General features: G+C 66.5%; 47 protein-coding genes (1 of these 47 running past the window's edge). 28 read left to right on the top strand and 19 right to left on the bottom strand.

Annotation, left to right across the window (positions count from 1 at the left end; genetic code table 11):
• Positions 1-691 carry the 5' portion of a response regulator transcription factor gene (locus tag AC1HIY_RS00755; protein ID WP_479574792.1) on the bottom strand. 359 nt of this gene lie to the left of the window's left edge, so the window shows 691 of its 1,050 coding nt (coding positions 1-691); the start codon lies at positions 689-691; its stop codon lies beyond the left edge, outside the window.
• Positions 692-989: 298 nt separating this feature from the next.
• Between AC1HIY_RS00755 and AC1HIY_RS00750 the strand changes: the two genes are divergently transcribed.
• The 5 genes from AC1HIY_RS00750 to AC1HIY_RS00730 all read left to right on the top strand — a co-directional run bounded on the left by AC1HIY_RS00750 (position 990) and on the right by AC1HIY_RS00730 (position 5,595).
• Positions 990-1,505, top strand: coding sequence for a hypothetical protein (locus AC1HIY_RS00750; protein WP_479574791.1), 516 nt, complete (start codon positions 990-992; stop codon positions 1,503-1,505).
• A gap of 54 nt (positions 1,506-1,559) precedes the next feature.
• Positions 1,560-3,905 carry an outer membrane beta-barrel protein gene (locus AC1HIY_RS00745; RefSeq protein WP_479574790.1) on the top strand — a complete coding sequence of 782 codons (2,346 nt, stop codon included), beginning with the start codon at positions 1,560-1,562 and terminating at the stop codon, positions 3,903-3,905.
• Between the two features lie 48 nt (positions 3,906-3,953).
• Positions 3,954-4,820: an OmpA family protein gene (locus AC1HIY_RS00740; RefSeq protein ID WP_479574789.1), complete on the top strand. Its 867-nt coding sequence runs from the start codon at positions 3,954-3,956 to the stop codon at positions 4,818-4,820.
• A 153-nt stretch (positions 4,821-4,973) separates the two neighbouring features.
• The gene (locus tag AC1HIY_RS00735) at positions 4,974-5,177 is read left to right on the top strand and encodes a hypothetical protein (RefSeq protein ID WP_479574788.1); all 204 of its coding nucleotides are present in this window, start codon (positions 4,974-4,976) and stop codon (positions 5,175-5,177) included.
• Between the two features lie 124 nt (positions 5,178-5,301).
• Positions 5,302-5,595: a DciA family protein gene (locus AC1HIY_RS00730; RefSeq protein ID WP_479574787.1), complete on the top strand. Its 294-nt coding sequence runs from the start codon at positions 5,302-5,304 to the stop codon at positions 5,593-5,595.
• Positions 5,596-5,664: 69 nt separating this feature from the next.
• Here AC1HIY_RS00730 and fabF read toward each other — a convergent pair whose 3' ends face one another.
• Together fabF and AC1HIY_RS00720 are read right to left on the bottom strand one after the other, a co-directional pair.
• Entirely contained in the window at positions 5,665-6,924 is a 1,260-nt protein-coding gene (gene fabF / locus AC1HIY_RS00725) for a beta-ketoacyl-ACP synthase II (protein WP_479574786.1), read from the bottom strand.
• Between the two features lie 95 nt (positions 6,925-7,019).
• Positions 7,020-7,259 (bottom strand): acyl carrier protein, encoded by a 240-nt coding sequence (locus AC1HIY_RS00720; RefSeq protein ID WP_456424851.1) that lies wholly within the window; start codon positions 7,257-7,259, stop codon positions 7,020-7,022.
• A gap of 358 nt (positions 7,260-7,617) precedes the next feature.
• Between AC1HIY_RS00720 and metK the strand changes: the two genes are divergently transcribed.
• From metK to AC1HIY_RS00705, 3 genes are all read left to right on the top strand, one after another.
• The gene (gene metK / locus AC1HIY_RS00715) at positions 7,618-8,781 is read left to right on the top strand and encodes a methionine adenosyltransferase (RefSeq protein WP_479574785.1); all 1,164 of its coding nucleotides are present in this window, start codon (positions 7,618-7,620) and stop codon (positions 8,779-8,781) included.
• 211 nt (positions 8,782-8,992) lie between these two features.
• Positions 8,993-13,144: a T9SS type A sorting domain-containing protein gene (locus AC1HIY_RS00710; protein WP_479574784.1), complete on the top strand. Its 4,152-nt coding sequence runs from the start codon at positions 8,993-8,995 to the stop codon at positions 13,142-13,144.
• A 126-nt stretch (positions 13,145-13,270) separates the two neighbouring features.
• Positions 13,271-14,548, top strand: coding sequence for an adenosylhomocysteinase (locus tag AC1HIY_RS00705; RefSeq protein ID WP_479574783.1), 1,278 nt, complete (start codon positions 13,271-13,273; stop codon positions 14,546-14,548).
• Between the two features lie 84 nt (positions 14,549-14,632).
• Here AC1HIY_RS00705 and AC1HIY_RS00700 read toward each other — a convergent pair whose 3' ends face one another.
• On the bottom strand, positions 14,633-15,799 hold the full coding sequence (locus AC1HIY_RS00700; protein WP_479574782.1) for a dipeptidase: 1,167 nt from the start codon (positions 15,797-15,799) through the stop codon (positions 14,633-14,635).
• A gap of 95 nt (positions 15,800-15,894) precedes the next feature.
• Positions 15,895-16,245, bottom strand: coding sequence for a ferredoxin FdxA (gene fdxA, locus AC1HIY_RS00695; protein WP_456424856.1), 351 nt, complete (start codon positions 16,243-16,245; stop codon positions 15,895-15,897).
• A gap of 318 nt (positions 16,246-16,563) precedes the next feature.
• Between fdxA and AC1HIY_RS00690 the strand changes: the two genes are divergently transcribed.
• Entirely contained in the window at positions 16,564-17,265 is a 702-nt protein-coding gene (locus AC1HIY_RS00690; RefSeq protein WP_479574781.1) for a hypothetical protein, read from the top strand.
• A gap of 103 nt (positions 17,266-17,368) precedes the next feature.
• A complete protein-coding gene (locus tag AC1HIY_RS00685; protein ID WP_479574780.1) occupies positions 17,369-17,773 on the top strand; it encodes a methylglyoxal synthase in 405 nt (134 codons plus the stop codon).
• A gap of 17 nt (positions 17,774-17,790) precedes the next feature.
• Here AC1HIY_RS00685 and ruvB read toward each other — a convergent pair whose 3' ends face one another.
• Entirely contained in the window at positions 17,791-18,825 is a 1,035-nt protein-coding gene (gene ruvB / locus AC1HIY_RS00680) for a Holliday junction branch migration DNA helicase RuvB (RefSeq protein ID WP_479574779.1), read from the bottom strand.
• A 251-nt stretch (positions 18,826-19,076) separates the two neighbouring features.
• Between ruvB and AC1HIY_RS00675 the strand changes: the two genes are divergently transcribed.
• The 4 genes from AC1HIY_RS00675 to AC1HIY_RS00660 all read left to right on the top strand — a co-directional run bounded on the left by AC1HIY_RS00675 (position 19,077) and on the right by AC1HIY_RS00660 (position 23,564).
• Complete coding sequence (locus AC1HIY_RS00675; RefSeq protein WP_479574778.1) at positions 19,077-19,667, top strand: DUF3109 family protein; 591 nt, start codon at positions 19,077-19,079, stop codon at positions 19,665-19,667.
• 22 nt (positions 19,668-19,689) lie between these two features.
• Positions 19,690-21,198, top strand: coding sequence for an RNA polymerase factor sigma-54 (gene rpoN / locus AC1HIY_RS00670; RefSeq protein ID WP_479574777.1), 1,509 nt, complete (start codon positions 19,690-19,692; stop codon positions 21,196-21,198).
• A 142-nt stretch (positions 21,199-21,340) separates the two neighbouring features.
• Positions 21,341-22,864: an aminotransferase class V-fold PLP-dependent enzyme gene (locus AC1HIY_RS00665; protein WP_479574776.1), complete on the top strand. Its 1,524-nt coding sequence runs from the start codon at positions 21,341-21,343 to the stop codon at positions 22,862-22,864.
• 439 nt (positions 22,865-23,303) lie between these two features.
• Complete coding sequence (locus tag AC1HIY_RS00660; RefSeq protein WP_479574775.1) at positions 23,304-23,564, top strand: hypothetical protein; 261 nt, start codon at positions 23,304-23,306, stop codon at positions 23,562-23,564.
• A 237-nt stretch (positions 23,565-23,801) separates the two neighbouring features.
• Here the strand turns inward: AC1HIY_RS00660 and AC1HIY_RS00655 are convergent, their stop codons facing one another.
• The gene (locus AC1HIY_RS00655) at positions 23,802-24,104 is read right to left on the bottom strand and encodes a DNA-directed RNA polymerase subunit omega (protein ID WP_479574774.1); all 303 of its coding nucleotides are present in this window, start codon (positions 24,102-24,104) and stop codon (positions 23,802-23,804) included.
• A gap of 195 nt (positions 24,105-24,299) precedes the next feature.
• Between AC1HIY_RS00655 and AC1HIY_RS00650 the strand changes: the two genes are divergently transcribed.
• Positions 24,300-25,487: an Nramp family divalent metal transporter gene (locus tag AC1HIY_RS00650; RefSeq protein WP_479574773.1), complete on the top strand. Its 1,188-nt coding sequence runs from the start codon at positions 24,300-24,302 to the stop codon at positions 25,485-25,487.
• A gap of 27 nt (positions 25,488-25,514) precedes the next feature.
• Here AC1HIY_RS00650 and AC1HIY_RS00645 read toward each other — a convergent pair whose 3' ends face one another.
• Positions 25,515-26,837, bottom strand: a complete 1,323-nt coding sequence (locus AC1HIY_RS00645; RefSeq protein ID WP_479574772.1) for an NAD(P)/FAD-dependent oxidoreductase — start codon at positions 26,835-26,837, stop codon at positions 25,515-25,517.
• A gap of 24 nt (positions 26,838-26,861) precedes the next feature.
• Positions 26,862-27,206: a hypothetical protein gene (locus AC1HIY_RS00640; protein ID WP_479574771.1), complete on the bottom strand. Its 345-nt coding sequence runs from the start codon at positions 27,204-27,206 to the stop codon at positions 26,862-26,864.
• Positions 27,207-27,389: 183 nt separating this feature from the next.
• Here AC1HIY_RS00640 and AC1HIY_RS00635 point away from each other — a divergent pair, with 183 nt between their 5' ends.
• The 3 genes from AC1HIY_RS00635 (at position 27,390) to gcvP (ending at position 33,383) form a co-directional block, all read left to right on the top strand.
• On the top strand, positions 27,390-29,351 hold the full coding sequence (locus AC1HIY_RS00635; RefSeq protein WP_479574770.1) for a tetratricopeptide repeat protein: 1,962 nt from the start codon (positions 27,390-27,392) through the stop codon (positions 29,349-29,351).
• Between the two features lie 161 nt (positions 29,352-29,512).
• On the top strand, positions 29,513-30,286 hold the full coding sequence (gene rnc, locus AC1HIY_RS00630) for a ribonuclease III (protein ID WP_479574769.1): 774 nt from the start codon (positions 29,513-29,515) through the stop codon (positions 30,284-30,286).
• A gap of 220 nt (positions 30,287-30,506) precedes the next feature.
• Positions 30,507-33,383 carry an aminomethyl-transferring glycine dehydrogenase gene (gcvP, locus tag AC1HIY_RS00625; protein ID WP_479574768.1) on the top strand — a complete coding sequence of 959 codons (2,877 nt, stop codon included), beginning with the start codon at positions 30,507-30,509 and terminating at the stop codon, positions 33,381-33,383.
• A 6-nt stretch (positions 33,384-33,389) separates the two neighbouring features.
• Here gcvP and AC1HIY_RS00620 read toward each other — a convergent pair whose 3' ends face one another.
• Positions 33,390-34,322 (bottom strand): hydroxymethylglutaryl-CoA lyase, encoded by a 933-nt coding sequence (locus AC1HIY_RS00620; protein ID WP_479574767.1) that lies wholly within the window; start codon positions 34,320-34,322, stop codon positions 33,390-33,392.
• A gap of 223 nt (positions 34,323-34,545) precedes the next feature.
• On the opposite strand from AC1HIY_RS00620, the gene AC1HIY_RS00615 reads away from it, so the two are divergent.
• The 3 genes from AC1HIY_RS00615 to AC1HIY_RS00605 all read left to right on the top strand — a co-directional run bounded on the left by AC1HIY_RS00615 (position 34,546) and on the right by AC1HIY_RS00605 (position 40,159).
• Entirely contained in the window at positions 34,546-36,564 is a 2,019-nt protein-coding gene (locus tag AC1HIY_RS00615; protein ID WP_479574766.1) for a M1 family metallopeptidase, read from the top strand.
• Positions 36,565-36,597: 33 nt separating this feature from the next.
• The gene (locus AC1HIY_RS00610) at positions 36,598-37,512 is read left to right on the top strand and encodes a hypothetical protein (protein WP_479574765.1); all 915 of its coding nucleotides are present in this window, start codon (positions 36,598-36,600) and stop codon (positions 37,510-37,512) included.
• Positions 37,513-37,627: 115 nt separating this feature from the next.
• Positions 37,628-40,159: a M14 family metallopeptidase gene (locus AC1HIY_RS00605; protein ID WP_479574764.1), complete on the top strand. Its 2,532-nt coding sequence runs from the start codon at positions 37,628-37,630 to the stop codon at positions 40,157-40,159.
• Between the two features lie 12 nt (positions 40,160-40,171).
• Here the strand turns inward: AC1HIY_RS00605 and AC1HIY_RS00600 are convergent, their stop codons facing one another.
• Positions 40,172-40,525, bottom strand: coding sequence for a hypothetical protein (locus AC1HIY_RS00600; RefSeq protein ID WP_479574763.1), 354 nt, complete (start codon positions 40,523-40,525; stop codon positions 40,172-40,174).
• Between the two features lie 155 nt (positions 40,526-40,680).
• Positions 40,681-42,480: an ABC transporter ATP-binding protein gene (locus AC1HIY_RS00595; RefSeq protein WP_479574762.1), complete on the bottom strand. Its 1,800-nt coding sequence runs from the start codon at positions 42,478-42,480 to the stop codon at positions 40,681-40,683.
• Positions 42,481-42,674: 194 nt separating this feature from the next.
• Between AC1HIY_RS00595 and AC1HIY_RS00590 the strand changes: the two genes are divergently transcribed.
• Positions 42,675-44,777: a TonB-dependent receptor gene (locus AC1HIY_RS00590; protein WP_479574761.1), complete on the top strand. Its 2,103-nt coding sequence runs from the start codon at positions 42,675-42,677 to the stop codon at positions 44,775-44,777.
• 449 nt (positions 44,778-45,226) lie between these two features.
• Here the strand turns inward: AC1HIY_RS00590 and AC1HIY_RS00585 are convergent, their stop codons facing one another.
• Positions 45,227-45,373, bottom strand: coding sequence for a hypothetical protein (locus AC1HIY_RS00585; RefSeq protein WP_479574760.1), 147 nt, complete (start codon positions 45,371-45,373; stop codon positions 45,227-45,229).
• Between the two features lie 34 nt (positions 45,374-45,407).
• Between AC1HIY_RS00585 and AC1HIY_RS00580 the strand changes: the two genes are divergently transcribed.
• The 4 genes from AC1HIY_RS00580 (at position 45,408) to AC1HIY_RS00565 (ending at position 46,789) form a co-directional block, all read left to right on the top strand.
• Positions 45,408-45,605 (top strand): ribbon-helix-helix protein, CopG family, encoded by a 198-nt coding sequence (locus AC1HIY_RS00580; RefSeq protein ID WP_479574759.1) that lies wholly within the window; start codon positions 45,408-45,410, stop codon positions 45,603-45,605.
• Positions 45,602-45,994, top strand: coding sequence for a type II toxin-antitoxin system death-on-curing family toxin (locus tag AC1HIY_RS00575; RefSeq protein WP_479574758.1), 393 nt, complete (start codon positions 45,602-45,604; stop codon positions 45,992-45,994). The genes AC1HIY_RS00580 and AC1HIY_RS00575 overlap by 4 nt, the downstream gene beginning before the upstream one ends.
• 232 nt (positions 45,995-46,226) lie before the next feature.
• Complete coding sequence (locus AC1HIY_RS00570; RefSeq protein WP_456424922.1) at positions 46,227-46,451, top strand: DUF433 domain-containing protein; 225 nt, start codon at positions 46,227-46,229, stop codon at positions 46,449-46,451.
• Positions 46,448-46,789, top strand: coding sequence for a DUF5615 family PIN-like protein (locus AC1HIY_RS00565; protein ID WP_479574757.1), 342 nt, complete (start codon positions 46,448-46,450; stop codon positions 46,787-46,789). The genes AC1HIY_RS00570 and AC1HIY_RS00565 overlap by 4 nt, the downstream gene beginning before the upstream one ends.
• Here AC1HIY_RS00565 and AC1HIY_RS00560 read toward each other — a convergent pair.
• The 5 genes from AC1HIY_RS00560 to AC1HIY_RS00540 all read right to left on the bottom strand — a co-directional run bounded on the left by AC1HIY_RS00560 (position 46,776) and on the right by AC1HIY_RS00540 (position 52,554).
• Positions 46,776-47,450: an NAD(P)H-binding protein gene (locus tag AC1HIY_RS00560; protein ID WP_479574756.1), complete on the bottom strand. Its 675-nt coding sequence runs from the start codon at positions 47,448-47,450 to the stop codon at positions 46,776-46,778. The genes AC1HIY_RS00565 and AC1HIY_RS00560 overlap by 14 nt on opposite strands.
• Before the next feature lie 59 nt (positions 47,451-47,509).
• A complete protein-coding gene (locus AC1HIY_RS00555) occupies positions 47,510-48,181 on the bottom strand; it encodes an NUDIX hydrolase (protein ID WP_479574755.1) in 672 nt (223 codons plus the stop codon).
• A gap of 66 nt (positions 48,182-48,247) precedes the next feature.
• Positions 48,248-50,524: a GWxTD domain-containing protein gene (locus tag AC1HIY_RS00550; RefSeq protein ID WP_479574754.1), complete on the bottom strand. Its 2,277-nt coding sequence runs from the start codon at positions 50,522-50,524 to the stop codon at positions 48,248-48,250.
• Between the two features lie 59 nt (positions 50,525-50,583).
• Positions 50,584-51,198: a redoxin domain-containing protein gene (locus tag AC1HIY_RS00545; protein ID WP_479574753.1), complete on the bottom strand. Its 615-nt coding sequence runs from the start codon at positions 51,196-51,198 to the stop codon at positions 50,584-50,586.
• 144 nt (positions 51,199-51,342) lie between these two features.
• Positions 51,343-52,554, bottom strand: coding sequence for a molybdopterin molybdotransferase MoeA (locus tag AC1HIY_RS00540; RefSeq protein WP_479574752.1), 1,212 nt, complete (start codon positions 52,552-52,554; stop codon positions 51,343-51,345).
• 134 nt (positions 52,555-52,688) lie between these two features.
• Here AC1HIY_RS00540 and AC1HIY_RS00535 point away from each other — a divergent pair, with 134 nt between their 5' ends.
• Both AC1HIY_RS00535 and AC1HIY_RS00530 read left to right on the top strand, forming a co-directional pair.
• The gene (locus tag AC1HIY_RS00535; protein WP_479574751.1) at positions 52,689-53,972 is read left to right on the top strand and encodes a glucose-6-phosphate isomerase; all 1,284 of its coding nucleotides are present in this window, start codon (positions 52,689-52,691) and stop codon (positions 53,970-53,972) included.
• Positions 53,973-54,598: 626 nt separating this feature from the next.
• Positions 54,599-55,438, top strand: coding sequence for a universal stress protein (locus tag AC1HIY_RS00530; protein ID WP_479574750.1), 840 nt, complete (start codon positions 54,599-54,601; stop codon positions 55,436-55,438).
• Here AC1HIY_RS00530 and AC1HIY_RS00525 read toward each other — a convergent pair.
• Positions 55,435-57,671, bottom strand: a 2,237-nt coding sequence (locus AC1HIY_RS00525; RefSeq protein WP_479574749.1) for a DNA internalization-related competence protein ComEC/Rec2, incomplete at its 5' end; no start/stop codon positions are given. The genes AC1HIY_RS00530 and AC1HIY_RS00525 overlap by 4 nt on opposite strands.

The raw sequence follows: 57,671 nt of genomic DNA, 5'->3' as shown, positions 1-57,671 counted from the left end.
AAGCGTCGGGCGACGGAGAGGGTTCCTCATCCAGGCCTGCCACAGGCTCCCGTGCCGCCTCCTTCGCCCTATGGGCGGCCGCCGGTTTGATGCTCTCGTCGGCCGTCTCGTGCGCATCGTCGGCCGTCTCGTGCGCATCGTCGGCACAGACCGCATCAAACCGGCGGCTCAGGCCCTGTTGCGCTTCCGGCTGCGCGCCCTGGTCTGTCGCCCGAGTTTCCACCTCCGCTTCCACCTCCGCTTCCACCTGCCTGCGCGGCTTCTTTGAAGCCGCACGCTGCACCCCGTCGACCAGCCGATGGTAGGCTGCCACCTTGGCCTGCAACAGCGGGAGGTAGATCGGGAAAGTGATGACGTCGTCGAGGCCGACGGCCAGCGCCGCAATCATCTCTTCCTGCCCGCCGCCGGCGCATAGAGCAATCAGTGGGACCCGGGCGCGCTCGCGGAGATGATGACACAGAGCGTTTAACAGAGATGTCCGCGCCGGCGCCCAGTTGATCAGCACCAGGTCTGCCTCTGCAGCGGCGGCCGCCACCTCTACGCCCTGCGCCGATAAACCCTGCCGGTCATCCAGCACACCCGTCAAGGCACGTTCCACCACCTCATTCGGCGGCGGACATGCCAGCCGAACGGCCGCCCGCACCAGAGCGACATCACTGACCAGACAGATACGCAGGGGCTTATAAGTCATGACTTAAAACGGGTATTGAGGCATCCTCACAAGAGCCGACGCTCAAGCCACAGCTATGCCCGGCCGAGCTTCTCCTGCCCGAATCCCGGCGTGCCGACTTTAACCACAGTTTAATGCCGTTTTAAGGTTCGGCGTGGGCCGGTGGGGGAATTTAGAACATGTATTCCCGACATCCAGGGTCTCCCTTCGCCGGCGTCGCCGGTTCCGGGTGACCCACCGTTCTTCCCGGGCCGTGCGGAATCGCCCCTTGGATCGATCACCGCGGGCACGGTTCCCCCCAACCCTGTCAGGACCATCCATGATGAAGACTCTCATCTTTTCTTTCACCCGTCTCTTTTTGCCGGTGATTGTTTTGTTCGGCCTTCTTACCGGCTGCGACAGCAGCGAAGACACCGGCGATTTCAGCGCCGTGGCGGGCGAGTACGTGTTCACGCGTTTCGAGTTCGTGCCGGCCTCGAACCTGCTGCAACCGGTGAACCTGCTCGACACCCTCGAGACGGCCAACACCCGGCTCCAGCTCTTCTCCACCGGCCGTTTCACCTTGATGTACCAGTTCAAGGGAGGCCCTCCCGAGTTCGTGGGCGGAGACTACTCCGTCACCAGCACCCGGATCCGACTTAAAGGACTCGCCGAAGAAAAGGACGTCTACGAGGCGCTTTTGCTCAGCAACGAAGTCACCCTCAACCGCGAGAGCGACACGGTATTGCAGGCCGAGATCGAGCGGGAAGTGAACCTGGAAGAATTCTCGAGCCGCTATGTGGGCCTCAAGGCCGTACTGGGCACCGTCAGCCTGCAACTGCAACGCGACCAGTAGCCGCCGCTCACACGCTCCCGTTCCAATTGAGACCGAATCCTGAGGATACTACTTATGTTGACCCGTTACTTCTCTCGTTTTTTGCCCGGGCTGGTGCTGCTCCTGCTATGGCCTGCCTGGTCGGCCCGCGCCCAGGTCTCCGGCATCAGTTACACCCTGACGCCGTCGATCGAACACCTTGCCTTCGAAGATCAGGCCGGCCTTGATGATACCCAGCTTTACGGGGGCCGTCTCGGCTTCTCCTTCGGCGAGTACGTCGAACTCAGCGGGCTCTATCTGTTCAACGATAATGCCCGGACGCGCCTGGACGGGCTGAGTGTGTTGCAAGATCTCACGACCGACCTCGACCTGTCCCTGCTGCAACGCGACGTTGCCCTGAAGCGCTACGGCGGCCAGTTGAAGTTCAATCTCGGATCCGGCCTGATCCACCCATACCTGGTAGGGGGCACCGGTATCCTTCGGCTCGAACCCGACAACCTGGAGAAGAGCGAAACCATCTACCTGAGCGGCGGGGCGGGGCTTCAGTATGGTCTCGACCGACGTTACACGTTCCTGCTACAGGTCGAGGCCCTCTCCTATCGCCACAACGTCGCCAACCTGCTCTCGGAAGCCGACCTTTCGGACCTTGGCCTGGCCCCCGGGGATCTGAACAACGACCGCAAAACCAACCTCAGCGTGCGAGCCGGCTTGCAGGTCTACCTCGGCGGTCGGCGGCCCGGCGAAATGACCGAAGTGGACCGGGCGTTCCAGCGCCAGTTCTCCGGCGGCCTGCGCAGCCTTCGCCTGCAAGTCGCTCCATTCTGGGGGCAGATCGAATTCGACGCCGACCTGGGTTTCCGCAAGAACCAGCGTATGGCCGGGGTCTTTGCCGGCCTCGACTTCGGCCCCTATGTGGGCGTGCGAGGCTTCTACTGGCGCGGCGTGCAGGATGGAGAGATCGCTCGGTTCGAGGATCTGCAAGCCTATGGCGGCGAGATGACGCTGACCTTTGCCGGCGCCGGCAACAGCCTGAGTCCCTACCTGAGCATCGGGGCGGGGATCATGGACGTCTTTGGGGACTATCACGGCAACCTCTCGGTGGTCCCCGAAGACCAGACCTTCGCCCTCCTCGGCGCCGGGGTCTCCCTTCCTCTCGGCGAAACCATCCGGTTGCACGGCAATGTCCGTTCCCTCCTGATGAGTTCCCTCGACGCCGAGGAAGTCAGCGACCCGAACCAGGTGCAGGCCAGCTTCATGTACAGCGCCGGGATCAGCTTCGGGCTGGGGCGGCGCGCTCCGACGGGAGGACGCCTCATCGAATCGGAACTGGAGCAGAACCGGCGCGAGGCCATGACGGCCCAGGAACGTATGGCCGCCGATCTGGCCGCCCGGGAGCGTGCCCTTCAGAAGACCGAGGCTCGCCTCGACTCGCTGGCCGCGTTACTGATGACGGCCCGGCAAGGCAACCCGGCGGCCATGACGCAGCTCCAGGCCGAGTTGCGCGGGGATTCACTCCAGGCATCCCCGCGCCCCGGGGGCCCACAGGACGTCGGTCCCGAGGCCACACGCCCCGTCGGTCATACGGCCGGCGACGCTGAAACCCCCTGGGTCTCCCTGCCCGTCCCCCGGGAAGGGGAGATCTACGTTCGCTACGGCCGCCCGGGCGGTGTCAGCGTGGAGTCGCTCACCGGCGACGCCGTCGTCGTCGATCCCGTCACGGGCGCCTTCATGGCCGCCCCTTCCGACGCCGACGCCTCTTCGGAGACTTTTGCCGGCCTGTCTGCCGCACAGCTTCAGGCCATCGTGCAACAGGCCGTCCGGGCCGAGATGGCGCGCGCCCTCCCCCGGCCGGACTCGGGGGCCACACCCATGATCGACGCGGCCCTGCTCGATCAGATGACCCGGCGCTTCGAGGCGCGCCTGGCCGAGATGGAGCGCAGACTGGAGAGCCGGCTGCAGGAGACGGCTCCTCTCCCCGCCCCGTCTTCGCCGCCTCCGACGGTCGTCGTCGAACAGGAGCCGTTGGCGTCCGGGAGCGGCCTTCAGGCTATCTATCCGCTGACGGGCTTCAACCTCAGCAACCCGCAGCAGGTGCTGCTGGGCCTGCGCGCCGATCTGCGCAACCCCTCTACCGGCTCGATGCGCCTGCTGCCCGAACTGGTGCTCGGCTATGGCGAAGAGAATACCCGCGCCCTCAACGTCAACGTCGCCTATCCCCTCCGCTGGAGCCTCTTCGGAGACTACGAACCCTATGCGGGCGCCGGCCTCGGCTTCCTTTCCGGCGGACGGCTGGAAGCCGTGCTGAACCTGCTGGTGGGCGTCGAGCGAACCTTCGGCGTCGGCTCGTTCTTCGGAGAACTCATGACGCTCGATTTCTTCGACCAGAACAGACTCCTCATCGGATATCGTGTGCGATTCTAACAGGCGTCCCGTGAGCGACCGTTCCCCGGCGTCCCAACCCTCCTGAAGATGCGCATATTTCTCCTTGGCCTTCTCGTGCTGGGAAGCCTCGTGGAGCCGGCGACGGGCCAGGCCCGGGCCGACTCCACCGGGGCGCCCCGGGCCGACACGACGGCACGAAGCGCCCGCCCCCTCATGCTCCGCCACCGGCCCGCCGGGGGAGGCGTACGGATACGCTCAGTCCACAACTCGCGCCCCCGCCTGATACTCATGCGCCCCGCCGGCCCGGTCCCTCCCGACACTACGGCCGGACCATCGCCGACCTGTGCCCCGTCGCCGCGCGACCTACAGGCCATCGAGACCCGTCTGGCCCGCCGACTCGACGAACGGTTCGCGCAGTGGCTGGCCCTCCAACGTCTCAACCCGCCCCCCGCTGCCGCCGGCACGACGCCGCCCCCCGGCGCCTCCGTGCCCTCAGCGGACACCCTCTCACCGACGCCGTCGGCCGACCGGCCGACCGCGCCCCTCACTGACGACGCCCTGTCCCCCGGCGCAATCACTCCGGCCGCCGTCGAGACCGCCCTGCTGGAGACCGGCCTTTTTCGTGCTCTGAACGTATACTTCGAGGTCAACCGGAGCACGTTGCTGCCGCCTTCCCGAGAAACCCTCGATGCCCTGGGCGAGGTGTTGACCCGTCACCCTGCGTTGCGGCTGGAGATTGGCGGACACACCGACAACACCGGTCCGGCAGACTATAACCTCCGCCTCTCTCAGGCGCGGGCCGAAGCCGTACGCCGGTACCTCATCGAGCGGTTCGGCATTGCGCCCGAACGCCTGGTGGCCCGCGGCTATGGAGAAACCCGACCCATCGCCGACAACGCCACCCCCACCGGACGAACGCTCAACCGCCGGGTCGAATTCCGGGTCATAGAATAGGCCTCATCCCGGCGTTCCATGTTTTTTCTCGCACGTCTTAGAATCCCCGAAAAAATATCGTTCCTCAGAGGTACCCCCAGCCCCTTGTTCCACCCATCGAATCCGGCCGGGCCACCCCCCTGTCTCACCCGGCTGTTTGATCCATCCTCCCCTATGATCGCTCCCCCCCTGCGCCTCGACAAACGCACCCTGGCAGCCTTTCTCGCGGGCACCCTCCCGGACCCGCATCGCCAGTCCGTCATCGTCCACCTGACGAAGAACACCCACGACCGCCTGCTCCTGGTGATGGCCGTGGAAGCCCTCGACGTGGCCCGCACGATGCCGCCGCCGAAAAGGTATGCCGTGCGCGCGGCCTGACCCGATTCCGCCCGGTCGTTCACACGGAATCCTCTGGAAAACACCCTTGCGGAGCGCTAGTTTGGAGAGACACTATCGGTGTGATCGCACACCGGATCGAACGTCTTCATACGCGGTCCTTTCCATGCCCTCACGTCACGATCCGCAACGGCTCGGCTCACTGCTCGATTCGCTCATCGGCGCCATGGGCATTCGGAAGCAGGTCGATGCGGCGCGCGTCATCGAAGGGTGGGCCGTCATCGCCGGGCCGCAGATCAACGGGATGACGCAAAAAGCCTGGGTTCGCGGCGATCGCCTCTATGTGAAGCTGACCTCGGCGGCATGGCGACACGAACTGCACCTCCAGCGCCGTGCCTGGCGCGATCGCCTCAACGAGCACCTCGGGGCGGACCTCGTCCGGGAAATCATCTTTCGCTGACCCGGCTTCGCTCCAACGAAGAAAGCCCGACCGACGGCCGGGCTTTTCGATGCGTTCTTTCGGGCGCGCCTACTCTGCGTACTTGCGGAAGACGATGCACGTGTTATGGCCGCCAAAGCCGAAGGCATTGCTCAAGGCCACATTCACCGTCCGATCCTGCGGCTCATTGAACGTATAGTTCAGGTCGCATTCCGGGTCCGGGTGTTCGAAGTTGATCGTCGGCGGGACCCGGTCGTGCACGGTGGCGAGGATGGCCGCGACGGCTTCGACGGCGCCCGCCGCGCCGAGCAGATGCCCCGTCATGCTTTTCGTCGAGGAGACGTTCATGCGGTAGGCATGCGCGCCGAAGACGCGCTTGACGGCGTTCGTCTCGGCCACGTCGCCGAGGGGCGTCGAGGTGCCGTGCATGTTCAGGTAGTCCACCTCCTCCGGCGCAATGTCCGCGTCGCGGAGGGCGGCTTCCATGGCCAGGCGCGCGCCGCGTCCTTCCGGGTCCGGCGCCGTGACGTGGTGCGCGTCGGCGCTCATGCCCACACCGACGACTTCGGCGTAGATCCGCGCGCCGCGCGCCTGCGCGAGATCCAGCGCTTCGAGATAGAGCGCGCCCGCGCCTTCGCCGAGCACGAATCCATCGCGCGTGGCGTCGAAGGGGCGACTGGCCCGGGCCGGATCTTCGTTGCGCGTGGAGAGGGCCTTCATGGCGTTGAACCCGCCGACGCCCAGCTCCGAGATCGCCGCCTCGGACCCGCCGCAAACCATGGCGTCGGCCAGCCCGCGTTGGATGAGCATCATCGCGTCGCCGATGTTGTTGTTGCCCGTGGCGCACGCCGAGACCACACAATAGTTCGGCCCCCGGAAGCCGTACTTGATCGAAATGTGGCCCGGGGCGATGTCCGGGATCAGCATCGGGATGAAGAACGGCGAGAGGAAGCGCGGCCCGTGCTCGATGTAGTTGGCCGTCTGCCGGTGGAAGACCTGGATGCCGCCGATGCCGCTGCCGAAGACGACCCCAATGCGGTCCTTCTCCTCCGGCGTCATCGCCGCAAGGTCGATGCCGGCGTCGGCCACGGCCTGCTGCGCCGCCACGAGCGCATACTGGCTGAAGGGATCCATCCGGCGAACCTCCTTCCGGTCGAGGTAGTGGCGCGGATCGAAGCCCTTGAGCTCGCATCCGAAACGAGTGGCGAAGGCTTCGGTGTCGAAGTACGTGATGGGGGCCGCGCCGCTCTCGCCGCGCATCATCGCCTCCCAGAAGGCCTCGACCGTCAGTCCGATGGGCGTCAGCGCGCCCATGCCCGTCACCACAACTCTGCGCGGTTCGTTTCTCATGGCTTCGTCCGAATCGTGTTTGGCCCTCCCGGACACAGAAAACCCGGCGCACGTCCTGCGAGGAAGAACGCCGGGTCCAAAACCGGAAGCGCAGCCTAGCCTACCTTCTCTTCCAGGTACTTGATCGCATCACCGACGGTCGCGATCTGCTCGGCGTCCTCATCGGGGATGGTCAGGTCAAACTCTTTCTCAAACTCCATGATCAACTCGACCGTGTCGAGCGAATCCGCACCGAGGTCGTTCGTGAACGAAGCCTCCGGCGTGATCTCCTCCTCATCGACGCCGAGTTTCTCGACGATGATCTCCTTGACTTTGGCTGCGATATCAGTCGCCATAACGATGGCCTCCATGCAAAATGAGACGTAAAGAAGCAAAGCTGCGGACTCTGAGCCGCCGCCCGTCCATACCTGCATGCCTGCGCATGCATACAAATCGTTTGAAATTACGTCAGGGGTAAGGGAGAAGCAATTTCGAACCGCGCGATTGATACAGACTTCGCAAAGTTCCGGCATCCGCTCCACAGGGCGCGCTTCTACCGCGACCCGAGGTCGGCGTTCCCGCGCTCCGACCCGCGCGCGGCCGAAGTTCATACAAAATGTGCGCAGGCGCCGCGAATCTATGTGATGGACCGCGCGTTATTTTCTATCTTTTCGAGTTTAACGCACCCTCTCACCGCCTCAACGCTCGGAGCTCATGGCTTATCTGTTCACTTCGGAATCGGTCTCGGAAGGACACCCCGACAAAATCGCCGACCAGATCTCGGACGCGATCCTCGACGCCATGATCGCCCAGGACCCGCACAGCCGCGTGGCCGTGGAGACGCTCGTGACGACGGGCCTCGTGGTGCTCTCCGGCGAAGTCACCACGAACGCCTACGTGGACGTGCAGGAGATCGCACGGCAGGTGATCCGGGACATCGGCTATACCGATCCGCTCCTCCGCTTCGATGCCGATTCGTGCGGGGTGCTCAGCAGCATCCACGACCAGAGCCCCGACATCGCCCGGGGCGTGGACGAAGACGCCCAGAAAGATCAGGGCGCGGGCGACCAGGGCCTCATGTTCGGCTATGCCTGCCGCGAGACGCCCGAGTTGATGCCCATGCCGATCAACTTCTCGCACGCGCTCGTCCGCGAACTGTCCCACCTCCGCAAGCACACCAACCTGATGCCGTACCTGCGGCCGGACTCGAAGAGCCAGGTCACGGTGGAATATGAGGACGACCGCAAAACGCCCCGCCGTGTCCACACCGTCGTCCTCTCGACGCAGCACACGGAGAACGTGACGCAGCGCAAGATCAAGGAGGACGTCCGCGAGATCCTCCTGCCCCGCGTCATCCCCGCCGACCTGATGGACGACGACCTGATCCTCCACGTCAACCCGACGGGGCGCTTCGTCATCGGCGGGCCGCACGGGGACACGGGCCTGACCGGACGCAAGATCATCGTGGACACGTACGGCGGCAAGGGGGCGCACGGCGGCGGCGCTTTCAGCGGAAAAGACCCTTCGAAGGTGGACCGGAGCGCGGCCTATGCGGCCCGGCACGTGGCGAAAAACCTCGTCGCCGCCGGCTTTGCCGACGAGGTGCTCGTGCAGATCGCCTATGCCATCGGCGTGGCCGAACCGGTCTCCATCGACGTCAACACGTACGGCGGCGGAGCGCTGCCGGACGCGCTGCTCGTACAGCTCATCCGCGAGACGTTCGACCTCCGCCCCTCCGCCATCACCCGGCGGCTGAACCTGCTGCGCCCGCAATACCGCTCCACCGCCGCCTATGGCCACTTCGGGCGGCCCGAGTTCTCGTGGGAAGCGCTCGACCACGTGGATCAGCTCAAGGAAGCCGCCCGCGCGCTCGCCTGAAGCCGTCACGTCCTCCGCCTTTTCCGGGGCCGCCTCACAGTCGAGGCGGCCTTTTTCATGACGCGCCGCGACGGGACAAAGATCGGCTCCGGCTCAAGTTTTCGAGGACCGTCCGATACCTCGAAAGGAAACCCCGACCTCCCCGGCGGCGTGCTATTGCTTTATGGAAATGGATGAAGCGCCACCTTCTCTGGATTTTTTCAACCTCTTCATGTCTCGCCTTTCTTTCGTCGTCACGCTTCTCCTCCTCTGGGCCGGGTTTGCCGGAGCGACGCAGGCCCAGGTCCGCCCCCGCCTCGACGCGGTGAACGTGCTCAGCGCCGAGGCCCGCGCCCGCCTCGCGCCCGCCGACACGTCGCTTGCCTTTCGCACGCGCCTCGTGGCCGGGGGACGCGTCGAGGAGGACACGGGCATCTTTCGCGCCGCCTATCGCCTCGATGCGCCGGCAAAACCCGGCGCCGCACCCGACGTCGCCGCCCGCGCCTACCTCCGCGAAGCCGCCCGCGCCTTCGGCCTCGACCCGGAGACGACCGACCTCGAAGTGGCGCGCGTGGAGGCCACTGCCGAGACCCGCCACGTCCTCTTCCGTCAAACTTTCCACGGCCTGCCCGTCTTTCACCGACACGTGAAGGTCAGCCTCGACCGAGACGGCGCGCCGACGATGGTGCTCAACGCGTACGCCTCCCATCTCCACGACGTCCGCGACTTCGACGCGCGCCCGGCGCTCTCGGCCTCCGACGCCGCTGCGACGGCGCTCGAGCATGTGGCGCGCGGGCGCGGGCGCACGTCCACCCCCGAACTCGTCGTCTTCCCCGCCGACCCGCCCCGCCTGGCCTGGCGCCTGCTCGCCTGGCCCGACGACGTGCCCGCCGAATGGAGCGTGCTCATCGACGCGCACACGGGCGCGCTCCTCTACCTCTTCGATCAGGCCATGCGCGAGCGGGAAAGCGACGGCGCGGAAGCCGCGACGCTCTTCGGAGCCGAAGGCGCCGGTCCCGACGCCGGGCGCGCCGCCGCGGGCGCCCTCGTCCGCCGCCGCATCGACGGGACGGGCTACGTCTTCGACCCCGACCCGCTCTCGACCTCCGGGCAGACCTATACGCCGCCGTACGTCGACAACGACGACGCCGACAACTCCGCCCTCGACGCCGAGCGCGTCCTCGTCGACCTCCGCGACCTCGCGCAGGGCACGGACGGGCTTTTCCGCCTCGATGGGCCGTTCGTGCGCATCGACGGCTCCTCGGCGACGAGCTTCACGCCGCCTGCCGAACCCGACCCGAACGGCTTTCGATACACGCGCGCGCAGCCCGGCTTCGAAGCCGTCATGGCCTATTATCACATCGACAAGAGCCAGCGTCACATCCAGGACCTCGGCATCTTCGACGTGCAAAACGGCCCGCTTCCCGTGCAACCCCGCGCCCGCACCGACGACAACTCCTTTTATTTCCCCGGCTCGAACCGGATCGAGTTCGGCACCGGCGGTGTGGATGACGCCGAAGATGCGTTCGTCATCTGGCACGAATACGGACACGCCGTGCTCGAAGCCGGCGCGCCCGGCCTGCTCGTCACCCCCGAGGGACAGGCGCTCCACGAAGGCTGGGGCGACTACTGGGCCGCCTCGTACACGCGCAGCCTCATCGAGGCGGGCGTGAGCAAACGGCAGGACTGGGAACAGCTCTTCAAATGGGACAGCGGCGACGGCGCGCCCGAACTGTGGGGCGGACGGCGGCTCGATCATTCCGGCCATTATCCCGAGGACACGCCGTGCGCGCAGGGCAATACCTCGTGCGACATCTGGACCGACGGCACCCTGTGGGCCACCACGCTCATGGAGATCTACGACGCGCTCGGACGCACCGTCCTCGACCAACTGAACCTCTTCTCGCACGCGTACCTCGCCGCTCCCGTCACCATGGCCGACGCCGCCGAAGCCATCATTCAGGCCGACCTCGACCACTTCGACGGCGCGCATGTGAGCATCCTCCTCGACCGTTTCGGCGCGCGCGGCTTCGTCAACCCCTCCGACTTCGGCCCGATCGTGGCGCACGACGCATTGCCCTCCACCGAGCAGACCGGCGGGGTGGTCCCCATCGAGGTCGAGGCCGTCGGCACGTCCGCGCCGGTGGACAGCGTCTTCGTCTTCTTCGGCGTCGATGCCGACCCGACCGAGCGCCTCGCCCTCGCCCCCGTCGGCGACGACCGTTTCCGGGGCGAGTTGCCGTTGCCGGAGGCGGCGGGCACGGTGCGCTATTACGTCGAAGCCGTCGATGCGCTCGGGCGGCGCACCCTCCTCCCGACGGCCGCGCCCGCAGAGACGTTCCGCTTCACCGCCGGCCCCGACCTCGAAGCGCCCGAGATCACGCACGACCCGATCACCACGGCCTCGCTCGCCGTGTGGCCCGTCGAGGTCACGGCCACCGTCACGGACAACCTCGGCGTCGACTCGGTGTGGGTCGCCTTTGCCATCGAGACCGCCGAAGGCGTGGTGACGGCGGAGGGCGCCTTCGGGCTGACCGGCATCCAAAACGTCTATCGAGGCGCGTTTCCCGTGCCCGTCGGGCAGATCCAACGGAACAGCGTCGTCCGCTACGAACTCCATGCCCGCGACCGGGCGCAGGCGGCCAACGAGACGGTCCTGCCCGCTTCCGACCGGTATGCGTTCCCCGTCACCGCCGAGGGTGTTCTCCGCGCATTCAACTTCGAGACACTCGGGCAAAGCGTGACGGCGACGGGGGTGTGGGCGCGCGGCACGCCGGCCTTTGGCGTGAAGGTGGCGCACTCGGGGCAGTTCGTCTGGGCCACCGCTCCGACGGCCGCATACCCGGCCGCGGCGGGCCTCTCCTCGCTCGAACTGCCGCCGCTCAACCTCGAAGGACTCGGGCAGGTGTACCTCGTCTTCTGGCACTGGTACGACCTCGAACACAACGGCCTCGCCGAGCCGGACCGGCGGCGTCAGGGACGCATCCTGTGGGACGGCGCGAACGTGAAAGTCTCCACGGACGGCGGCGCGACGTGGATCGTCCTCGAACCCGAAGGGGGCTATTCGGGCGTCGTCTTCGACACGCCGGAGAACCCGCTCCGCAACCAGCCGGCCTTCGGCGGATACAGCTTCGGCTGGCGGCAGGAGGTCGTCCCGCTCCCCGAAGCCGCCGACGTGCGCCTGCGCTTCGACTTCGGCACGGACGCCGGCAACTCCGAGATCGCCGTGGACTTCGCCGGATGGTGCCTCGACGACGTGACCGTCACCACCGAGCCGCCCCTCGACACGCGCGCGCCGGGAGTGACGACGGAGCCGGCGGCGCTCACCGTGCGCGACGTGCGGGACCCCCTGCCGCCCATCACCCTTCAGATCGACGACGACACGGGCGTGGCCGAGGCGCTCGCGCCATACGAGATCGTCACCGCCACCGGAACGGTCGCCGACACCCTGCGTCTGGCCATGCGCGCGACGGACCTGCTCGTCTACGAGGGGCAGATCCCCGTCACGCGCACCCTCCGCCCCGGCGACGCCATCGAATACCGCCTCATCCTCCGCGACTTTGCCGGGAACGAGACCGTCCTTCCGGCCGCTTCCGAAGCGCCGTATCGCATCGAGTACCGCCTCGTCGAGACGCCGGACGCGCTCGCGGGCGTAAGCGCCTCCGGCCTGTGGCGCGCCTCCGGGGCGTCGTGGATCACCGCCGACGACGAGGCCCCCGGCCCGCGCTCCAGCCTCGTGCTCGAACCCTTCGACCTGCCCGCCAACGCCGCCGACCTGACGTTCACGCTCGAACACCGGTACACCCTCGGCGCGGGCCTCGGCGGCAACGTCAAGGTCTCGACCGACGACGGGCGGACGTGGACCGTGCTCACGCCCGTCGAGGGCTATCCGGCCACGTTCCCCCCCGAAGACGGGCACCCGATGCAGGGCGAGCCCATCTTTGCGGGCACGTCCGGCGGCTTCGCGCAGACGTCGTTCGACCTCGCGGCCTATGCGGGAGCACAGGTGCGCCTCCGCATCGACCTCGGCGCGACGCGCGCCCCCGGACCCGGCGAATTCTGGCAGATCCAGGCGGCCACGCTCGGGCAATCCACGCGCGATGAAGCCTTCGAAATCCCGCGCGAGCTGCGCCTGCTGGCCAACTTCCCCGACCCCTTCTCCGCCGCCACGACGATCAGCTATACCCTGCCCGAGTCGATGCCCGTCACGATGGAGGTCTTCGATGTGCTCGGCCGCCGCGTGGCGATGCTCGTGCACGCGGTCGAGGAGGCGGGCACGCACACGCTCACCTTCGACGGGAGCCGCCTCGCCGGGGGCGTCTACGTGCTCCGGCTCGTCGCCGGAGGCGCGCAGCGGATCGAGCGCATGGTGGTGGCCCGGTGAGGCGAACGGCCTGCCGTAAACCGCTCCGTTGAATTTTCACCGAACCCCAAACTTCGACGTCGGCGGTTCGTTTTACTGGTTTGTTTCGAACATCCTCTCTCGCTTCACAAGACCCCGCGACCGAACATGGATTACAAGGAAGGAGCGTACAAAGTCCGCGACCTGAGCCTGGCCGACGCCGGCCGCATGCGCATGGAATGGGCCGAAAGCCGGATGCCCGTATTGATGCGCCTGCGCGAACAATACGCCCGGGAACAGCCGTTCAAGGGCTACAAAATCGCCGGATGCCTCCACGTCACCAAAGAGACGGGCGTGCTCGTCGAAACGTTTGCCGCCTGCGGCGCGGAGGTCGCCTGGAGCGGCTGCAACCCCCTCTCGACGAACGACGAAGTGGCCGCCGCCCTCGCCAAAGCCGGCATCGAGATCTATGCCTGGTACGGGCAGAACGTCGAAGAATTTTACTGGAGCATCGAGCGCACCATCGACAAACCCCCGCACCTGACGCTCGACGACGGCGCGGACCTCATCTTCACCGTGCACAACAAGTTTCCGCACCTGGCCGACCACATCATCGGCGGCAGTGAGGAGACGACTACGGGCGTGCACCGCCTGCGCGCCATGGCCGAAGACGGCAAGCTCCTCTATCCCGTCTTTGCCGTCAACGACGCCGAGACGAAGTGGGACTTCGACAACGTGTACGGCACCGGGCAGAGCACGCTCGACGGCATCCTCCGCGCCTCGTCCGTGCTGCTGGCGGGCAAGAACTTCGTCGTCGCCGGGTACGGGCACTGCGGGCGCGGCGTGGCGATGCGCGCCAAGGGCATGGGCGCCAACGTCATCGTCACCGAGGTCAAGCCGACGGCCGCCCTCAAGGCGACGCTCGAAGGCTGCCGCGTGATGACGATGGACGAAGCCGCCGAAGTGGGCGACATCTTCGTGACGGCCACCGGCATGAAGGACGTGATCCGGGGACGCCACTTCGTCAAGATGAAAGACGGCGCCATCGTGTGCAATACCGGCCACTACGACGTCGAACTGAACCTCCAGGAGCTGGCCGAGCTTTCGACCGACGCCCGCCTCGTGCGCCCCGACAACCGCGAGTACACGCTCGAGAACGGGAAGCGCGTCTACGTCCTCGCCGACGGCCGTCTCGTCAACCTCGCCGCCGCCGAAGGACATCCCTCGGAAGTGATGGACATGAGCTTTGCCAACCAGTTCATGGCGCATCTCACGCTCGTGCGCAAGCATGAGGCGGGCGAAGACCTCTCGCCGCAAGTGATCGACCTGCCGGAAGAGCTCGACCAGGAAATCGCCCGCATCAAACTCGAAACGATGGGTCTCAACATCGACACGCTGAGCGACGAGCAGATCGCCTATGCCACCGACTATTCGGCCGGCACCTGACCGGATCCAGGCTCATCCTTTACCGAAAAGCCGCGCCCGGTTCGCCCCGGCGCGGCTTTTTTTGTGGGCTCCTCTCGCACCGGTTCATCCGGGCGGGAGGGTCTGCCGGAGGACGCGGAGCACGTTGCCGCCCATGATCTTCGCGATTTCCTCGTCGGTGAAGCCCTCGTTCATGAGCGCCTCGGTGATCTTCACGAGCCCGGTGGTGTCGAACGGCTCGCGCGTGGCCCCGTCGAAGTCGGAGCCGAGGCCCACGTGATCGACGCCCACGAGGCGGGCGACGTGACCGATGGCGCGGACGACGTTCGAGAGCGTGGGCTCGCACACGGCGCCGTCCCAGTAGCCGATGCCGATGACGCCTCCGGTGGCGGCGATGCCGCGGATCTGCTCGTCGGAGAGGTTGCGGGGGCTGTCGCACACGGCCTTGACGCCGCCGTGCGAGAGCACCACGGGCCGCGTGGCCAGGGCGAGGATGTCGTCCACGGCGCGGGGCGAGACGTGCGCCACGTCGACGACGATGCCGAGTTCTTCCTGCCTTTGGATGACCTGCCGCCCGAGCGCCGTCAGCCCGCCGCGCGCGACGCCGTGGGCCGATCCGGCTACGGCGTTGTCGAAGAAGTGGGTGGCCCCCATCATGCGGAAGCCCGCCTCGAAGAGCCGGTCCACGTTTTCGAGCTTGCCTTCGAGCGCGTGCAATCCTTCGACGGCGAGCACGCCCGCCACGAGGTTCGGGTCGTTCGCGCGGCGTTCGAGGAAGCTCTCGAGGTCCGCCGCCGTGCGCACGACCGTGAGCCGCCCGTCCGACCGCGCGGCGGCCTCGTCGAGGCGGCGGGCCTGATCGAGCGCGCGCGCGGTGAGGCTGAACCACGTAGACACGGGCCGGCGCTCTGCCATAAAGAGCCACCGGATCTGATCCGAATCGCCGGTGTTCCGCTCGTAATTGAGCCCGAACGGCACCTTCGTGACGGCGGAGAACACCTGAAGCGCGACGCCGCCTTCGACGAGGCGCGGCACGTCCACGTGGCCGTAATCGGCGCGCACGAGCGGATCGCGCGGCCACAGGAGCAGGTCGCAATGCAGGTCCGCCACGTTCAGGCGCGCGTGAAGCCGGCGGGCCTGAGCGCCCGCCTCATACGGCGGCGGCTCCACCACCGTGTTCATGCGCCGGTCCATCATCGGCGCCGCGAAGCCGAAGAAAAAGATGAGGCCGGCCAGCACCGGCACAAGCAGTACGACCAGAATGCGTTTCATCGAAGGCCCTCAAGGAAAGAAGCCGCGCCGGTTCTCACCCGCGCGGCTTCGAGATCTATCGTTTTCGGAAAAAGAGCGTGCTTCCCATGACGGGTTCACTCTTCGGTTTCCCACGTCAGGATGTCTTTCTCGGACTTCTCGGCATTCACCCACTTGTCGGCGTCGGGCAGCGGGTCTTTCTTTTCGGTGATGTTGTATCCGAGCGCGCTCCACTGTTCGGCCAGATACCGGTTCCATTCGGCATAATGCGCCCACTTTTCCGGGAGCTCATCGTCGGCATAAATGGCTTCCGTCGGGCAGACCGGCACGCACGCATTACAGTCGATGCACTCATCCGGATGGATCACGAGAAAGTTCGGGCCCTCATAGAAACAATCGACCGGGCAAACTTCCACACAGTCCGTATACTTACAATTGATGCAGGGTTCGGCTACGACGTACGGCATAAGACTATCCTCTCAGATGATGAAGGAGCAGGGGGCAACGCCGGCGAGGGAAGCCCCGGAGGCCAAACCCTCCGCGATAGATCGAGACGCGTCCCGTGGCGGGAAAATAACGCACGACACGGGGAGAACACAAGCCCGCTCATCGTTCTTTCACAAGGTTGGCCCTCCGTCGGCGACGCCCTCCCGGATGGACGGTGTGCCCCGTCGAGCGGACAGCCCCGACCTCGAAACGAAGCGTGCGCGACGCCCGGCCCGGTGGTCCAAAATTTGCGCCTACGGAGAGGCCGCTTCGTCCCGTGAAACGCATTCCGAGCCTCCATGACCGACCGTATACGACGCCTCTTCACCGGCGCGCTCGCCGCCGCCGCCCTGCTTTTCGCCGCCGGATGCGGCGGCACGAACCACCTCGCCGAATACGACTTCGAGGGCCGCACCGTCGCCGTCACGGCCGCCGTGCCGCCGCTGCCCGGCGTCTTCACGGATCCGACGGTGATTGAGTCCGTCACGTCCGAGACGCCCGTCGAGACCTTCCTTCGCCTCGGCACGACGGCGGCGCGGGAGGTCACCGCCCGGCGCGCCGAGGCTCGCATGGACAGCGCGCTCGCACGCATCGACGTGGCCGAACGGCTGGCCCGGAGAACCCTCCTCAAGGGCGCCCGATACCTCGGCTATCGCCCCGTCAACGACCGCGACCGCGCCGACTTCCTCCTCGACATCCGCGTGAAGGAATACGGCCTCACCGCCCATTCGTGGGACGCCGCCGTCAAGTTCGTGCTCGACGCCGAGGTGCGGCTGCTCGACCGCCGCGCGCGCCGCGTCGTCTGGAAAAAGATGATTCGCCACACCGAACCGGTGACGTCGGCCATCACCGGCTTCGGCCCCACCCTCGGCAACGTCTTCACGGCGGCTACGCTCGCCTCGCTCTCGGTCGATGAGATGGAGCGGGCGTTCAAGAACCTCGCCGACTACGCCGCAGACCGCTTTGCCGACGCACTCCGGGAGGATTACTACGACCGGTGAGACCGCAAGGGTTTTTTTAAAACGGTAACGTCCGGAGACAGAACACGGGCGCGCGCGGCGGGTAAACGGCGCAGAGTTTCGTCCACGCACGCAGAGGCCGCTCATGGCGCATGCCCGCCGCACCCTCGCCCTCATCGCCCACGACGGGAAGAAAGCCGAAATGGTGGCCTTCGCCCTTCGCAACCGGGCGTTTCTCGCACAGTTCGACCTCATCGCCACCGGCACCACGGGCAAGATGATCGCCGACGAGGTGCGGTTGCCCGTCACGCGCATGCTCTCCGGCCCGCTCGGCGGCGATGCGCAGATCGCCGCGCGCGTGGCCACGGGAGAGATCCACGGCGTCTTCTTCTTCGTCGACCCGCTCGACAAACATCCGCACGATCCCGACATTCAGATGCTCATGCGGGTGTGCAACGTGCACAACGTTCCGCTGGCCTCCAACACGGCAACGGCCCGGCTCCTCCTCCGCAGCCCGGCCCTCCTCGATCCCGCCGCGCCGCTTCCATGAGCGCGTCGGCGTTCCGCTCACGTCGCCCCCGCGAAGAGGTCGCCGGGGCGGGGCGGGGGGATGCGGTTGAAATGCTCGTAGGCGCGCGGCGTGGCCATGCGCCCCCGGGGCGTCCGCTCGACGAAGCCCTCCTGAATGAGGTACGGCTCGTACACCTCCTCGATGGTGCCCGCATCCTCCCCCACCGAGACGGACAGGTTCGTCAATCCGGTCGGGCCGCCGCCGAACTTTTCGATGAGCGTCAGCAGGATGCGCTTGTCCATGTCGTCGAGGCCGCGCTCGTCCACGTTGAGCGCGTGCAGGGCGCGGTCGGCGATGGCGAGCGTGATGCGCCCGTCGCTCTCGACCTCGGCGAAGTCGCGCGTGCGGCGAAGCAGCCGGTTGGCGATGCGCGGCGTGCCCCGGCTCCTCCGTGCGATCTCGTGCGCGCCCTCCTCCGAGATGCCCACGCCGAGGATGCGCGCCGAGCGCACGACGATCTGCCGGAGCAGGTCGGAGGTGTAATAATCATACCGGAAGTCGATGCCGAAACGCGCGCGGAGCGGCGCAGTGAGCAGCCCTTTCCGCGTGGTGGCTCCGATGAGCGTGAACGGCGGGAGGTTGATCTTCACGCTCCGCGCACTCGGCCCACTGTCGATGATGATGTCGATGCAGTAGTCCTCCATGGCGGAATAGAGGTACTCTTCGACGACGGGGCTGAGGCGGTGGATCTCGTCGATGAAGAGCACGTCGCCTTCGCTGAGGTTCGTCAGCAGCCCCGCGATGCTTGCCGGCTTGTCGAGGACGGGGCCGCTCGTGGTTTTGATGGCCGCCCCCATCTCCTCGGCGATGATGAAGGCGAGGGTCGTCTTGCCGAGCCCCGGCGGCCCGGAGAGCAGGACGTGGTCGAGCGTCTCGCCGCGTTGGAGCGCCGCCGTCATGAACACCCGGAGGTTGTCCTTGATCTGTTGCTGTCCCACGAACTCGTCGAGCGTGGAGGGGCGGAGGGCTTTTTCGAAATCCTCGTCGCTGCGGTGGGGGCGCGGCGCGAGGGCGTCCGGTCCGGTGCTCATGCGTGCTCTCCTGTGAGGGTCGTTCCGTGGCGGGACGAAAGGTGCGGCCCCGCGCTGACAGCGTACGGTCATCGGGCGGGGCCTCGTATTCAAGCGCCGAGACGACGTTCGGGTTTCCGCCCGCCTGCTTTTCCCGTCGGTGGCGCGCCTTAACGCCTGCGCCCTCCCGGTCGATCCTTCTTCCAGAAATAACCGGCTTTCCATCCCCGGTTATTGACAAACCGATGCGCGAGTTCTACGTTTAAGGCATTATGTTTGCGGTAGACGACATACTCATTTCCGACGACCTGCTCGAGGCGCCCTTTGCCTGCAACCTCGGGGCCTGCCTCGGGGCGTGTTGCGTGCACGGGACGTCCGGCGCGCCGCTGGAGCCGGAGGAACGCGCCGTGCTCGAAGCGCTGCTCCCGCGCGTGCGCAAACACCTCACTCCCGAAGCGCTGGCCGTCATCGAGCGCAAGGGCGTGTGGGAGGAAATCGGGCCGGGGGAATACGCCACCACCTGCGTCGGTCAGGGCGCGTGCGTCTTCGTCACGTATGAGGGACCCGTCGCGAAGTGCGCCCTTCAAAAAGCCTACCAGGCGGGCCGAATCGACTTTCCAAAGCCGATCTCGTGCCACCTCTTCCCCGTGCGCGTGGAATCCTACGGCGACCTCGAGGTGCTCAACTACGAGCAGGTCCCCCTGTGCGACTCCGCGCGCGTCCATGGGCGCCGACGCCGGGTGTACCTCACCGATTTCCTTCATGAGCCCCTCCGCCGCAAGTACGGCGAAGCGTGGGTTCAAAAGTTCCAGGAAGCCTGCGAAGAGCGCCGGGCTGCGCTGAACCCGCCTTCCCAACCGTGATTGATGATTTCGAGAGGTAGTAATGCTTAATCTTCAGCAAAAACAATCGCTTCAGCAAAAGCTTTCGCCGCAACAGATTCAGTACATCAAGCTGCTTCAGTTGCCGACGCTGGCGCTCGAACAGCGCATCAAGGCCGAGATGGAGTCCAATCCCCTCCTCGAAGAAGGGATGGAAGAAGACCTCGAAGAGACGACCGGGGAAGAAGAGCGCGAAGAGCCGGCCGAAGAGGAAGACACGGCGGAAGAACCGGCCGAAGCCCAAGAGGAAAAGAGCGCGGAAGACGAATACGACTGGGACGAATTCCTCAACAGCTCCGACGACCTCTACGGCTATAAGGCGCAGGTCGACAAAAGCGACGAGGAGGACCGCCGCGAACTGCCCATGCCCGCGCGCGTGAGCATGGCCGAGCACCTCATGAACCAGCTCACCTTCCTTGACCTCGACGAGACCGAGACCCTCATCGCCGAACAGATCATCGGCTCCATCGACGAGGACGGATACCTCCGCCGCCCGCTCGTCTCCATCATCGACGACATCGCTTTCAATCACGGCATCCTCCTCTCCGAAGAGGACGTCGAAGCCGTGCTCCGCCGCATCCAGCGCCTCGACCCCGTCGGCATCGCCGCGCGCGACCTGCGGGAGTGCCTGCTCATCCAGCTCGAAACCATGTCCGAAGGGACGCCGGGCCGCGACGTCGCCATCTGCATGCTGAAGGACGCCTACAAGGCCTTCACCATGAAACACTTCGAGGCCATCAAGAAGAAGCTCAACGTCACGAACGAGGAACTCAAGGAGGCCTACGACCTCATCCAGCACCTCAACCCCAAGCCGGGCGAGGGCGAGTTCACCGCCGCGCAAAACTACATCACCCCCGACTTCACGGTCCGGTATGAGGACGACGAAGGCTTCATCATCTCGCTCAACAGCGCCAACGCCCCGCCGCTTCGCATCTCAAAGCAATACCAGCAGATGCTCCGGAAAATCTCTGCCGAGAAAAAGAGCGGCCGGACCCGGAACAGCATCGATACGGAGACGAAATCCTTCCTCAAGAACAAGCTCGAGGCGGCCCGGTGGTTCATCAACTCCATCAACCAGCGGCGGCAGACCATGCTCAAGGTGATGCAGGCCATCGTAGAGATACAGGAGGAGTTCTTCAAATATGGCGAGGGTTACCTCAAGCCCATGATCCTCAAGGACATCGCCGAGAAGATTCACATGGACATCTCCACCGTCAGCCGCGTCGTGAACGGGAAGTACGTACAGACCGACTTCGGCGTCTATGAGCTGAAGTACTTTTTCTCGGAGGGCCTTTCGACCGAGAGCGGCGAGGACATCTCGAACAAGGAGGTGAAGGCGATCATCCAAAACATTATCGAGAACGAGGACAAGCAAAAGCCTCTCTCCGACCAGAAGATCGCGAAGATGCTCGAAGAAAAAGGCTTCAAGATCGCCCGCCGCACCGTGACGAAGTACCGCGAACAGCTCGGCATCCCCGTGGCCCGTCTGCGCAAGGAGATCGTGCTTTCGTAGCCGCCGTGCGCCGCGGCGTCATTCTTCGTGAAATCCCGGGGGCGGCGCAGGGGCGCGCCGTGCGCCGTTTCCGAATCCGGAAGCGCTCCCGTAAATTGCGGGCACGCCGCAAGCGCTTCGCATCCTCAACCCACACTTCGCCATGGATCTTTTGCACGCCTCTCGCCTGAAGCCTTTTGGGCCGCGCGCCGAGCGCGAAGCCCTCCTCGAAAAGCTCCGCCCCGAGTTTTACGGCCTCCACACCACATACACGCTCGCCGACGGCCGCACCGCACCGCGCATCTACCTCGACAGCGCCGCCTCGAACCTTCGGCTGAAGGTCTCCGACGCCATCGTCCACCGGGCGCTGGCCCATTATGCGAACACCCATTCGCAGCTCCACTTCGGCGCACGCATCATGACCGACCTGTACCACCACGCGCACGACGTCGTGCGGGATTTCGTCGGGGGGGACGATGCCTATACGACGGTTTTCTACGGCAACGGCGTCACGGGCTGCATCAACCGGATGGCGCAGGTGCTCGCGGCGAAGCGCCCCGAACGCGACGTGGTCATCACCTCGCTGATGGAGCACCACGCCAACGACCTGCCGCACCGCAAGCACGCCGGCGAGGTCGTCCATGTGCCGCTCGAACACGACCCCGACGGCGAGGCGGGCCGGGTGGACCTCGAGGCGCTCGCGAAGGCCATCGAGGCGAACGCCGACCGGCTCAACTACGTCGCCGTCACGTGTGCCTCGAACGTGACGGGCGTCATCAATCCGGTGCATGAGATCGCCCGCATGGCGCACGAGGCCGGCGCGCTCATCCTCGTCGACGCCGCCCAGTCCGCCGCCCACCTGCCCCTCTCGGTCGTGCGCGACGACCCGGAGGAGAACCTCGACGTGCTCGTGATGAGCGGGCACAAGATCTATACCCCGGGCAGCCCGGGCGTCATCGTGGCGCGGAAAGACCTCTTCCTCGGACTCGAACCGGTGGAGGTCGGCGGCGGCATCGTCACGTTCGTCGATGCCATGCGCTACAAGATTACGGATCGGCTGCCCGACCGCGAAGAGACCGGCACGCCGAACATCCCCGGATCGATCGCTCTGGCAACGACGCTCTATCTCATGGCCCGCGTGGGCATGGACGTGATCGAGGAGGACGAGCGCCAACTCACGCAATACGCGCTCGACCGCTTCGAGGCCATCCCCGGCGTGCACATCTACGGCTCGCACCGCCTCGAAATCGCAGACCGCATCGGCGTGATCACGTTCAACGTCAGGGACCTGCCTCACGGCTTCGTGACGGCGGTGCTGAACGACTACTTCGGCATCGCCGTACGGAACGAGTGCTTCTGTGCGCAGCCGTTCGTGCGGCAGCTTCTCGGCCTTGCCGACGAGCACGGTGTCGCGCCCGACCGGTGCATGGAGCGCGTCCCCGACGCCACGGAGAAGCCGGGCATGGTGCGCGTCTCCTTCGGGCTGTACAATACCCGCGCGGACGTGGACGCCGCCGCCGAGGCCCTCCGCCACATCGCCGAACACGCCGAAGACTATGCCCCGCTCTACGTGCCCGTACCCGACGGCAGCGGCGACTTCCGGCACCGCCATTTCCGCTTCAACCCCCGCGAGGTGTTCGATCTCGAACGCGAGGTCGACGCCTGGCTCGCGCAGGCCCTCTCCTGAGCCCTCCTCCCGCTCACCGGGCACCGGGCCTCGCGCGCGAGGGGCCGTCGTGGACACTCCCTCCCCTCGCCTGCCCACTCCGAGCGACACCGCCTCCGGCAAATGCTTCCGCCGCCCGGGCATTCCGGGCCGTTTCGATGAAATGATCCCGCCGAACGGACCGGCCCCTACCGATCGAACACAAGCTCGGAAAAAACAATCATATAGGCCCTGTCTCCGCCTCACCTCGGCCCGATCGATCTCTTCAAAAAAAGCCTTGATATTTCAAGCTTTACCCCTATAAGAAGCACTCTCGTCCGGGACCCGGCGCACATTTTCGGAACCGGGCGAGGGAGGGCGACGAGGAGCGACGTGTTCGAGGTTTGGCCCGGATTTTGAGAATCCGGTGTGAAGAACATCACCCTGCCCGAGCGTCCGTGCCTCCATCCTCCCGATAGCCATGCCGGCCACCGCTTCTTCTCCCGCTTCGACGCCGTCGGCGCTGCCGATGCTGCTCGCCCGCTACGTCAACGGACAGATCGCCGAGGTCGCCTGGCACAACCTCATGCATGTCTTCGACGCCGACGAGATCACCTCCGGGGAGCGCCTCGCACTGGCGCGGTTCGTCAACGACTTGCTCATGGAAAAGGGGCCGGGCGCCGTTCACGTACCGAAGGTCGACGAGATCAAAGACTTGCTCACGGAAACGCGGGCTCACTGAAAAGTCACCCAACACCCCGCGCCGGACGTCTACCTCCCGCCCGGCTCGGTTTCCTTCCTGTGATTGTGGGTAATTGCAAGAGGGACGTCCTCCGATGAGGGACAAAGGCCGGACGAATCGCGCACGTCCGGCCTTCTTTTTTGCCCGAAACGCAAGCCCCCTCTCCCGGGCCCTTACAATACAAAAGGATAGACCCCGGGTGGAGCCTATCCTTGAAAAAGCGGACGTGTGAAGGGCTTATCCTTCCAGTTCGGCCGAGGGATCGCGGAAGTAGATTTCGCCCTTGAGCATCTCTTCGATGGCGAGTTCCGTGGGTTCCGGCATCTTTTCGTATTCGAGCGAGATGCGGGCCTGCTCTTCCTGAAAACGCGGGTCCTCCATCTCCGGCTCGAAGCCTTCGAAATAGGCCAGCTTCTCATCGAGTTCCTGCTTCATCTTCGTCGCGATCTGCCGGGAGCGTTTGGCCAGAATCGCCACGGTTTCGTAGATGTTGCCCGTCTTCCGGGCAAGCAGGTCCATATCTACGGTTTTGATAGCCATGAGTGTCTTGGATTTGCAATGAAAGCAGGGCGGGAAGGCCGCTCTTTTTACCCGAACGTCGTTTTATGCAGCATGTCCGGCGCGGTTCCCCGCCTGCACGAGAGACGGCTCACGGGCGTTTCCCTCCGTGTACAATGCGCCCGGCGCGCCCTATTTTGTCGCGCCGTCTTCCCCTCTACTTTCCTTTTCGGCGACATGAAACTCGGCGTCTCCTCTCTCGTCGTGGCGGCCTTCGTGGGGCCGGGCACGGTGCTCACGTGCGCCTCGGCGGGCCTCCACTTCGGCTATGGGCTCGGATGGGTGCTCCTCTTCTCCGTGGCGGCGGTCTTTGCCCTGCAATCGCTCACGGCGGGGCTGGGCATCCTGGCGCAGAAAGGGCTCGGCGAGGCCATCCGCGAGGCGGCGACGACCTCGCTCCGGCGCGCGGTCCTCTTCTCCCTCGTCATCGTCGGGCTGTGGGTCGGGTGCGCCGCCTTCGAGACGGGCAACCTCGTCGGGGCCGCCGCGGGCATCCGGACGGTCCTCGGCGCGGAGGCCGACGCGCGGTGGCTGGTGGGGCTGATCGCCCTGGCGGCGGGCGTCCTGCTGTTCCTCGACCTCCGCGCCCTCACACAGGCGCTGGCCGTGCTCGTGGGGCTGATGAGCATCCTCTTCCTCGCCACGATGTTCATGGCGCCGGTGGACTGGCGCGCGGCTCTGAGCGGACTGTTCGTGCCGCGCCTCCCCGAAGGCAGCCTCGTCACGGTCCTCGCGCTCATGGGCACCACCATCGTCACGTACAACCTCTTCCTGCACGCCTCGGCGACGAAGGCGTACTGGGCGGGCGAAGCGCCGGCGCGCGCGTGGCGGCGCGAACGCCTCGGCATGGCCGTCTTTTTCCCGCTCGGCGGGCTGATCTCGTTCGCCATCCTCGTGGCCGGCGCGACGCTCCGGGGCAGCGCGACGGACGTGACGGCGGTGGAGGCCTTCGCCGCGCTCCTCGAGCCGGCGGCCGGCCCGGCGGCCCGGTATTTCTTCGGCCTCGGCCTCTTCGCCGCGGGCATTACCTCCGCCGTCACGGCGCCGCTGGCGGCGGCGGCAGGCATCCGCGAACTCTTCGGGTGGAACGCGGATCACCCCGGCTATCGGATGGTGTGGGCCTCGGTGCTCGTCGTCGGCCTCTTCTTCGGAATGACGGGCTATTCGCCGCTCAAAATCATCATCGCGGCCCAGGCGGCCAACGGGCTGCTTCTGCCGTTCATCGCCGCCTTCGTGCTCTACCTCACGCACCGCCGGAAAACCGCCGCCCTTTCGCGCGGATACCTCGTGGCCGGGACGCTCGTCACGCTCGTATGCGCCGTCCTCGGCGCGCGCACCCTCGCGTGGGTGTGGGCGCATCTGTGATGCCGGGAAAACGGGAAAGGCCCCCTTCTACGAAGGGCGGGAAGCCGGACGGCGCGCTCGGCGCGGGCGTTCCGCTTCACCGTACGGAGGCTCGGGCGGCACTTCGAGGATGAGGCGCGCGCCCCGGTCATACGTGAAATAGTTCCACGCCCAGTTCACGAGCACGTTGAGGCGGTTGCGAAAGCCGATGAGCATGACGAGGTGCAGGAAGAGCCACATCACCCATGCGAGGAACCCCTGCGTGCGAAGGCCGCCGAATTCGGCCACGGCGGCGTGCCGCCCGATGGTCGCCATGATGCCCTTGTCCCGGTACCGGAACGGCTCCGACGGCGCGCCCGTCATGCGGCGCCGGATCTGCCGGGCGACGTGCTGCGCCCCCTGCAAGGCCACGGGCGCGAGCTGCGGGTGGAGGTTGCCCGCCTCGTCCCGGCTCCCGGCAAGGTCGCCGATGACGAACACTTCGGGGTGGCCGGGCACGCTCAGGTCCGGCGCCACGACGATGCGCCCGGCGGTCGTCTGTTCGAAGCCGAGCACGTCGGCCAGGGGCGCGGCGCGGATGCCCGCCGCCCATACGAGCGTGCGCGCCGGAAGGACCGCGCCGTCGGCCAGATGCACCGCCTCGGACGTCACACGCACGACCGGCGCCCCGGCGAGCACCTCCACGCCGCGCTTCTCGAGCGTCTCCCGCGCGTGCCGCTTCGACGCCTCGTGAAACCCGCCGAGCAGGTCCGAAGTCGCCTCCACGAGCATCACGCGCGCTTTTTCCACGGGAAGGTGCGGATAATCCTTCGCGAAGACCTTCTGGAAAAGTTCGAGGAGCGCCCCTGCCGTCTCCACGCCCGTCGGCCCTCCCCCGACCACCACGAACGTCAGCGCACCCGCCTCGATGAGCGAGGGATCCCGGTCGGCTGCCTCGAACTGACGGATGATGTGGTTTCGGAGCCGCACGGCGTCGGGCAGGCTCTTGAGCGGGAAGCCGTACGTCTCGGCCCCCTCCGCGCCGAAATAGTTCGTCGAGGCGCCGGCGGCAAGGACGAGGTAGTCGTACGGAAGCGCCTCGCCGTCGGCGAGGCGGACGGCCTTTGCGGCCCGGTCCACGCCGACGACGGCGCCGAGGCGGAAGTGGAAGTTTTTCTGTTTTTGAAAGATGCCGCGCACCGCGTGGGCGATGTCCTCGGGTTCGAGTCCGGCGGTCGCCACCTGATAGAGGAGCGGCTGAAACGTGTGGAAATTGTTTCGGTCGATGAGCCGGACCTCCACCGGCGCGCGTCGGAGTTCGCGGGCGAGCCGGAGCCCGCCGAAACCGGCCCCGACGATGACGACACGCGGCTTGCGATCAGAGGTCTTCATGGGGTCTGAGCGTTTCCGGTCCGGTTATGCTCGGAGCCGCCGCGCCATCTTCGCCACCTTCTCGGCGTCCGGCTCCTCTTCGGAGAGGTCGAGCGAAGCGCGGGCTTCGACGAGCGCGCGGTCCCGCTCCGGCGGGGTCAGCCCTTCGTCATGCATCGCATCCCACATCTGGCTCGTGACGATGGCCTCCAGGTTCTGGATGCGCCGCTTCGAAGCCACCAGCTCTTCCGAAAGCGCGTCCACAACGGCTTCGAGCTCGTGCGTCGAAACGCCGAGGGTTTGCTGTTTCTCTTTGAACTTGAGCCATTCGCGGAACGCGCCGGTGAGAATGACGCCGAGCGGAATCAGAACCCAGATCCAGGTGAACATGACATCAGGGAAAAGGTGAGCAGGATGAAGCGCTTCAAGGTACGACAGGGCTTCGAAAGGAGTTTCGGGCGGCCGCAAGAGGCCGGAAGGGCCGGCTCGCAAGCCTTTCGCCGCGCCGGATCTTCTCCCGTCCTCGCTCGTTTTCGACCTCCCCGCACCGCCTCGAAAGCGTTTGCCCGAACGATGAAAAGCGCCGCCACTCTTCTGCTTCTGTCGGCTCTGTGCCTGCTCGCCGCCTGCCGCCAACCCCCCGCCGAAACGCCCGAGACGACCGCCGCCGAGCCGGTCTATCTCAACCTCGGTCCGGACGCCGAGTACGTGGGAAAAGAGGCCTGCCGGACGTGCCACGCGGACAAGTATGAAACGTTCGTCGAGGCCGAGATGGGACGCTCGTTCAAGCCCGCCACCCTCTCGAAAAGCGCGGCGGATTTCGAGCATCCGAAGCCGGTCTACGATCCGCACCGGGATTTTTACTACCTGCCCGTCCACCGGGGCGAGGATCTCTTCATCATGGAATACCGGCTCGCCGGGCGGGACACGGTCTACAAGCGCATCGAGAAGATCGACTACATCATCGGCTCGGGGCAACACACGAACTCGCACATCATGGACGTGAACGGCTATCTCTATCAGATGCCGCTGACGTGGTATGCCCAGGAGGGCAAATGGGATCTCCCGCCGAAGTTCGCGGGCGGCAACAACGCCCGGTTCACGCGCCCCATCCCGGTCACGTGTATGTCGTGCCACAATGCGATGCCGGACTTCGTGCCGGGTTCGGAGAACCGCTTCGCCGAGGCGCCGGACGGGATCGACTGCGAGCGGTGTCATGGGCCGGGCTCGATCCACGTCGAAGCCAAACGCGCCGGCGAGGTGGTCGACGTGACGAAGGAGATCGACCGCACGATCGTCAACCCCCGCAAGCTGCCCATCGACCGGCAGTTCGACGTATGCCGCCGGTGCCACATGCAGGGCGCGGCGGTGTGGAAACGGTCGCCGCTCGAGTTCCGCCCCGCCCTCCGGCTGAGCGACTTCGAAAACGTCTTCTGGCCCCGCTATGCCGACAGCACGCATCAGTTCATCATGGCCTCCCACCCGGACCGGCTTCAGATGAGCGCGTGCTTTCGTGAATCCCGGAAGCGGCCCGAGACCTTCGGCGCGATGACGTGCACCACGTGCCACGATCCGCACGTCGGCGTCAAGACGCTCGGCGCGGATCATTACGCGCAGGTCTGCGCCTCGTGTCACACGCCGGAGAACGACAACCTGTGCGTCGAAGATCAGGCCGTGCGCGCCCGCGTGGGGGACAACTGCGTCTCGTGCCACATGCCCGTCTCCGGCTCCATCGACATCCCGCACGTGAAGGTGACCGACCACTTCATCCGGGTCATGAAGCCGGACGAGATCGAGATCCTCTCGGCGGAAGAGGGCGACGCTTCGCAAAAGCGGCTCGTCCGACTGGCGGCGCTGATCGACAAGTCGCCGCCGCCCGAGGAGGTGGCCGAAGGGTTTCTGACGTACTACGAGGAGGTCACGAACCATCCCGGCTTCCTCGACTCCGCCGCCGCCTATCTGGAGCAAGCGCAACGGACGAAGACGCCGCAGGAGCTGGCGCGTTCGCTCGTGCGGCTGTGGTTCTGGCAAAAAAACTTCGGCGCGATCATGACGCTCGCCCCCACGCTCGACGAAACCGCCGTCGACGATGCGTGGACCTGGTACCGGATCGGCGAGGCGTTCCTCTCCACCGGCGCCCCCCAGGAGGCCGCGAGGTATTTCCGCCGCGCCGTCGACCACGCGCCGGGGCACCTCCGCTTCCGGAACAAGCTCGGAGCGGCCCTCAGCCAATCCGGCCTCCTCAACGAAGCCCTCGCCACGTTCGACGCCATCCTGACGGACAACCCGAAGTTCGAGGAAGCCTATAACGACCGGGGCTTCACCCGCGCGCTCCTCGGCGACATGGCGGGCGCCGAGGCCGACTTCCGCGCCGCCCTCGCCCTCGACCCCGACGCCATCCTCCCGCTGGCAAACCTGGCCTCGCTCTATTTCAACACGAACCGAAAAGCGGAGGCCCGTCCCCTCGTGAAACGCCTCCTCGAGCTCGACCCTTCGAACGACGACTACCGCATGTTCTGGAACATGCTCCGGTGAATCCGCCGGCGCGGTCGGCTCCCATCTTTGCGGGGAAACATCTATCTTCCCGCACAAGATCATGCATCGACATCATGTGATGCCGGAGGGACGGACGTCGGATCATCGGGCCGGATCATGCCGGGTCGCGCCGGTTTCGCCCGGGTATCCGAACGCATAGTTTGCCTGTCGCATTGGTTTCATCGCTTCGAAAGGCGTTCCGCCGATTTTTCAAACGTTCCCCGAGCGTCGAGGCCGGAGCCGTCTCGCGGGAGGCCGTCGAGCGTCTCGTGGGCATGGCGGTGCGGGATCTGCGTCTGTACGAGCAGGCGCTCACGCACCGGTCGCTGCTCCGGGGACGACCCGACACGCATCTCTATTCGAACGAACGGCTCGAATTTCTCGGCGACGCCGTGCTCGGCTTCGTCACCGCCGATTATCTCTATCACCATTTCCCGGACCGGGACGAGGGCTTCCTGACGCGCCTCCGGGCCAAGCTCGTCAATGGCGTGGCGCTGGCCGAATGCGCCCGGCAGATCGATCTCGGCGCGCTGATCCTGATGAGCGAGAACATGGCGCAGACGGCCGGACGCAACAACCGGAGCATCCTCGCCGACGCCTTCGAGGCCGTCATCGGCGCGCTCTACCTCGACCTCGGGCCGGAAGCCGCCCGCGCCTTCATCCATCGCACCATGCTCGACCACGTCAACCTCGACGAACTGGCCGAGCATCGCGACAATTTCAAAAGCCTCCTTCTCGAGTACGCCCAGGCGCAGGGCTGGCCCCAGCCGCGATACCGGGTCATCGAAGAGGTGGGGCCGAGCCACGAAAAGACGTTCACCGTGGAGGTCGTGCTCCGAAACAAGGCGTACGGGCGCGGCACGGCGAGCAGCAAAAAACGAGCGGAACAGGAAGCGGCGAGCATCGCCCTCGAACGCCTGCGCGCGGAAGCCTGAGCGCGCGGATGAACGGCCCCCGTGAAATTCCCTCGCACCCGGTTTTTTTCAGAACAGGAGCCCGGGGCGGTCGTTCAATCCGCGCTCGTCCCGCGAGGCATCGCCCGCCGGTGAAACCCGGCCCTTCGCGCCGAGGGGCCGCACGTGCGCCCACTCTTTTCCCGGCGTCCTTCTTTCACGTTTGCGCATTCTCAAACCCGCTCCTTTCCGACGTTTTCGCATGGCCATCGACCTCCAGTTTACCGACCGCTTCGCCCGCCGTCATCTCGGACCTTCGGAGGCGGACGAGGCGCAGATGCTCGCCGCGCTCGGCCTCTCCTCCCTCGACGAACTCATCGACGAGACGGTGCCCGCCGCCATCCGAAGCGCGCGCCCGCTGAAGCTGCCGCCGGCGCGCACGGAATATGAACTCCTCGACGAGGCGCGCGCCATCGCTTCGAAGAACCAGGTCCGTCGCTCGTTCATCGGCATGGGCTACCACGACACCATCACGCCGCCGGTCATCCTTCGGAACGTGTTCGAGAACCCCTCGTGGTACACGCAATACACGCCGTATCAGGCCGAGATCTCACAGGGTCGGATGGAGGCGCTTCTCACCTTTCAGACGATGGTCATCGACCTGACGGGGCTGGAGATCGCCAACGCCTCGCTACTCGACGAGGGCACCGCCGCCGCCGAGGCGATGCTGATGCTCCACCGTGTGGCGAAAGGGAAGACGCGCAACGTGTTCTTCGTCTCGGAGACGTGCCATCCACAGACCATCGCCGTGGTGCAGACGCGCGCCGTGCCCGTCGGCGTCGAGGTCGTCGTGGGAGATCATCGCACGTTCGCCTTCACCGAGGAGGTCTTCGGCGCGCTCGTGGCGTATCCGGCCACCGACGGGGCCCTCCACGACTACCGTGACTTTTGCGACGCCGCGCACGAGGCCGGGGCGCACGTGGTCGTCGCCGCCGACCTGCTCAGCCTGACGCTGCTGACGCCGCCGGGCGCCTTCGGTGCGGACGTGGCCGTCGGGAGCACGCAGCGCTTCGGCGTGCCCGTGGGCTATGGCGGGCCGCACGCCGCGTACTTTGCCACGAAGGAGCGGTTCAAACGGCAGACGCCGGGCCGCATCATCGGCCTGTCGATCGACGCCGACGGCCGGCCCGCGCTCCGCATGGCGCTTCAGACGCGCGAACAGCACATCCGCCGGGCGAAGGCGACCTCCAACATTTGCACGGCGCAGGTGCTCCTGGCGGTGATGGCCGGGATGTATGCCGTCTATCACGGTCCCGACGGCCTCCGCCGCATCGCCGCGCGCATCCACAACCTGACGAAGGTGCTTGCCCACGGCCTGGAGCTGCTCGGCTATTCGATCCGACACGATCACTTCTTCGACACGATCCGCGTCGACCTCGAGAGCCGCTCCGCCACGCTCCTCCGGGAAGCCGCCGACGCCCGGGGCATCAACCTCCGCTATTTCGACGACGGCTCCGTCGGCGTGGCCCTCGACGAGACGGTGCGCGCCTCCGAGCTCGACACGCTCTTCGCCGTCTTCGGGCACGACCGCGCCTTCAACTTCACCGCCGAGGAGCTGGCCGGGCTGATGGACGACGGCTACGAAGGCCCGCTCGCCCGCACGACGCCGTACCTGACGCATCCCGTCTTCCACCGTTATCATTCGGAGACGGAGATGATGCGGTACCTCCACCGCCTGGCCGCGCGCGACCTCTCGTTGACGACGAGCATGATCCCGCTCGGCTCGTGCACGATGAAGCTCAACGCCGCCGCCGAGCTGATGCCGGTCTCCTGGGCGGCGTTCAACCGGCTCCACCCCTTCGTCCCCCCCGAGCAGGCGGAGGGCTACCGGATCCTCGTCGAGCAGCTCTCCGCGTGGCTCGCCGAGATCACCGGCTTCCCCGGCGTCTCGCTTCAGCCCAACTCGGGCGCGACGGGGGAATACGCGGGGCTGCTCGTCATCCGGGCGTATCACGCGAGCCGGGGCGAGGCACATCGCAACGTGTGCCTCATCCCCTCCTCGGCGCACGGGACGAACCCGGCGAGCGCCGTGATGGCGGGCATGGAAGTGGTGGTCGTCGCCTGCGACGACCACGGCAACGTGGACCTGGCCGACCTCCGCGCCCGGGCCGAGGCGCACGCCGATCGCCTCGCGGCGCTGATGATCACGTATCCGTCCACGCACGGCGTCTTCGAGGAGGGCATCGTCGAGATCTGCCGCATCGTGCACGCACACGGGGGGCAGGTGTATATGGACGGGGCGAACATGAACGCGCAGGTGGGCCTGTGCCGCCCCGGAGAGTTCGGCGCGGACGTGTGCCACCTCAACCTCCACAAGACCTTCGCCATCCCGCACGGCGGCGGCGGGCCGGGCGTCGGGCCGATCTGCTGCGCCGAGCACCTGACGCCCTTCCTCCCCGGCCACCCGATCGTCGAGACCGGCGGCGCGCAGGCCATCGGGCCGGTGGCGGCGGCTCCGTTCGGGAGCGCGAGCATCCTCCCCATCTCGTGGGCCTACATCGCCCTGCTCGGCCCGGACGGCCTCACCCGCGCCACGAAAACGGCCATCCTCAACGCCAACTACATGGCGCACCGCCTCCGCGCCCACTACGACGTCCTCTACACCGGCGCGCACGGGCGCGTGGCGCACGAGTTCATCCTCGACCTCCGGCCCATCAAACGACTGACCGGCATCACCGAGATCGACGTCGCCAAGCGGCTCATGGACTACGGCTTCCACGCCCCGACGGTGTCCTTCCCCGTGCCCGGCACGCTCATGATCGAGCCGACGGAGAGCGAGTCGAAGGCCGAGCTCGACCGTTTCTGCGAGGCCATGATCGCGATCCGCGCCGAGATCCGCGAGGTCGAGGCGGGCGCATCCGATCCCGAACGGAACCCCCTCAAGCAGGCCCCGCACACGGCCACGCTCGCGACCGCCGAGACGTGGGACCTCCCCTATTCCCGAGAGCAGGCCGCCTTTCCCGCCCCGTGGACGCGCGAGAACAAGTTCTGGCCCGCCGTCCGCCGCGTCAACGACGCCTATGGCGACCGCCACCTCGTCTGCGCCTGCCCGCCGATGGAAGCGTACGCCGAAGGATAGGAAGGACTATCGCACGCCTTCTTCTTCGGGGACAGCCGTGACGTTCCGGCGCACGAGCCGGTGCATCTTGCCGGGGAAGCGCTTGCCGAGGAACGCCTCCATGCGGAGCGTGCACGCGGCCACCTTTTCGAGGTCGATGCCCGTCTCGATGCCGAGTTGGTCGAGGAGGTAGACCGTGTCCTCCGTGGCGATGTTGCCCGTCGCGCCGGGGATGAAGGGGCAGCCGCCCATGCCGCCGAGCGACGTGTCGAACCGGGCGACGCCGGCTTCGAGGGCAGCCACGACGTTCGCCATGCCGAGGCCGCGCGTGTCGTGGAGGTGGAGCACGAGCGGCGTCTCCCCGATGACGGCCCGCACCGCCGCCACCCGCTCACGAATCATCACCGGGTTCGCCATGCCCGTCGAGTCGGCGAGTGAGAGCGACTCGACGCCTAGCGCGGCGAAGCGTCCGCACAGTTCGACGATGAAGTCGAGGGGCGTGTCGCCGGGGGCGGCGTAGCCGAAGACGGTCTGGAGGCCGAGTTGCGGCTGCATCCCGTAGTCGCGGGCGCGGCGGATCATCGCCTCGGCCTGCCGGACGCCCTCCGCCACCGTCATGTTCGCGTTGTCGCGGCTGTGTGTCTCGTTCGTGGCGATGGAGAGGTCGACGTGCGTCAGCCCGGCCCGATGGGCGCGTTCGAGCCCCCGCAGGTTGAGCGCCAGCCCCGTATAGACGACGCCTTCGCGCTTCGGGAGCCGCGCCACGAGCGCCTCGGCATCGGCCATCTGCGGCACCCACTTCGGATGCACGAACGAGGTGACCTGGATGCGCCGCAACCCCGCCTCCGCCAGCCCTTCGATGATCTCGAGCTTGAGGTCCGTCGGGATCGGCTTTTCCTCGAATTGAAAGCCGTCGCGCGGCCCGACTTCACAGAGTTCGACGTGGGGGGGGAACGACATGGGCTTCGAAGCAATGGGTGGTGAAAAGAGCGACTGCGCGCTTAAACGCCCGTCCCCTCCCGAAGATGCCGCCGGAAGCGGAGCCCCGCCCGCGCGCGCGGCTTTTCTTTGTGGTGGCGTCCCCTTTTTCGGTGGGAAGCCGTACTTTGTCGCCGGGTCGTAACCCGCCTGTCCGCCTCGCGTAGGCAGGATAGTCGCCCTTTTCTCTCTCAGGATGCCGCTCATGCTGTCCCGAATCTGTTTCGTCCTCGCGGCGCTGGCGCTTCTGCCTCTGACGCCCGCGCCCGCCCTTGCTCAGCCCACCGCCACGGCGCCACGCACGACCATCGCCGACGGCCCCCTCAGCGACCGCCGCGTCTCGTACACGATCACCGCCACGCTCGACCCCGAGGCCCGCACCGTGCAAGGCTCCGAGCGCGTCACCTGGCGCAACCCCGACAGAGCGCCCGTCGGCGAGCTTCAGTTTCACCTGTACCTGAACGCCTTCAAAAACGAGCGCTCGACGTTCATGCGGGAGAGCGGCGGCAAGCACCGCGGCTTCTCGGCCAGAGGAGCGGACGTCCGGGGCGGCATCGACATCACCCGCATGACGATCGCCACCCCGCAACCGGGCGACACCGCTCCGCCGGGCGCCTACAGCGCCGGGGAGACCGACCTCACCGACCGTATCCGTTTCATCCAACCCGACGACGGCAACCCGGACGATCAGACCGTCATCGCGGTGACGCTGCCCCGTCCCGTAGCCCCCGGCGAGACCATCGCGCTCGACATCGACTTCACGGCCCTCATGCCCAAGGTCGTCGCGCGGACAGGCTGGGCCGAGACCGAACAGGGCCACCGCTTCTTCATGGTCGCGCAGTGGTTTCCGAAGCTCGGCGTCTACGAAGAGCCGGGCGTGCGCTACGTCCCCGCCGACGCCCCACACGGGCAGTGGAACACCCACCAGTTCCACGCCAACACGGAGTTCTACGCCGACTTCGGCACGTACCGGGTGACGATGACCGTCCCCGAGGCGTACGTCGTCGGGGCTTCCGGCGTGCGCGTGAACGAGACGACCGAAGCCGGCACGCGCACCCTCACGTATCAGGCCGACGACGTGCACGACTTCGCGTGGACGGCCAGCCCCGACTTCCTCGTATACACCGACACCTGGCGACACGTCAACCTCCGGCTGCTCCTTCAGCCCCATCACGACGGGCAGGCCGAGCGCCATTTCAAAGCCGTAAAGGCCGCGCTCGACCGCTTCGACGCCTGGGTGGGCGAGTACCCGTACACCACGCTCACGCTCGTCGACGGCATCGGCGGGAGCAACGGCATGGAATACCCGACGCTCATCACCTGCGGGACCACGTACAAGATGCCCGGATGGATGCGCCTTCCGGAACTCGTCACCGTGCACGAGTTCGGCCATCAATATTTCTACGGCATGATCGCCAGCAACGAGTTCGAGGAAGCCTGGCTCGACGAGGGCATCAACTCCTACTTCGAGGCCCGCATCATGGACGATGCCTATGGGCCGGGCGCCGTCGTCAAGCTGCCGTACATTCAGGTCAGCGACGAGGGCATGCAGCGCCTGATGTACACGAAAAATGCGCCGGACCGCGGGGCGGTCTTCACCCGCGCCTGGGAATATGAAGACGAGAGCGATTACAGCAAGGCCACGTATGCCAAACCTGCCACGTTGCTCCTCACGCTCGAAAACTATCTCGGCCGCGAAACGACGGATCAGGTGTTTCAGACGTACTATGACCGCTGGCGCTTCCGTCATCCGACCACGCGCGACTTCATCGCCGTCGCCGAGGAGGTTTCCGGCATGGATCTCGGCTGGTTCTTCGACCAGTACGTCTACGGCGTCGCCGTGGTGGATTATGAAGTCGCCTCGCTGCGTTCGTCCAAAGCCGAGCCTCCGGAGGGAACCGAGGGCGACTGGTACGAGAGCCGGGTGGAGGTTCATCGGAAGCAGGACGGCGTCTTTCCGCAGACGCTTCTCGTGCGGTTCGAGGACGGCTCGGAGGAACGTCTGGCCTGGGACGGGGTCGATGTCTGGAAACGGTTCACCTTCCACAAAGCCTCGCGCGCCGCGGAAGCCTATCTCGACCCCGACAACGCCGTCCGCCTCGACGTGAACCGCCTCGACAACCGGAAGATCGCCGAAGCGGACAACACGCTTGCCCGCAAGGAGCAACTGGGCCTCACCTCCCTGCTTCAACAGGTCTTCTATCTCATCGCCGGCCTTTTCTGAGCCGACCGTCTCCACGATCCTCGTCAAGCCATCATGTTCATCAACAGCTTTCGCGCGGGCTTCTCCGCCGTCCAAAAGCGTCCCGGGTTGGTCGTGCTGATCTATGCCGTCAACCTGTGTCTGGCCTTCATCCTGGCGTTGCCGATCTACATGGCGCTCAGCAACGTGGTGGGACCGTCGGGCTTCGGCTCCGAGCTTGTGCAGCAGTTCGACGTCGTCCTCTGGGCGGACATTCTGGACAAGGCGGGCCTCGTCCTGTCGGCGCTCCGGGCGCAGTTGTTCTGGATGATCCCGCTGTATCTGGTCTGGAAAGCCGGGTGGAGCGTGGGGCTGATCCACGCGCTTCGCGACGGCGGGGGACGTTCGTTCTGGGCGGGCGTGGGGCGTTATGCCGCGCGCGCCGTCGGGCTCGGCCTGCTCTACGGGTTGCTCGTGCTCGTGTGGCTGGGCGGCGTCGCCCTCCTGTCGGTGGGGCTGGCCGTGGTGTGGAACGGTGAGGTGGGCGCTTTCTGGATCTTCTTCGTCCTCGCGCCGACGCTGATGGTGCTCGGCCTCGCCTTCATCGACCTGCTGCACGACTATGGGCGGATCGCGCTCGTGGTGGAAGAGCAGAAGGTCACGCGCGCTTTTCTGGCGGGCATCACGTGGCCGTTCCGACACGCGCAGGCCTTCCCGCTCTACGGCGTCTGGTTCCTCCTCGCGGCCGTGGCGCTGGCCCTGCCGATAGTGCTGGATTTCGAGATGAACGGGATCTGGGGTCTGTTTCTCCTTCAACAGCTTTTCCTGCTCCTCCGCGCCGCCGCGACCGTCGGGTGGTTCGGCAGCGAGGTCGCCCTCTTCGAGGCCGTCCGTCGGCGCGAGGCGCCGCTCATCGCCACGGAGGAGAGCGCCCCGGCCGGGAACGCCTCGATGGGCGAGGTCCCGGGCGCCGGGCCGGCGCCGACGTGAGCGACCGGAAAGACGACGCCCGGCATTGCGCATACCCGGCTCGTGCGCGTACCTTTCCGCCGCCGGCCCTCGTCGGCGCGGCCGTTCCGTCCCTCTCCCTCCTTCCCGTCCCCTCATGCACGTGCGTCGTCTTTCCGCGTTTGTACTGGTCGGCCTTCTCGCCGCCACGGCCTTCGGGCAAACCGCCCTCCGCTCGCCCGCCGAATTCCTCGGCTATGAACTCGGCGACCGCTTCACTCCGCACCACCGCGTCGTCGCCTACTTCGAGCACGTGGCCGCCGCTTCGCCGAACGTGCGCCTCGAGCGCTATGGAGAAACGTACGAAGGGCGGCCCCTGATGACGGCCTTCATCACCTCGCCGGAGAACCAGGCCCACCTCGAGGAGATTCGCGCGAACAACCTGCGCATGGCCGGGCAGGCCGACGGCGCCGTCGAGGGAGCAACGGCGGCCCTCGTGTGGCTGAGTTACAACGTGCACGGCAACGAAGCCGTAAGCACCGAAGCGGCGATGGCGACGCTCTACGACCTCGCCAATCCCGCCAACACGCGCACGCAGGCCTGGCTCGCCAACACCGTCGTCGTCATCGATCCATGCATCAACCCGGACGGGCGCGACCGGTACGTGCACTGGTACAACGAAACGGTCGGCCGCACGCCCAATCCCGACCCGAACGCTCGCGAGCATCACGAGCCGTGGCCGGGCGGACGCGCCAACCATTATTACTTCGACCTCAACCGCGACTGGGCCTGGATGTCGCAGGTGGAGACCCGGCAGCGCATCCCGCTCTTCAACCGCTGGCTTCCTCACGTGCACGTCGATTTTCACGAGCAGGGCGTCGATGAGCCGTACTATTTCGCACCCGCCGCCGAGCCGTTCCACAAAGACATCTCACCGTGGCAGCGCGAATTCCAGACGATCATCGGAAAGAACCACGCCCGGTATTTCGACGAGCGCGGATGGCTGTACTTCACCCGGCAGGTCTTCGACCTCTTCTATCCCGGCTACGGGGACACGTGGCCCACGTTCAACGGCGCCATCGGCATGACGTACGAACAGGGCGGCAGCGGGCGCGCCGGCCTTGCCATCCGCACCGCCGAGGGCGACACGCTCACGCTCGCCGACCGCATTGCCCACCACCACACCACCGGCCTCTCGACCGTCGAGGCAACGGCGAAGCATCACGACCGCGTGCTCGAGGAGTTTCGGGCGTATTATGAGCGGGCGCAAAACGATCCGCCGGGGACGTACAAGACGTACGTCGTCAAAGGCGCCAATACGGACAAGCGCGACGCCCTCGCTGCGTTGCTCGAACGACAGGGCATCGCCTTCGGGTACGCCGTCGAACGGCGCTCGGCGCGCGGCTTCGACTACGCCTCCGGGCAAACCACCGCCGTCACCGTCGAGCCGGGCGACCTCGTGGTGAGCGCGTTTCAGCCGAAGTCGGTGCTCGTCAAGGTGCTCTTCGAGCCGCGCGCCGAGCTGGCCGACTCGCTCACGTACGACGTGACGGCGTGGGCGCTCCCGTATGCGTACGGCCTCGACGCCTTCGCCCTCACCGACCGTCTCGCCCCCGGCGCGCGCACCGCCCCGGAAGCCGCGCCGGAGCCGCCCGCGCTCGAGCGACCGTACGCCTACCTCGCCGAGTGGAAGAGCTTCGAAGATGCCCGTTTCCTCGCCGCCGTGCTCGAAGCCGGCGTCAAGCTCCGCTTTGCCGGCAAGCCCTTCGAGATCGACGGGCGCACCTACGCACCCGGCACGCTCATCCTCACGCGGAAGGGCAACGAGGCCATGGGCGAGCGGTTCGACGCCGTCGTCCGGAAAGCCGCCGACGACCTCGGGCAGCCGCTCCACGCCGTCGCCACCGGCTTCGTCGCGCGCGGCGCGGACTTCGGCTCGGACGACGTGCCGTTCCTCCGGAAGCCCCGCGTGCTCGTGCTCGCCGGCGCGCCCGTCGCCTCCACCGCCGCCGGAGAGGTGTGGCACTATTTCGACCGCCAACTCGGCTATGCCGTCACCCTCGTCGATCCCGACGACTTCGGCGCCCTCGACCTCGACGCCTACGACGTGCTCATCCTTCCGAACGGCTTTTACGAACGCTTCCTCACCAAGAGCCGCCTCGCCGACCTCCAGGCGTGGATCCGGCGCGGGGGACGGCTCATCGCCATGGAACGAGCCGCCGCCGCCCTCGCCGGGAAGGACGGCTTCCACCTCAAACGAAAAAGCAAGGACAAAGACGAAGACGAACTCGAAGCGGATGAGGCCGCCCTCTCCCGCTTCGGGGACCGCGAACGCGCCTCCATCTCGGACGAAGTGCCCGGCGCAATCTTCCGCGTGCGCATGGACCCCACGCACCCGCTCGCCTTCGGCTATGACGACGTGTACTTCACCCTCAAACGGAGCGATGACGCCTTTGCCTTCCTCAAAAGCGATGGTGACTGGAACGTGGGCGTCCTCGAAGGCGATGCGCTCGTGAGCGGCTTCGCGGGCCACCGCGCCCGCGCCAAACTCAGGGACACGCTCGTCTTCGGCGTTCAGGAAATGGGTCGCGGGCGGGTCGTCTATGTGGCGGACGATCCCCTCTTCCGTGCCTTCTGGCACAATGGCCGCCTCCTCTTCGCCAACGCCGTCTTTCTCGTGGGACAATAAACGTCGCGCCCCTCACAGGGTCACGAACACGTATGCCACCGCAACCACGTTCAGGAGGATCAGCACGAAAAGGAGGATCACTTCCAGCGGGACGAAATGACGCCGGGGCTCGTGGGCGCGGCGCATCTGCTTCGAGCGAACGAAGCCCTTCCGGTCGTTCACGTACAGCGCCCACACGATGAGCAGGCACACCACCGCCGCCGGGACCGCCATGACCCGCCCCCCCACGAAGACGGCCCCGGCGCTCACGAGGCCGAGCGGCACGAGAAGCCCGAAAACGACCTGCGCAGGCAGCCCGCGACGGCGCTTCCGATGACGGCTTTTCTTCTTCGACGCGGCAGATCCGCCCGATGGTTGATCGCTCATTCGGCTCTTTTGCACCGCTTTCTTCGACGCCTGCGCGCGCCTCGGGCCCGGGATTACTTCCATTCAGAAACGAAAAACTGTCGTGAGAAACGCATCCGTTTGCCTGCCGCCAATATAGGGGAAAACCGTTGAAGTCGCACGAGGGCAGGCGCGTTTCACTCGAAGGAGATCGCCTCGCGGAACTGAAGCGCGGCCAGCCGGCGATAGAGCCCGTTGCGGGCCGTGAGTTCGTCGTGCGTGCCCCGCTCGACGATGCGTCCCTCGTCGAGCACGAGGATGTGGTCGGCGTGCTGAACGGTGGCCAGGCGGTGGGCGATGATGAACGTAGTGCGGCCCTGCATCAACCGTTCGAGGGCTTCCTGCACGAGCGCTTCCGAGGCCGAGTCGAGCGAAGAGGTGGCCTCGTCGAGAAGGAGGATGCGCGCATCTTTGAGGAGCGCGCGGGCGATGGCGATGCGCTGTCGCTGCCCCCCGCTCAGCTTGACGCCCCGCTCGCCGATCCGGGTGTCGTACCCGTTCGGCATCGCCTCGATGAACACATGCGCGTTGGCCGCCCGCGCCGCCGCCTCGATCTCGGCCTCCGTGGCCTCCAGCCGACCGTACCGGATGTTCTCCCGAATCGTATCGTTAAACAGGTGAACTTCCTGCGGCGCCAGCGCGATCTGCTCGCGAAGCGACCGGATGCGCACCTTTCGCACGTCGTACCCGTCGATCAGGATGCGCCCGTCGGTGGGATCGTAGAAACGGGGGATGAGGTTGAGGAGCGTCGTCTTGCCCGCGCCGCTCGGCCCCACGAGCGCCACCGTCTGCCCCGGCTCGACGGCGAAGGTGATGTCCTGAAGGACCGTAAAGCCCTCGTCATAACGGAACGCGACGTCCTCGAAGCGCACCGCCCCGCGCACGGGCGGCAACGGGATCGCGGCGGGGTCGTCGAGGATCTCGGGCTCCTGATCGAGCAATTCGAAGAGCCGTTCCGAGGCGCCGGCGGCGCCGTTGAACGTGGCGTAGAGGCGGGTCATGCCGCCGACGCCGCGCGCGATGTTGAACGCATAAAAGATGAATGCCACGAGGTCGCCGGCGGTGAGGCGTCCCGCCAGCACTTCGGTGCCGCCGTACCAGAAGATGCCCACGAGAGCCGTCATGAACAGGATGCCCACGAGCGTCCCGAAAAGGGCCGAAATCCACACCCGGTAGCGGGTCGTCTCGAAGAGGTCCTCCACGGCGGCGACATACCGCGCCGTCTCGTACGGCTCACGCACGAAAGCCTTCACCACACGGATCGCCTGAATGGTCTCCTCGGCGAGGGCGGTCGTCTCGGCGAGCTTGTCCTGCACCTGCCTTGAGATCCGGCGGATCTTCATCCCGAAATACCGCGCCAGAATGGTGACCGGCGGCACGACGACGAAGACGATGGTCGTCAGCCGCCAGTTCAGCGCCGTCATCAGCGCCACCGAGCCGACGAGCGTAAGCGTCTGCGTGAGCAGTTCCACGAGCGCGTTCGTGACGGCGTCACGGATCCGGTCGACGTCGTTGGTCAGGCGCGAGGTGAGGTCGCCCGTGCGCTGATCGGCGAAGAACGCCAGACCGAGGCGGTTCAGGTGCGCGAAGACCTTCTCCCGCAGATCCGCCACCACGCGCGCGCCGACCCAGCCGAGCAGGTAGTTGCCGCTGAAAGAGAAGAGCCCCTGCATCACGAAGAGGCCGAGCAACCCCACCGCGAGGAGGTTGAGCATCCGCCGGTCGGTCTCCTGAAACACGGCGTCGAGCAGTTGCCGGAGCCCGAGCGGGACCACGAGCCAGACCAGCGTCCCCATCACCGTCAGCGCGAGGGCCAGAAAGAGCCGCCGCCGGTAGGGACGGCTCAGCCCGATGATCCGGCGCATGGCTTTCCACAGCGCCAGCGGCGGGCGGCGGGGCGTCTCGGGCGGCGAAGCGGGCGGGCGGGCGTTTCTCATGCGCAGGCGTCAACGATCAAAGTCTCCGATTCAGGTCGCGAGCAGCCGTTTTGTTTCCCGGGCTCCCCACAAAGGGCCTGCGGCGAGCTTTTTTGCTCCTCCTCGAAAATATCACCTTTCCCGAAAAACCTGCCCCGCCGACGCGCGTTTTCATGGCCCCATTTTCCCCTCCCCATTCGATCGTGAGAAATTTTATGCGGAAGCACATTCTCTTCGCCGGCCTGCTGTGCGGGTTGCTTTTGCCCGCGCGGGCCCAGGAGATCCCCGACGACTCCCTCCGGGTGTATGAACTCGAAAGCATCGTCGTGACGGCGGACCGCTCGGAGCGCACGCTCGCGCGTACGGCGGCGGCGGTCTCGGTCGTCCGGCGGGAAGCCTTCGACGCGCTCCCCGTCGCCACGCTCGCCGACGCGCTGAGCCTGACGCCCGGGCTCGTCTTCTTCAACCGCGACGGCCTCGGCAACGACCCCATCGCCACGGTGCGGGGCTTCTACGGCGGCGGCGAGGTATCATACCTGCTCGTCCTCGTCGACGGGAAGCCGCAAAACAACGTGGAGACGGGCCTCGTCAACTGGAACGCGCTTCCGATGGAGAACGTGGAGAACATCGAGATCCTGCGGGGCGGCGCGTCTTCGCTCTACGGGGACGCGGCGCTCGGCGGCGTCGTCAACCTCATCACCCGGCGGGCGGCTCCGCCTTCGCGCACGCTTTCGCTCTCGGGCGGCACGTTCGGCACGCTGACGGCCCGCCTCCATACCACCGGCAGCTGGAACGGCCGCCGCCTTTTCTCGCTCTATGCCGACGTGGACCGCACCGACGGCTACCGTGCGCACGGCAAACGCTCCGTCACCAACCTCGGCGGCTCCCTCGCGCTCCTACACGCGCCCGGCGGCAGCCTCACGCTCTCGACCGACCACCACTGGAAACGCGCCGACGATCCCGGCTACCTCGCCGCCTCCGACGTCCGCGCCGACCCCCGCACCTCATCGGATTTCTTCCGCTTCGACCGCGCCGAGGAGAACCGCCATCGCCTCTCGCTCGACGGCGCGTGGCAGCCTTCGGACGCCATGTCCGTCTCGGCCTTCATCACCGGCGAACTGCGCTCCGCCGACATCATCCGAACCTTCCTCCTGACGCCAGATTTCGCCGACACGAAGGACCGGGATCTGACCACGAAGCTCCTCTCGGGCTCGGCGCAGGTGGTCTATGAAGGCGTTCCGCTTCCCTTCCCGAACCGCCTCACCGCCGGGGTGGACGCCGCCGTCGGGCGCGTGGACAATGCGTATTACCTCTTCCTCACCGGCCCCCTGCCCGCCTACCTCGAAGCGCCCGGCGTCCGGAGCGCCCTCGACGCCAAAGGAACGGGCGACCGGACGACGCTCGCCGCCTTCGCACAGTACGAACTCACGCCCCTCCCGGCGCTGACGCTCACGCTCGGCGGGCGGTACGACCGGCTCCGCGACACATACGCACCGGAGCCCCCGAGCACGGGAGGCGCCTCCGACGCCACGCACACGGCCTTCAGCCCGCGCGCCGGCGTCAACGTCCGATACGTGAGCGCGGGCGGGCACGAGGGACACGTCTATGCCTCGGCGGGACGCTCCTTCAAAGCGCCGACGCTCGACCAGCTCTACGACCAGCGCTCGACGCCCGTGCCGTTCCCTCCGTATGCCATCACCATCTCGAACGGCGCGCTCAAACCCCAGCGCGGCACGAACGTGGAAGCCGGCGTCTATCACCGCGCCAAGCTCACGCCCGACGTCACGGCCGAGCTTTCGCTGAGCGCCTATCGCATCGACATGGAGGACGAGGTGGACTTCGACCTCCAGCAGTTCCGATACGTCAACCTCGGCAAAAGCCGCCACACCGGCGTGGAATCGGGGCTGAAGCTGTACTTTCCCCGCAGCCTGACGGCCTTCGCGAACTATGCGCACCAGTCCGCCACCCAGCGTTCGGGGATGTTCGAGGGTAACTTCCTCAAAGCCGTCCCTCGCGACGTCTTCTCCGGCGGGCTGACGTATCGCCCGGCCTCCGGGCTCGGCGGCGGGCTCGTCGTCCGCTCGGTGCGCCGCGTCTTCCTCGACGACGCCAATACGATCCGCCTGCCGAACTATACCACGGCGGACGCCCGGCTCACATACCGCCTCCAAAAACTCACGGTCTCCGCCGAGATGTTCAACCTGACGAATGAGGCGTACAGCACCACCGGTTTCCCCGATCCCGCCGGCTCGGACGTGGTCTTCTTCTATCCCGCCGCCGAGCGCACCCTCCGCCTCGGCGTGGACGTGCGGTTCTGAGCATGCACATTTTTCCGGCAACGGCAAGCTTTTCACCCCTTCGTGCGGAGCTTTCCGGCGCGAACCGCCTCCACGGGCGCGCGGGGCCTCGTGGCACGGCGTTTGTCTCTTTCGGTGATCAGACAAGCAAACCAGCCTCTATGTGGCCGGCGTCGCGCTTCGACAGGATGTGGGGTCCTTCGAACACACGACATCCCCGGCCGAGATCAACGCTTGAGCGCCTTCCTCTAGGTGACTGCGGTGGTCGAGGGAAGGCCCGCACGCCTGCGTTTCCCTCTATGTGACCCCGCGGTCGAGGTTGGCCCCACGCCTGGCCCTTGTGAGTCGAATCCGCACAAACCTCCAGTTTGGCGAAAGCCCGGTCCCGTAAGACCGGGCTTTTTTTGTTGCCGCTGCATCGTCCACGACCACCCTACGCCTGTCCCTCGCTTCGACGTCCCCTTTTTCTTCTACCCGCCCTCGGCGATGGCCCGCATCGCGTCCGGCTCATAGATGCGCACGCCGCCCGGCTCGGACTTCGCCGCGGCGATCATGGCGGCGGCCACCACGTGCGCGGGGTGGGACGTTGTGCTTCGCTCGGAAACTGAACCGGGCAAGGACGTTCAAAAGGAAAAAGCCATCCACCGACCCATGAAAACGATCACGATCCAACTGCCCGACAAAACCGCCGACGAGGTGGATCAGGCCGCCCGCAAACTTGGGGTCTCCTCGGAGGATCTCGTCCGGGCAAGCGTCGAAGAGAAACTAGAACGCCTTCGGCTCACCTTCGAAGAGGCTGCCGATCACGTTTTGAGCAAGAATGCCGAACTCTATCGTCGTCTTTCATGATTCACGTTTTGACGGTGGAGCAAGTCAAAGCGCTGCACCAGCGTCTGATCGATCAGTCGGGCGGCCGTCCGGGCTTGCGGGATCAGGGGTCACTCGAATCGGCGGTAGCACAGCCGCAGATGACCTTTGCGGGAGAAGATCTCTATCGCACGCTTGCTGAGAAAGCCTCGGCGCTTGCCTTTGCACTGGTGATGAATCACCCCTTTGTAGATGGCAACAAGCGGGTGGGCCACGCAGCGCTTGAGGTCTTTCTGTTGCTCAACGGATACGAGCTTGCGGCGGAGGTAGACGAGCAGGAACGCTTGATTTTGAACTTGGCGGCAGGTCGTGTCAAACGTGAGGAATTGACGCAGTGGATCGCATCGCACATGGTGCCCTACCGGGGCTGAGCGTCCTGCCATGCACCGGCCTCCACCACCTGTCAGCCGCCCCCCCAGCCTTGCCCGCAATGACCGCCCGCATCGCTTCCGGCTCATAGATGCGCACGCCGCCCGGCTTCGCCTTCGCCGCGGCGATCATGGCGGCGGCTACTACGCGCGCGTAGGCGGAACGTCGTGCTTTCCTCGGAAACCGAATCGGGCAAGCGCGTTCAAAAGAAGAAATCCCCTCACCGGCAGCGCTATGGCAGACTGGAAAGAACGGATCACCTTTAACCCCGGGCAGTGTGGCGGACGTCCCTGCATTCGCGGGATGCGGATCCGGGTTACCGACATTCTCGATCTACTCCTTGCCGGGCTCTCCGTGCAGGAAATCCTCGATGAAATGCCGGATCTCGAGGCCGAAGACATCGAAGCGGCGATCCGGTTTGCCCGCAGTCGAATCGATCATCCGGTGATTGTCGCGTGAAGCTCTGGATCGATGCCCAGCTATCTCCGGCGCTTGCTCGATGGATCAATGAGCATTTTGAAGATCTCGAGGCTACTGCGGTGCGTGAGCTGGGTCTACGCGATGCGGACGATTTAGAAATATTTGCGTCTGCGCGCCGAGCCAATGCGGTGATCATGAGCAAAGACAGCGACTTCGTTGATCTGGTCAACCGTCTTGGCCCACCGCCAAAAGTCCCGTGGATTCGTTGTGGCAACACATCGAATGTACAGATGCGCGCGACTCTGTCAAGCACGCTATCGGCAGCAATCACGCTTCTAGATCGCGGAGAACGTCTGGTCGAGATCATCGGTCCATGACCACCCGCATCGCGTCCGGCTCATAGATGCGCACGCCGCCCGGCTCGGACTTCGCCGCGGCGATCATGGCGGCGGCCACTGCGCGGGCGGGCGTGGGGCGGTATTTCCGGAGCGGCCCGCGGAGGAGAAACTTCAGCGCGTTCAGCACCGCCTCGGCCCGACGTTCACCCGGTCGTTTCTCCGCCCGCTCTCCCGTCAAAAGCGAGGGACGAAAGAGATAGACGCCCTCGAACGGAAGCGCAGAAACGGCCTGCTCGACCTCGCCTTTGAGGCGGTTATAGAAGAACGGCGAGCGCGGGCTCGCGCCGAGCGCCGAGACGAGGAGGCACTGCTTCGCCCCGCGTTCGAGCGCCTGACGGGCGAGCGCGAGCGGATAGTCGTAATCCACCTTACGGAACGCCTCGTTCGACCCCGCCTGCCGCATCGTCGTGCCGAGGCAACAGAAGACGTCCTGCCCCTCGATGACGCCCGCATGCGCGTCGAGGCGATCGAAGTCGACGACGTGGTGGGTGAGCTTCGGGTGCGCGCGCGGGAGCGGGCGGCGCCCGAGCGAGACGACGGCGTGATAAGCCTCATCGGCGAGGAGCAGGTCGAGGCAGTGCCCGCCCACGAGACCCGTCGCGCCGGCAAGCAACGCGGAACGTGTGGATGCATCACTCATGACCCATTGCGGCTTTCATTCATCCCATTCCCCCCTACCTCCCATGCACCCCCACACTTTCACGGCGTCCCGAACGTTTCGAGCACCACCGGCTCCACCGCTTCCATGTGCCGCCGGAGCGTGTCGAAGCCGACCTTCACCCGGGCTTTCGACCACTCCGCCCACGCGACGGCTTCGATGTCTTCGTCGACCTGCGGGGTGAAGTGCGTCTCGGTGGTCTCCATAAGGTACCAGTGCGTCGGCTTGACCTCGTATCGCCCCCGCCGCGCATAGCCGTGGACGGTCGCGCCGAGGTCGCGGAGGATACGGAGATCGTCGATGCCCACCTCTTCACGCACTTCGCGGAGGGCGCACGCGGGGGCGGTCTCACCCTTTTCGCACTTGCCCTTCGGCAGATCCCACACGCCGCGCCGAAAGATGAGCAAAAGCTCGGGTTCGCGCTTGCCGCGTCGCGCCACGAAGCCGCCCGCCGCCGTGACGAGCCTCGGTGGAAGGTAGGGGTCGAGGTTTTGCACGGCCGCCGCCGGGACCGCCTCCGCCCGCACCCGCCCCTCGCCGTCGGCGACCACCGGCGCGGGCAACCGGTCGGCGGCAACGACGAGGATGCGGTTCCGACATTTCTCCCGGGCACGCGCGAGCGACGTCCACAGCCGCACGCCGCGTTTCTTTTGGATCCCCGCCCGTCGGATGACGTCGAGTTCTTTCTTTTTCACACAATAAAAGAGAAGCATGGCGGAGTCGCTTTTCGTCCGTTCGTCCCGGCGAATATAAGGGACGGAGCGGTCGGTATGCGCGTCTCACCGGCCCTCTTCGAGCGTCACGACGCGGGTGCGCGAGGCCGTCCGCCCCGTCTGCCGGTCGGTGACCGTCACGGTGAGGAAATACGCATCCGGCTCGACCTTGCGCACGTCGATCTCGGCGTACTCCACGGGCGCGGTTTCCGCGCTCTCGTGCCCGGCGCTCAGCGTGAGTGTCGGACCCTTCTGTTTTCGTCGAAAAAGCCCCCTTCGTCGAGGTTTCACCGGCGTGAGCGTGTACGTGAGTGTATATCGCGTCCGGCCGTCGTCGTCGGGCGTGAGGTGATAGATTTCGAAATAGACGAAGAGCGGGCGGTCGGTGCGAAAGCGGAGTGTGGGGGCCGGTTCGATGCGCAGCCCGCGCCGCACGAACGGCCCCTCGTCGGCCACGGCGGGCGCGACGTTCCGGGCCGCGAGCACGTCGCTCATCGCGAGGACGGGGCGGGAGAAGTCGGGCAGCCGGCGGTCGCGGCGGAACGTGCCGAGGAGTCCGGCGCCCTTCGGACGCACGTGAAGCGCGACGCGGTACGAGTCCGGCTCCGCGGTGAAGGCGAAGCCGTCGATGACGCCGCCGGTGGGGTCGGCGGTGAGCGTCAGGCGGCGCGTGACGAGACGCCGGAAAGCCTCACGTCCGTCCGGGGTGCGCACGCTCAGGCCGATCTCGACGTCCACCCGTCGCGCCCCCTCCGGCATGCGCCGCGCGACGGCGGCGGTGGGGAACGCATACCACACCGCCACGTCCGTCTGCCCGTGCGCCCCGCGAAAAGCCGCCGTCACCACGGGCATATCGAGCGCTTCGACGGGCGCGGGCCACGTGTGGCGGTCGGTGGTCAGCCCCACGTCCACGTCTGCCTGACTCCGCTCCCGCATCTGCTCGCGAAACGCGAGGAGGCTCAGGTCCCGGCGGTCCGGCGGCTCCCGATAGATCGTGTATCCACGTGTGAACGGCTCGCCCCACGCCACGCGGTCGCTCATCATCTCGGGGCCGAGGAGCACGGGCACGAGCCGCCAGTTTGCCCCGCCGAGGGTGGAGAAGTGGAAGACCATCGCGGGAAGCTCGTCCGTCGCCTCATATCGCCACGACTCATTGCCCGGCACGTCCGCGCCGAGCGTCACCACGCGGTCGTCCGGCGGGCCGTGCCGGAGGTAGACGAGCCCCTTGTCGTTGAACGAGCGGCCGAGGCGATAGCCTTCGGGAAAAACGAGCCGGTCGCGTTTGTTCGGATCGTTCCACCATTCTCGAAAGCCGTCGTACGCGAAATGCTCCTCGACGTACACGAGGCGGCGATAATGTTCGATGAGGCGGGCGTTTTCGGCGGCGGCGGGCAAGGGATCGCGCCGCGTCCATACCCGGCGGAAGAAGTCCCGGAAGTCCCCGGCCTCTCGGAGTGCGCGATACGTGCGGAGCTCCTCGGGCGCAAGGACGTGTTTCACGTCTTCGAAGACGAAGGCGGCGTCCACGGGCGTCCCGATGCCGTCCACGGCGCGCCAGAACTGCGCCTCCGCCGCCTCCGGGAGGCCGAGAGAGGTGAACACCCGGGCAAGCGCCAGAGCTATGGGCGCGCGCGGCAGAGCCCTGGGCCGGCGCTCGAGGGCGCGGAAGGCTTCGAGCGCCGCGTCGGTTGCCCCGCGCAGGCGCATCTCCTCGGCCCGGAAGAAGGCGGCATACGCATCGTCGTGCGCGGCCATCCACTCGGTCGCCGCCGCCGCGTCGCGCCGGAGGAAGCGCCGGTACAGCCGGAAGAGCCCGACGTGCGCCGACGGCAGATCGGGGCGAAGGCGAAGCTGCGCCCGCGCCCGTTCGAGCGCCTCGCCGTAATCGCCCCGGTACGCTTCGAGCACGGCGTATTGATAGAGCACGTCTCGGAAGGACGAGTCGCGGGCGAGCACCCACTCGAAATGCTTCTCGGCCTTCTTCCATTCGAGGCGTTCGCGCACCTTCTCGATGGGCGTTCGGAAGCGCCCTTCTTCCCGGTGTGCGAGGGCGCGGTAGTAATGCGCCGCGAGGTCGTCGGGCGCGCGTTCGAGCGCCTCGTCGAAGCGTCCGGCGGCTTCCCCCCATCGCCCGCGGTCGAGGGCGAGCGCGCCGAGGCGGAGGTACGCGGCGGGAGCGGCGGGAGCGCCCGCGCGAGCCTTCTCATACGCGGCCTCGGCGGCTTCGCTCGCGCCCGCATCCCGGAGCGAATCCCCGCGCATGAGCCACCGCTCCGGCGACTGCGCCCGGACGGATCCGGCGACGCATCCGAAAACGAGAAGGGGAAGGAGGAAACGGCGCACGCGAGGGACCGAGGGGAGATGATATGGAAAGGACGAGCGGCAGACCGAGGGCGATCGCCTCACCGGCGCGCGCGTTTGATCGCGCACCCGATGGCTTTCGTCGAGGGGACGGCGACGGAGCGTCCCTCGACCATCGCGCGCATGGCGTCGAGGAGGTACGGATGGGCGACGGCTTCCGGATGACGCGGGTTGTCGTCGATGGCCCCGGCGTAAACCAGCGTCAGGTTTTTATCAAAAAGAAAGACTTCCGGGGCGCGTTCCGCTCCGAAGGCGTCGGCGAGCCGGTGATCCCGATCGAGCGCATAATAGAAGGTATAGCCTTTTTCCCGGGCTTTCCGCTTCATGTCGTCGAGCCCCTCGCCGCGCGCGCGTCCCGCCTCGTTCGAGTTCACCGCGATCACTCCCACCCCGAGCGCTTTCGCCTCCGCCGCCGCCTCGAGCACCCGATCCTCCCAGGCCTTCACCCACGGGCACGTATTGGCCGTGAAGAGGACGAGCAGTCCGTTTTCCCCCGCCGCCCCGGCGAGCGTGATCGTTCGTCCGGAGACGTCCGTCATTTCGAGATGGGTCAGCGGGGCCTTCGCGCCGATGGGCAGCCGGTCTCCGGCGACGAAGGCCAGGAGCATGAGCGCCGGAAGCGCCGCCCACCCGAACCCGAGCCGTTTCGTATTCATGACGTCTTCCTCTTCTTCGTGATACCTCTGTGGGTCGCGCGGCGGGCGGTGTTCCGCGTGCTCCGCTCATTATCGTGGGCATCCATCGGGAGGAAGCCCTCACGCCTCCCCGTTTTCCTCGGAAAAGGCGGTGCGTTTCCGCGCTCACCACGTCAGCCACTCTATTTCAACAAGCGTGCCGGGCCCGGGGTTTTCCATTTCCGGCGGCAGATGAATGATGCCGTTCGCCCGCACGACCGCCGAGTACACGTGCGACCCCTGCCCGCCGGAGGGACGCACGGTGAGACGGCCCGCCTCGTCGGTGGCGACGAACCCGCGCGCGAAATAGTGGAGGCCCGTCGCCTTGCGCATCGGGGCGGAGAGCACGGCGCGGTGGCGCGGACGGATCACCTCTGCGCGCCCGAGCATCTTCGCGAGCGCGGGACGCACGTACTGCTCGAAACACATCGCCGAGGAGACGGGATTGCCGGGGAGACCGAAGACGGGTTTGCCGCGGAGCATGCCGAAGGCAAGCGGCTTGCCGGGCCGCTGCCGCACCTTCCAGAAAAGCAACTCCATCCCCATGTCGTCGAGGACCTCTTTGACGAAGTCATAGTCGCCCACCGAGACGCCGCCGGAGAAGACGAGCACGTCGGCGGCGAGCGCTTCTTCGATCACGCCTCGGATGCTCGCCCGGGAATCGCGGGCGAGGAAGGGCGGCAGGGGGTCGCCGCCGGAGGAACGCGCCTGTGCGGCGAGCGCGGGACCGTTCGAATTGCGGATCTGCCCCGGCCCGGGTGTCTCCTCGGGCGGCACGAGCTCGTCGCCCGTAGCGATGACGGCCACGCGCGGCGGCACGCGGACGGCCGCCTCGACCACCCCGAGCGACGCCATCATCCCCACGACCGGCGGCGTGACGACCGACCCGGCAGGGATCACCTCTTCGCCCACCCGCACGTCTTCGCCCGCCCGCCGCACGTGCCGGCCCGGCATCGGCGCGCGGTGAAAAAGCACGGTGTCGTCCGCCCCCCGCTCCGTCCACTCGACCGGAGCGACGGCGTCGGCGCCGGGCGGGAAGGGCGCCCCGGTCATGATGCGCGCGCACGTGCCGGGCGTGACGGTCCGCTTCGGGAACGAGCCTGCCGGAAGCTCTTCGATCACGCGGAGCGTGGCCGGAAGCTCGCGCAGGTCGGCGGCGCGCACGGCATAGCCATCCATCGCCGAGTTGTCGAACGGCGGGATGTTCTCGCGGCTCCGGACCGCCTCGGCGAGGGTCTTTCCGACCGCCTCGGCCACGGACGCCCGCGCCGCCGGCTGCCCGGGCATCGCCTCGAGCACCAACGCGCGCGCTTCCTCAAACGGAATGAATTCTCGCATGGCTCTTTATCGTTCCCCTCTTTTCTTATGAAAGGCCCCCGGTTATCTTCGGGAAAACGAATATAAGGCAATCCGCTTCCGGGATCGGCTCTTTTCCGCCGCGCCCCTTCCGTTCATCCTTCCCTTTCCGTCCCATGCTCCGTTTCGATCCCGCTCCCGCGCACGCGCACCTCGAACCCGACGCCCTCGACCGGCTCCGCCCCCGCGTGGCGGCGGCGCACCGGGCCGTTGTCGAAAAGACCGGCGCGGGCCGTGAATTCCTCGGCTGGCGCGACCTCCTCCTCGACCCGAACGACGCCCTTCTCGAAGACCTCGCCGCCACCGCCGCCGAGATCCGCCGGAACGCCGACGTGTTTCTGTGCATCGGCATCGGCGGCTCATACCTCGGCGCGCGCGCCGTCATCGAAGCGCTGACGCCGTATTTCCCTGCCCCCGTCTCGGACGAGCGCGCGCCGGAGGTGCTCTTTGCCGGGCACCACATGAGCGGCGCCTACCTCCGCGAACTGCTCGCCTACCTCGACGGCAAGTCGGTGTACGTCAACGTCATCTCGAAGAGCGGGACCACCCTCGAACCGGCGCTCGCCTTCCGGTTCGTCCGGCGGTGGCTCGAGGAACGCTTCGAGGACGCCGACCGCCGCATCATCGTCACCACCGACCCCGAACGCGGCGCGCTCAACCGGCTTCGCGCCGAGAAGGGCTATAAGAAATACGTCATTCCCCCGAGCGTGGGCGGGCGTTTCTCCGTGCTCACGCCGGTGGGCCTTCTCCCCATCGCCGTCGCGGGCATCGACGTGCGCTCGCTTTTTTACGGCGCCGTCTCCGCGTGCCTCCGCCTCAACGACGACCACGACAACCCCGCGCTCGACTACGCCGCGACCCGCTACCTCTTGCACGAACGGGGATACGCCGTCGAACTGCTCGCCGCCTTCGAGCCGCGTCTCGGCGGCCTCGGCGCCTGGTGGCAACAACTCTTCGGCGAAAGCGAGGGTAAGGAGCACAAGGGCCTCTTTCCCGCCACCGCCCGGTATTCGACCGACCTCCATTCGCTCGGCCAGTACGTGCAAGACGGCAGGCGCATCCTCATCGAGACGTTCCTCATGCTCGAAGACGACGACGGCGACCTCCCCGTCCCCCCCTCTCCCGACGACCTCGACGGTCTCAATTACCTCACCGGGGAGACGATGAGCCACATCAACCGAAAGGCGTATGAGGGCACCGCCCGCGCGCACGCCGACGGCGGCGTGCCCGTCATGACCCTGTGGCTCGACCGCCTCGACCCCGGCTCCGTCGGCGAGTGCCTCTATTTCTTCGAACACGCCGTGGCCGTCGGCGGATACCTCCTCGGCATCAATCCCTTCGATCAACCCGGCGTCGAAGCTTACAAACGCGAAATGTTCTCCCTTCTCGGCAAGCCCTGACCCCCCCCGAAAAACTATTGTCCACGCTGTTAACAACCCGTTAACAACTCCCGAACATCCTCTGGATAACCCCTCCGTTTTATCCACAGTGTGGATAGATGAGGATAACTCCCCCCTTCGCCCACACGTTATCCCGACTCATCCACAGCGCGCCTCCGTGTGAATATTTTCGACGTCCCGCGCGCACGTTCCCGGTGGATGCTCGTGGATACGTGAATAACTTCGGCGAATCCGGGAATATGCCCGCTCCAGCGACTTTCCGAAACTCCGCGCGTGTGGATATCATGGGGATGAACCCGCGTTTTTATGCACAACGCCGCGACGCCGATGTGGACACCTTGTCTTTCCACATTTCCACACGGTCTACTACTACAAGTACTACTCATTTTAAATCATTCTCATAACAGTAAAGGGTGTGGAGAAGTGTTCAAAAGAAGGCTATCGAGACCGGTATATCGGAATGTATCGACCCCGGTATTGATCATATGACTGAATTCCATTAAAGGAATATTAGCCCGTTTCATGCATTTACACCGTGATTTCTCAGAAACGAATTGTGCACACCGTTGCCTTCGCTTAGTTTAGGGCTCCGGCACGATCCTCAGGAACCAAGTAGTGGGGAACCTATGCTCAAAAGAATCCTCGTCGCGCTCGATCCCGACTCCGACACCCCGATAGCCACGGAATATGCCGCAACCATCGCTCGCCGATACGACGCCGAAGTCACCGGTCTGGCGGTGGTGGATCTGGGCAGCATCGAAGCCAGCTCGCGGGGCGGCGGCATCGGCAGTATGTATTATGCCGAGAAGCTGAGGGAGAAACTGACGTCCGAAGCGCGCGCGACCGCGCAAACGCTCATCGAAGAATTCGACCGGGCGATGAAGGGGTCGGGGGTCGCCCACGTCGAAACCGTGCAGGAGGGGGTGCCCTTTCAGCGCATCATCGAGGACATGAACTATTATGATCTCCTCGTCATTGGGAAGACGCCGCATTTCTTTTATAGCCATCCCAAGCAGGAGACGCACACCCTGGCCCGCGTCGTGAAGAACACGGTCGGTCCCACGCTCGTGGTCGGAACCGAGAGTCGCCCGGTGGAGCGCGTGCTCGTCGCCTTTGACGGGAGCCACGCTTCCGCGCGCACCATCCGGGAGTTTGCCCATCTCCAGCCGTACGGCGTCGACGTTCGGGTTCAGATCATCCACATTTATAAAGATGGGAAGGCCGAGTCGGAACTGATCCTCCGGATGGCGCAGGCATACCTGAAGACCTATGGCTTTTCCGTTCAGATTCAGAGTTTGAAGGGTAAAGACGTTGCGCACGAAATCCTGGAATACGCGGCCGGATATCATCCCGACCTTTTGCTCGTCGGCGCGCACTCTCGGTCGAAGATCAAGGAGATCGCCTTCGGTTCGGTGACGAACGCCCTGCTCGAGCGCTTTCCGGCCCCGCTCTTCATTGACGCCTAGGGGCGTCGCCAGGCCACGGGTGTGACGCGCTCGCCATCGCTCCGGAGCCACACGGCGCCTTCGCGGGCGGTCACTCGCACCCGCGCGCCGCTCCGCTTCCACCGCAGCACCACGTCTTCGTCGGGGAAACCGAAGCGGTTGTTCCGCCCGGCGCTGACGACGGCGGTCGTCAGGTGGGTGGAATCTCCCGCGACGGCCGCCACGAACGCCGGCGTGCTGCTCGTTGCCGAGCCGTGATGTCCCACTTTGACCACGTTGCTCCTCAGAAGCGCGCCGTAGTGCGCGACGAGTCGGGTCTCGGCGTCCGCTTCGGCGTCGCCCATGAAAAGCATGGAGGTCTTTCCGTAGACGAGGCGGAGGACCACCGAGGCGTCGTTGTCTTCGGCGTCGCGGGTGAGTGCGGGAGCCGGTGAGAGCGTCTGGATCTGTACGGACGGGTCGAGTGCGAGCGTGTCTCCGGCGGCGAGCGCCTCATGGGCGACGCCGAGGCTGTCGAGCAGGCGCGTCGTTTCGGCGAAGAGGGCGGAGGCGTGCGGCGCGCCGTTATCGAGCACGCGCGCCACGGGCACGCCGCGCAAGAGCGCGGGCAGGCCGCCGAGGTGGTCGCTGTGCGGGTGAGAGATGACGACGGCGTCGAGGCGGCGGATGCCGAAGCGTTCGAGGTGAGGAAGGAGCGTGCGGACGCCTTGATCGGTGTAGGCATTGCGCACCCCGGCGTCGATCAGGAGCCGTCGGCCGTTCGGAAGGGTCACGAGGGCCGCGTCGCCCTGGCCGACGTCGAAGAAGAGCACGTCGAGGCGGGGGGTGAGGCGGGTCGCCGCGGCGGTCCAGAGGCCGGCGGCGGCGAAGGCGAGGGTCAGAGCGCCCAGGCGCCATCGGGTGCGGGGACGCGGCCACTGCGCGAGCATGACGAGCGCCGTCGCCAGGGCAAGCACCGTCCACGGATCTCTCACGTAGCCATGGAGGGAGGCCCATCCGAGATGCGCCGCTCCCGTCTCCGCCGTAAAGAGCAGCAAGCGCGCGGCTCCCGCCGCCGCCATCGCGCTGAGGTCGGCGACGAGCCCCGCGCCGCCAAAGACGAGCATGAAGAGGCCCGCTGCAAGCGTCAATCCGGTGAGTGGTATCGCTGCGAGGTTGAGCGCGAGACCCGCGAAAGAGGCATGGCCGAAGTGAAAGAGGAGAATCGGGAGCGTCCCGAGCGTGGCCGCGAGCGACATGGAAACCATGGCTAAACCTTTCCGTGCGAGGCCGGGGGTGGTCCATCGCTCCGGGAGTGCGCGGGTGAACACGGGTTGGAGCGTCACGAGGGCGGCCACGGCGGCAAACGAGAGCTGAAACCCCGGGTCGAAGAGTTGCCGGGGCTGCCACAGGAGCATGGCTGCCGCCGCCACGCCGAGCGTGTTCAACGTGTGTGCGTTGCGCTGCGTGAGCGTGAGCAGAATGAAAACGCTCGCCATCAGCACGGCCCGCACCACGGAGGGGCGCGCGCCGGTGAGCATCATGAAGAAGAAGAGCACCGCAAGCGTGACGACGGCCCGGAGCGCCTCGACGGCCCGCCACGAGAGCCTTCGCCGGGAGAGCCGCATGAGCAGAGGTCGAAGCAGCCCGTAAAGCGCCATGCCGACGAGGAGCACATGCAGCCCCGAGACGGCGAGGACGTGCATCAGCCCGGTCTCGGCAAAGTGCGCGCGCGTGTTCGGGTCGAGCAGGCGCCGGTCGCCGAGGAGGAGCGCCGAGAGCACGGCGCGCGCCCCCCGGTCCGGAACCCGGCGTTCGAGCTGTGCGCGGACGTGTGCCCGGCTCGTCGTGATGAAGCGTTCCGTCCACGCCGCCGTTCGTCCGAGGCGGGTCACGTCGTCCGCCCGGGTCACGGTGAGACGCGCATACACGCCTTGCCGCCGGAGGTGCGCGCCGTAGTCGAAGTCCGCCGGGTTGCGCTTTTCGGGGAGGGGCAGCAGTCGGCCCCGGAGGCGCACGAGGTCGCCGCGCCGCACGTCGGGAAAGGCGACCCGGTCGGCCCACGGCGGCTGCGCGAGCGTCACGAGCACGTCGCCGGTGGCGCTGCGCGAGCGCCGGACCGCGTGAACGCGGGAGACGTTCAGGATAAGACGCGCGCCGGTGGGGGCCGCCGTCGGCTCGTCTGCGACGCGGCCTTCGAGCGTCACCGTGCGGCCGTCCGCGCGCACGAGCGCCGCGACGTGATGCGGGGGCAGGGCGCGTTCGGCGGCGAGGC

The organism is Rhodocaloribacter sp., assembly GCF_056451265.1.
The sequence above is the reverse complement of the archived record's forward strand: the minus strand, read 5'-3'. Positions and strand labels throughout refer to the sequence as shown.

Bases quoted from the DNA above. Each gene is read 5' to 3' on its own strand.
- AC1HIY_RS00545 (WP_479574753.1), bottom strand. From the start codon at position 51,198: ATGAATACGAAACGGCTCGGGTTCGGGTGGGCGGCGCTTCCGGCGCTC.
- AC1HIY_RS00615 (WP_479574766.1), top strand. From the start codon at position 34,546: ATGCTGTCCCGAATCTGTTTCGTCCTCGCGGCGCTGGCGCTTCTGCCT.
- AC1HIY_RS00720 (WP_456424851.1), bottom strand. From the start codon at position 7,259: ATGGCGACTGATATCGCAGCCAAAGTCAAGGAGATCATCGTCGAGAAA.
- AC1HIY_RS00655 (WP_479574774.1), bottom strand. From the start codon at position 24,104: ATGGCTATCAAAACCGTAGATATGGACCTGCTTGCCCGGAAGACGGGC.
- AC1HIY_RS00590 (WP_479574761.1), top strand. From the start codon at position 42,675: ATGCGGAAGCACATTCTCTTCGCCGGCCTGCTGTGCGGGTTGCTTTTG.
- AC1HIY_RS00535 (WP_479574751.1), top strand. From the start codon at position 52,689: ATGCTCCGTTTCGATCCCGCTCCCGCGCACGCGCACCTCGAACCCGAC.
- AC1HIY_RS00560 (WP_479574756.1), bottom strand. From the start codon at position 47,450: ATGAGTGATGCATCCACACGTTCCGCGTTGCTTGCCGGCGCGACGGGT.
- AC1HIY_RS00640 (WP_479574771.1), bottom strand. From the start codon at position 27,206: ATGTTCACCTGGATCTGGGTTCTGATTCCGCTCGGCGTCATTCTCACC.
- AC1HIY_RS00575 (WP_479574758.1), top strand. From the start codon at position 45,602: ATGATTCACGTTTTGACGGTGGAGCAAGTCAAAGCGCTGCACCAGCGT.
- AC1HIY_RS00690 (WP_479574781.1), top strand. From the start codon at position 16,564: ATGACCGACCGTATACGACGCCTCTTCACCGGCGCGCTCGCCGCCGCC.
- AC1HIY_RS00540 (WP_479574752.1), bottom strand. From the start codon at position 52,554: ATGCGAGAATTCATTCCGTTTGAGGAAGCGCGCGCGTTGGTGCTCGAG.
- AC1HIY_RS00570 (WP_456424922.1), top strand. From the start codon at position 46,227: ATGGCAGACTGGAAAGAACGGATCACCTTTAACCCCGGGCAGTGTGGC.
- ruvB (WP_479574779.1), bottom strand. From the start codon at position 18,825: ATGAGCACCGGACCGGACGCCCTCGCGCCGCGCCCCCACCGCAGCGAC.
- AC1HIY_RS00580 (WP_479574759.1), top strand. From the start codon at position 45,408: ATGAAAACGATCACGATCCAACTGCCCGACAAAACCGCCGACGAGGTG.
- AC1HIY_RS00650 (WP_479574773.1), top strand. From the start codon at position 24,300: ATGAAACTCGGCGTCTCCTCTCTCGTCGTGGCGGCCTTCGTGGGGCCG.
- AC1HIY_RS00730 (WP_479574787.1), top strand. From the start codon at position 5,302: ATGCCCTCACGTCACGATCCGCAACGGCTCGGCTCACTGCTCGATTCG.
- AC1HIY_RS00745 (WP_479574790.1), top strand. From the start codon at position 1,560: ATGTTGACCCGTTACTTCTCTCGTTTTTTGCCCGGGCTGGTGCTGCTC.
- gcvP (WP_479574768.1), top strand. From the start codon at position 30,507: ATGGCCATCGACCTCCAGTTTACCGACCGCTTCGCCCGCCGTCATCTC.
- AC1HIY_RS00675 (WP_479574778.1), top strand. From the start codon at position 19,077: ATGTTTGCGGTAGACGACATACTCATTTCCGACGACCTGCTCGAGGCG.
- fdxA (WP_456424856.1), bottom strand. From the start codon at position 16,245: ATGCCGTACGTCGTAGCCGAACCCTGCATCAATTGTAAGTATACGGAC.
- AC1HIY_RS00610 (WP_479574765.1), top strand. From the start codon at position 36,598: ATGTTCATCAACAGCTTTCGCGCGGGCTTCTCCGCCGTCCAAAAGCGT.
- AC1HIY_RS00710 (WP_479574784.1), top strand. From the start codon at position 8,993: ATGTCTCGCCTTTCTTTCGTCGTCACGCTTCTCCTCCTCTGGGCCGGG.
- AC1HIY_RS00705 (WP_479574783.1), top strand. From the start codon at position 13,271: ATGGATTACAAGGAAGGAGCGTACAAAGTCCGCGACCTGAGCCTGGCC.
- fabF (WP_479574786.1), bottom strand. From the start codon at position 6,924: ATGAGAAACGAACCGCGCAGAGTTGTGGTGACGGGCATGGGCGCGCTG.
- rpoN (WP_479574777.1), top strand. From the start codon at position 19,690: ATGCTTAATCTTCAGCAAAAACAATCGCTTCAGCAAAAGCTTTCGCCG.
- metK (WP_479574785.1), top strand. From the start codon at position 7,618: ATGGCTTATCTGTTCACTTCGGAATCGGTCTCGGAAGGACACCCCGAC.
- AC1HIY_RS00605 (WP_479574764.1), top strand. From the start codon at position 37,628: ATGCACGTGCGTCGTCTTTCCGCGTTTGTACTGGTCGGCCTTCTCGCC.
- AC1HIY_RS00740 (WP_479574789.1), top strand. From the start codon at position 3,954: ATGCGCATATTTCTCCTTGGCCTTCTCGTGCTGGGAAGCCTCGTGGAG.
- AC1HIY_RS00685 (WP_479574780.1), top strand. From the start codon at position 17,369: ATGGCGCATGCCCGCCGCACCCTCGCCCTCATCGCCCACGACGGGAAG.
- AC1HIY_RS00750 (WP_479574791.1), top strand. From the start codon at position 990: ATGATGAAGACTCTCATCTTTTCTTTCACCCGTCTCTTTTTGCCGGTG.
- AC1HIY_RS00645 (WP_479574772.1), bottom strand. From the start codon at position 26,837: ATGAAGACCTCTGATCGCAAGCCGCGTGTCGTCATCGTCGGGGCCGGT.
- AC1HIY_RS00635 (WP_479574770.1), top strand. From the start codon at position 27,390: ATGAAAAGCGCCGCCACTCTTCTGCTTCTGTCGGCTCTGTGCCTGCTC.
- AC1HIY_RS00600 (WP_479574763.1), bottom strand. From the start codon at position 40,525: ATGAGCGATCAACCATCGGGCGGATCTGCCGCGTCGAAGAAGAAAAGC.
- AC1HIY_RS00595 (WP_479574762.1), bottom strand. From the start codon at position 42,480: ATGAGAAACGCCCGCCCGCCCGCTTCGCCGCCCGAGACGCCCCGCCGC.
- AC1HIY_RS00555 (WP_479574755.1), bottom strand. From the start codon at position 48,181: ATGCTTCTCTTTTATTGTGTGAAAAAGAAAGAACTCGACGTCATCCGA.
- AC1HIY_RS00660 (WP_479574775.1), top strand. From the start codon at position 23,304: ATGCCGGCCACCGCTTCTTCTCCCGCTTCGACGCCGTCGGCGCTGCCG.
- AC1HIY_RS00665 (WP_479574776.1), top strand. From the start codon at position 21,341: ATGGATCTTTTGCACGCCTCTCGCCTGAAGCCTTTTGGGCCGCGCGCC.
- AC1HIY_RS00620 (WP_479574767.1), bottom strand. From the start codon at position 34,322: ATGTCGTTCCCCCCCCACGTCGAACTCTGTGAAGTCGGGCCGCGCGAC.
- AC1HIY_RS00735 (WP_479574788.1), top strand. From the start codon at position 4,974: ATGATCGCTCCCCCCCTGCGCCTCGACAAACGCACCCTGGCAGCCTTT.
- AC1HIY_RS00700 (WP_479574782.1), bottom strand. From the start codon at position 15,799: ATGAAACGCATTCTGGTCGTACTGCTTGTGCCGGTGCTGGCCGGCCTC.
- AC1HIY_RS00530 (WP_479574750.1), top strand. From the start codon at position 54,599: ATGCTCAAAAGAATCCTCGTCGCGCTCGATCCCGACTCCGACACCCCG.